The organism is Agrobacterium sp. CFBP 3001 (assembly GCF_027871605.1).
Taxonomy (GTDB): Bacteria; Pseudomonadota; Alphaproteobacteria; order Rhizobiales; family Rhizobiaceae; genus Agrobacterium; species Agrobacterium leguminum.
The window spans coordinates 1-56,837 of sequence record NZ_JAQAHD010000018.1 but is presented as its reverse complement, the minus strand read 5'-3'; the positions used below and the strand labels follow the sequence as shown (position 1 = coordinate 56,837).

Genomic DNA, 56,837 nt, shown 5'->3' with positions numbered 1-56,837 from the left:
GCTCCTCGTTGAGTTCAGGCAGCGGGATACGCAGGTTCTGGCCGTCAACGATGGGGTTGAGGCCGAGATTGGATTCGCGGATCGCACGGTCGACGGCGTTGACCATCGACTTGTCCCAGATGTTGACGCCGAGCATGCGCGGCTCCGGAACAGTGATATTCGCAACCTGGTTCAGCGGTACGCGCGAGCCATAAGCCTCGATGGTGACCGGATCGAGAATATTGGCCGAAGCGCGGCCGGTGCGAAGCGATGCGATATCGCTCTTGAATGCATTGATGGCGCCGTCCATACGGCGCTTGATATCGTTGAGGTCAACACCACTCATCTTGATACTCCATCTTGTCGGCCAAGCCGGCCGTAATCGCCCCTTGAGGCGGCATCGTTTTGATTATTTGTCGTGCACGATGGTCTTGCGGCCGCCGCCGGTCAATATCTGCGCAAAACCGCCCTTCTCGTGGATCGAGAAAACAATGATCGGAATGTGGTTTTCGCGGGCAAGCGCAACGGCGGCGATATCCATGACCGCCAGTCCCTTGCCGAGCACTTCGCTGTGGGTCAATTCGTCGAAACGGGTTGCCGTCGGGTCCTTCTTCGGGTCGGCGGAATAGATGCCGTCCACCTGTGTGCCCTTGAAGATCGCTTCGGCGCCCATTTCCGCAGCGCGCAAGGCTGCGGCAGAATCAGTGGTGAAGAAGGGGTTGCCCGTACCGCCAGCGAAGATCACCACACGCCCCTGCGCGAGATGATGGAGCGCCGCGCGCTGCGAGAAGCTCTCACAGATTTCAGGCATGGCGATTGCGGAGAGAACGACGGTGTCGATGCTGAGCTTTCGCAGCGAGGTCGCGAGCGCCAGCGCGTTGATGACGGTCGCCAGCATACCCATATGGTCGCCGGTAACGCGGTCGCCGCCCTTGGAGGCCACGGCAACGCCGCGGAAAATATTGCCGCCGCCGACGACAACGCCGACTTCGACGCCCATCGCCCTCGCCTCGGCGATATCGGAAGCGATGCGATCAGCCACCGCCACATCGATACCGAAACCCTGATCGCCCATGAGGGCTTCGCCGGAAGCCTTGAGAAGAACGCGTTTGTAGATCGGCTTGGAAGACATCATGACTCCTCGGAAATGTAACCGAAACGCGGATACACGAAGGGCACCGCGTTGTCACGCGATGCCCTCCCGTTTTCCCAAGATTGGGTAAATATAATCAGCCCTTGGCGACGGCTGCGACTTCGGCTGCGAAATCGCTTTCTTCCTTCTCGACGCCATCGCCGAGCAGGAGGCGAACCATGCCCGTTACTTCGATGGAAGCGCCGGCTTCCTTTTCGGCTTCCTTGACGGCAGCGCCGACAGTCAGGTCCGGGTTGATGACGAAAGCCTGCGACAGAAGGGCGACTTCCTCGAAGAACTTGCGCATACGGCCATCAACCATCTTTTCGATGATGGCTTCCGGCTTGCCGGATTCACGGGCCTGTTCGATGAAGACGTTGCGCTCGCGCTCGGCAACGGCGGCGTCGACTTCTTCAGCGCGGATGGCGAGCGGGTTGGTCGCAGCGATGTGCATGGCAACCTGACGGCCGATGGAGTTCAGAACGGCCTTGTCGCCTTCCGACTTCAGGGCAACGAGAACGCCGAGCTTGCCGATGCCGTCGCCGGCAGCGTTGTGGATGTAGGTCGCAACAACGCCGTGCGGAACTTCGAGCGCTGCCGAGCGGCGGAGCGTCATGTTCTCACCGATGGTGGCAATCGCGTCCTTGATGCTGTCGGCAACGGACTTGCCGGTTGCCGGATAGGTGGCAGCGGAAACAGCGTCAACGGTGCCGTTGGTGGTGAGGGCAACCTGGGCGATACCGCGGATGAGGTCCTGGAACGCATCGTTACGGGCAACGAAGTCGGTTTCGGAGTTCAGCTCAACGACGACAGCCTTGTGACCCATGGTGGCAACGCCGACCAGACCTTCGGCAGCCGTACGGCCGGACTTCTTGTCGGCCTTTGCGATGCCCTTGGCGCGCAGCCAGTCGATCGCCGCTTCCATGTCGCCATTGGTTTCAGCAAGAGCCTTCTTGCAGTCCATCATGCCTGCGCCAGACTTTTCGCGCAGTTCCTTCACCATTGCGGCTGTGATTTCGGTCATTGTTTGCCTCTTATCGGTTCGATCGGTCAGCCGGCGGAATTTGCCGTGCCGAAGTTCTGGGTGATGACTGTACCCGGCCGCACACCCTTTGAAACCGGAGAGGATTTCAGGAAAGGGGCATGCGCATTCCCAAGTGCTGCGGCATCTCCATGCATCGAGATGATGGGTGCCGCTGAAGTATGACAGCGTTATGAAGACTGCCTTCCGTTTCAACCGCATCGGACGCCAGCGATTTCATAAAAACGTGGCGGAGCGCTTGAAACGAACAAGGCCGTCAACCCATGGAAGGTCTTTGACGGCCTTGTCATATCCTGGTCGAGGAGACGGCGACCGAGATCGCCGCCAGACAGGGCCTATATCAGGCGCCAGCCTCGTCTTCGAGAGCGGGCTCGATCGGAGCTTCTTCCGAAGCGCCGATGTCGCGGCCGGAAGCGCCCTGCTGACGGGCAATACCGTCGATGGCAGCGCGGGCGATAAGGTCGCAGTAAAGCGAGATGGCGCGCGAAGCATCGTCGTTACCCGGGATCGGGTAGTCGATGTGGTCCGGATCGCAGTTGCTGTCGATGATAGCAACGACCGGAATGCCAAGACGCTTGGCTTCTTCGATCGCGATCTTTTCCTTGTTGGTGTCGATGATGAACATCAGGTCCGGAACGCCGCCCATATCGCGGATACCGCCGAGAGCCTTTTCAAGCTTTTCGCGTTCGCGCTCGAGGTTCAGGCGTTCCTTCTTGGAGTAGCCGGAAGCTTCCGAGTTGAGGATCTCGTCGACCTTGCGCAGGCGCTGGATCGAGTTGGAGATGGTCTTCCAGTTGGTCATCATGCCGCCGAGCCAGCGGGAGTTGACGTAGTACTGGGCCGAACGCTTTGCGCTGTCGGCGATGATTTCGGACGCCTGGCGCTTGGTGCCAACGAACAGAACGCGGCCGCCACGGGCAACGGTGTCGGACACGACCTGAAGGGCGCGCGACAGCATCGGAACGGTCTGAGCCAGGTCGATGATGTGGATGTTGTTACGGTCGCCGAAGATGTACGGCTTCATCTTCGGGTTCCAGCGGTGCGTCTGGTGGCCGAAGTGAACACCAGCTTCCAGAAGCTGGCGCATAGAAAAATCGGGCAATGCCATGCCTTGTTACTCCTTTTCCGGTTTAACCCCCGCGAAGCGAACAGCACCGATTTTCATCGACACCACCGGGCGGAACGGACCGGATTTCTCCCGGAACATCCCAAGCTTCGCGTGTGGAATGGTGAGCCGCATACAGTCGCCCGCATGAAAATGCAAGCATTTATGCGAAAAAACCGCAGAAACAGCCGCGTTTCAGCGGACAGGCTTGTTTTCGCAGGTTTCGGGCTTGAGAATATCGAGCTTCGCAAGCTTTCCCGTCAGAACGAAATCGCCGTAATCCATCGTCAGATCGCGGGTGATTCCGTTTTCGTAAAGCTTGAACGACATACGGTAGATCGGCAGCGCGTCGGTGCCGGTCTTGTCGTTGTAATAGGCGATCGTCACCGGCCAGAATGCCGCCTTGGCGAATTCGCCCGCCTTGCCGGCGTCGGCATCGCCATCCTTCGGCATCTGCGACTTGCCGACGAGGGTGGAGGTGATCAGGCTTTCATCGCCATCGTCCGAACCGTCGAATATCCGGGATTCGAAGATGCGCTTTCCCTGTTTCGCATGTTCGATGACCTGAAACATATGCTGCGTCGGGAATTCGCTGGCGACGAGACTGACCTGGCGGGCATCCGGGCGGGTCAGATCGACCTTCACGCCATCGGTGCCGTCGGTCGCAGCGCCCTGCACTTCCTTGTCCAGCTTGTCGTCGGTGTAGGACTTGGTCTCGAAGGTGAATTTCTTGGCCGTCAGATCCTCGAAGGTCGTGGTCTGCTGGTCGGTCATGCGCACGGCATCGCCGGTGTTGATCTGCGTCACGAAGCGGAAATCCGTCTTGTAGCCCTGACAGGCCGAGCCGGTGAATTCATAGACCATGCGGCCCGTCATGCCCTCGATGCCGGATCGATCGGACGCATCCTTGAGTTCGAGATCGTAGACGGCGCGGTGGGCGACGAGATCGGGAACCGTGACCGGCAAGGCATTGGCAGCGTTCGACAGGCCGGTCATAAGCCCTGTTGCGGCAACGAAACCAAGCGTCCTGACAAACATGCAATATCTCCTGTTGGACTCGCCGCTCATATTGTACAAGCAACCGCCCGGCTTTTGGATCAACATCTTCTGAATGCCGGATTCTTGAAGGATTTACAACAAAACCGGAGACGAAAATGTCGGACGTCATCGAAGGCCGCCTCAAGGAACTTGGCTTTACGCTCCCCGTAGCCGCAGCACCAGCCGCAAACTACGTTCCATTCACCATCAGCGGCAATCTGCTTTATGTATCGGGTCAACTGCCGATGGAATCGGGCAAGATTGCGGTGACGGGCCTCGTTGGCCGCGATGTCGACGTGCCAGGCGCCCAGCGCGCGGCCGAACTTTGCGCCGTCAACATTCTCGCACAGGTCAAGGCCGCTTTGAATGGCGATCTCTCGAAAATCCGCCGTGTCATCAAGCTGAATGGCTTTGTTGCGTCGGTTCCGGAGTTCGTGGAACAGCACCTCGTCATCAACGGTGCTTCCAACCTCATTGCCAATGTTCTCGGTGAGCCCGGCAAACACGCCCGCGCCGCCGTCGGCATGGCCTGCCTGCCCTTCAATGCCGCCGTCGAAATAGACGCCATCGTGGAAATCGACGTATGACGCTGAAACTCTCCTGGCTGACGGCTCAGCCCGTCGCCCATCGCGGTTATCACGATCTCAATAAGGCGGTCTGGGAAAACACGCTTTCCGCCTTTTCCCGCGCCATCGAGGCCGGCTTCGCCATCGAATGCGACGTGCAGCTGGCGGCCGACAGTGTGCCGGTGATTTTTCACGACGACGACATGGCCCGCCTGACCGGCATCAAGGGCGATGTGCGCGAACGCACATCCGCCGAGCTGTCGCTTCTTGCCGTTGGCCAGACCGGGGACCGGGTCCCTACCCTCAAACAGCTTCTCACGCTCTGCGCCGGCAAGGTGCCGCTGGTCATCGAGCTAAAAGGCCGCGCCGGTGAAGGCGTCGACGACGGTTTTGCCGAGGCGGTGCTGGAAGACCTTGAGGACTATAAGGGCCATGTGGCGCTGATGAGCTTCGACCACCATCTGCTGAAGGACCTGAAGGCGGCCGGCTCGCCCTGGCCGCTGGGCCTGACGGCCGAAGGCGACAAGCCGGAAGACTTCTTCAAACACGACGAAGCGATGCAGCTCGGGCTCGATTTTATCTCCTATCATTGGGGTCATCTGCCCAACAGCTTCATCGAGGCGCAAAGAAAACTTGGCCTTCCGGTGATTACCTGGACGGTCAGGGATGAAAATGCGCGCGAGACTACCTATAAATATGCGGACCAGATGACATTCGAAGGTTTCGACCCGAGAGAGAACCCGTCCGCCACGGCATGACAGAAGACTATTCCATTCGCGTTGCGCGTTCCTTCAGGGATATCGATCCGGAAAGCTGGAAGCGGCTTTCCGGAACCTCGCGCAATACATCAGGAAAAATCTACAACCCGTTTATTTCCCATGAATTTTTATCATCCATGGAAGAATCGGGATCGGCGACAGCGAAAACCGGCTGGCTGGGGCACCATCTGCTTCTCGAAAACGCCTCCGGAGCTCTGGTCGGCGCGGTGCCCGCCTATCTGAAGAACCACAGCAAGGGCGAATATGTCTTCGACCACGGCTGGGCGGATGCTTTCGAGCGGGCCGGCGGGCATTATTATCCGAAACTGCAGTGCTCGGTTCCCTTCACGCCTGCAACCGGACCACGGTTGCTCGTCTGCAAGAACGAGGACGAGACACGTTTCAAAGCGCTCCTGGCCTCCGGTCTCGCGCAGGTGACGGAAAAGATCGGCGTCTCGTCGGCACATGTCACATTTCTGGAAGAGAACGATCTCTCCGCCCTTCTGCCGCGCGATTTCCTGCACAGGACCGACCAGCAGTTCCACTTCATCAATGACGGTTATCGCGATCACGGTGATTTTCTCGACGCCCTTTCCTCGCGCAAGCGCAAGGGCCTGAAAAAGGAACGCCGCGCCGCACTCGAAAAGGGCATCGAGATCGACTGGCTGACGGGAAGCGACCTGACCGAGGATATCTGGGACCAGTTCTTCGCCTTCTATATGGATACCGGCAGCCGCAAATGGGGCCGGCCCTATCTGACGCGGGAATTTTATTCACTGATCGGCGAGCGTATGGCCGATGACGTGCTGCTGGTGATGGCGAAACGTGAGGGGCGCTATATTGCCGGCGCGATCAATTTCATCGGCTCGGATGCGCTTTATGGCCGCCACTGGGGCTGCGTCGAGGATCACCCCTTTCTGCATTTCGAGGTCTGTTATCATCAGGCGATCGATTTCGCGCTTTCCAGGGGATTGAAACGGGTGGAAGCCGGCGCTCAGGGCGAACACAAGCTGGCGCGCGGTTACATGCCCGTCACCACCCACTCGGCGCATTTCATTGTCCATCCAGGCCTGCGCCGCGCCATTGCCGATTATCTTCAGCGCGAGCGCGAGGAAGTCGAGCATATCGGCGATTATCTTGATGAACACACGCCCTTCCGCAAGGGCGAGAGACAGGAACCGGACGTATAGTCCGCCATGAGGAGAGATCACGATGACGGCCAGCGCCTATGACGACAACAATATCTTCGCAAAAATCCTGCGCGGCGAAATTCCGAGCCACAAGCTTTACGAAGACGAGCATACGCTTGCTTTCATGGATGTGATGCCGCAGGCCCCCGGCCATCTGCTCGTGGTTCCCAAGACCGGCTCCCGCAACCTGCTCGATGCCGATCCGGAAGTGCTGGCGAGGACCATTCCCGTCGTGCAGAAACTGGCCGTGGCGGCCAAGGAAGCCTTCGATGCGGATGGCGTCTTCATCGCGCAATTCAACGAGCCGGCGGCTGGCCAGACCGTTTTTCACCTGCATTTCCACGTCATTCCGCGCAAGGAAGGCGAGCCGCTGAAGCCGCATTCCGGCGTGATGGCCGATGGCGAGGTATTGAAGGCCCATGCGGAAAAGATAAAGGCCGCGCTTGCTTCGTGATGGCTGCCTAGCATGCGACGTCATCCTCGGCCTTGTGCCGAGGATCCAAACACGTATCTAAAATCAATCGGTTGCAGATGCTCGGGACAGGCCCGAGCATGACGGAGGAGAGGTTTCGGACTGATCATTCCGGAGAACGGTAAGCATTCCTCTCCGGCCATGGCCAGCCCTCAAGCACCTGCATATCGGGCCGGAATATTTCCACCTTCAGCGGATAACAGGCCGCCGTATCGCTCGAATGCGTGGCGCTGCAATCACCGCCCGGGCAGGCGGAAAGCGCGCCGATAAGATCGATCTCGGCAAAAAGCTCCAGATAATCACCCGGCCGCACCGGGCTCGCCTTCATGAAATATTGGTGTGTGTCGCGGGTGAAACCCGTGCACATGAAGACATTCAGCACGTCATGCACATGCGGCTCCGCCTGCCGGAATGACAGACCCTTGGCGGAGGCCAGCGCATTGGTCAGATTGGAATGGCAGCACTGGTGGTAGTCGCCGCCGCTCAGGAGCTTATTGGTATAGGGATCGCAGCGTGTGCCGATCACGTCATGCACACCGCCGCCGTCTTCGTCGAAGCCATACCATGACAGCGTATCATGTGTGATCGTCGCCATCGGCCGCAGGGACGGCAGGTTGCTCCACAGCCGGTTGCCGACTGAAACATGGGTGGCGTGCAGGGCACGGGTCTTGCCGCTGAAAAACCGCTCGGTCAGATCATGGGCGTTCCAGAGGTTCAGGTCTCCCACCTGCGGACCTTCAACGCTTACGATGCGAAAGAAATGCCCCTTTGGCACATGAAAGCTGCGGCCGTCACGCGGCGGCACGATGACCTCATCGATTTTTTTCATGCTTCGTTTGGCTTCTTCCAGACGCGCGAGGTCTGGCATTTCAAGCGTCCCGTTCGGATAAACGACAACAGGACGGACGGCGCGGCGTGCGGCGGCGTCGACGGGTTCGGCGGCGGGCATGGGGGTCATGAAATCCTCGGGCAATCAAAATCTCGAGGCGAAATTGCGCCATGCCTGCTCGCCTGACAAGACGGGTTTTTCTTGCGCTCAGGCCAAGTCTTACTTACCCTTGAGGCATCATGAAATTACCGCCGCTCACCACTCTCCGGGCATTCGAAGCCGCAGCCAGAAGAACAAGTTTTTCTCTGGCTGCGCAGGAACTCGGCATGACGGCAACTGCTGTCAGCCAGCACGTGCGCAATCTGGAGGCCTGGCTCGGTGAGGCGCTGTTTGAGCGGCACGCACGGGGTGTGAGGCTTACCCCGGCCGGAAAGGAATTCGGCACGACGGTTTCGACCTCCTTACGCCAGATTGCCTCTGGCGCCGCCCGGATCCGTCAGGGCCATGACCGCATGGTCGTCCGCCTTGCCAGCCTGCCCTCTGTCGTGGCGCATTTTCTGACGCCCCGCTTGCCTCGCTTTCGGGCGCTTTACCCCGATATACAGGTATCCATCAGCTATTCCGGCGCGCATCACGCGATACCAGCCGATCTCACCATAGGACATGGCATCGCATCCGAGGAAAACGCGGTCGCGCTTTTCAGCGCAGAGACACGGCCGACATGCGCGCCGGACTATGTCGCTAAATTCGGTCCTTTCGACAATGTTGACAGCCTGTTACGAGCGGAATTGCTGCACGACGACACCGAGGCGGCGTGGCAGAACTGGTTCGCAGCCGGGGGGATATCCATGCCCGATAACGCCGGTCCGGTTTTCGCGGATTTCAATCTGCTCGTGACCGCTCTCAAAGCCGGTCAAGGCATCGGCCTCTGCCCGACGGCGCTGCTTCACGACGAGATTGCCGAAGGTCAACTGACCGTGCTCTTCGACCGGGCGGCCGATACGGAGAAATATTACTGGCTGATGGAAGCCGAAGAGATGACGGCACCATCCCGCATCCTGTCGGACTGGCTTCTTGCAGAGGCCCGAGGGAGCGAAATGCGTGGCAGTTATTCCGCCGCGACGATCTGAACACGAGAGGCTGCCGCCTCTTCCATCCGTTCCCTCGCCGACAGCCAGTTGAGCAAGCGGGCGGATGCAGCACAAATGACAACAAAAGCAGCGAGACCACCGAAAACATCCGAAAGATGGTGTCCACCCTGAACAAGAACGGCCAGCGGCATCAAGAGGTTTATCGGCAAGATCACCGCCATCACCGCCCAGTGACGCGGTATGAACCAGACTGACATTGCCGCCATGAAGATGTGAAACGATGGAAAGCCGATCAACCCCAGCACATTTTTAGGCGAAAGATAGACCACTCCCTCCGTTATGAGGCGGTTCAACTCCTGACCGTAGGTATTATCGACGGCCAACGGAATGGCCTGCGATACCCATTGCGGCAATTGCACATAGGCCGAAGGTCCGAATGTCGGCAAGAATATCCAAAAGACGATGCATGCAAATGCACCCAGTACTCCGGTCACGAGGAAATGGTGCAGCATCCGCTCGTTGCCGGTAAATCCAAGCGTCAGGACGATCACCAAAAGCTGCGGCAACGATGAGGCATAGACGAAAAACAGGCCGGTTCCGATCCATGGGTGGGCTGCCGCCCACAGGACGATGCCTGTCCAGCTGTAGCCAAACGCCGCATCCATACTGAAAAGCATATGATCAATCGCCGGAAAGGCCACGGGTAGGAACATGTAGTTGAAAACCGAAGCAACAAGCGTGAACAGGATGAATAACCCGCCAGAAATCAGGGCGGCAGCAATGCGAAGATCGCGCCCGGTAGTGCGATAAACCTGGCCGAGGATAAAAACACCGACGCCTGCCAGAACGCATAGAAGATATCCTGCGTAGTCGACTTGAATGCCTTTGGCCGCAATCAATACCGCATCGACAACGAATAATATGGCGATAATGCCAAGTACAAAACGCTCTGCCGCAAAGAGTCGCATTGAATTGCTGCCCCTGTTTCAATCAGCGGCAAAGTAGGGCAACGGCCTTAATATTCGGATAAAGCGTGCACTAGAAACCGAGCGCGAACAAACCACCCGCCAGAAGCAGGATGGGCACAGCCACGCCGACGATGACCCGCTGGCCTGCCATCAGAAAAGCTATGAAACCGAGTGTGGCGGCGCCGATGCGCAGCCACAGGGGCGATGCTTCCAGCGTTCCGGTTGGAAAGACGATCAGCTTGGCGGTGACAGCCATGACGAGCGCGGTGGCGACCGCCCTTACCCAGTGCAGCGCTTCGGAATCCTCCTTCAGGCGGTTACCGGCGAGAACGCCGAGCCAACGCCAGAGATCGGTCGCCAGCCAGCCGGCAATCGCGATGAAGAGATAAGGCGCCCACCAATGTTCGGTCATCATGGTTCGCTCTCCGGTGAGACGGGTTTTATCCGGCGGCGGAACACGAGGCGGTCGATCAGATAGGCCGCCGTGCCCCCGCCTATCCCGGCATAGAGAATATCGAATTCCGGTGCGATGACCGCGAAGGCCGGTCCGGCGATAACACCGATGACGAAGGCGACCTTGACGACGGAATGACGGGCCGAAGCCCAGATCGATGCCACGAAATAGACAGGCGTGAGAAAAAACAGCACGCCGGCGACAAGCGGCGGAAAGGCGGCGACAACGCCGTAACACAGGCCGACGATGATGGCATTGACCACGGTGAGCGTCATGCCGAAACCGGCGAACCAGGCGGCGCGTGCTTCGCGCGGCACCTTGGAGAGATTTTGCGTGGCAAAAACCCAGGCCGTGATTGCGACGAAGTGGGAGAGAAACAGCAAGATCCATGTCGGCGTCTTCGCGCCGCGCATTTCTGGGACGATGGAGGCGACCATCGGCATCATCCGGACCGAGGACAGCGTCACCGCCAGAAAGCAGGCGGCAAGATTGGCGCCGCCGACCATGGAGCCGATCAGGATCATCTTGGCCGGCAGGGCCCAGATCATCAGCGTCATGAACACGGCTTCACCGCGCGCGACACCGGATTCCAGCGCGAAGGCGCTAAAACCAACGAAAGATGTCATCAGAATGAGCGAGGGCAGCGAAAATATGCCCCGCATTCCCCGGAAAAACCAGCCGCTCAGGGGGATGGTATCGCTGTCGGCAGTCTGCATTGCTGACCCACTTGTGCATGTCACCCGAAATGTGCCGCAGCTTCGGGGTAACGTCATGCATAAAACAAAAAACAAAACGCGCCGGAGGTATCAGGGAAAACGCGACACGCTTCATACATGAAAATGCCGGGCTTTCGCCCGGCATCGGTTTATCGGTCGAAGACCTTGATCATTTCTTCTTCGGCACTTTCGGCACCGCATTGGTCTTGCGCCGCGGCTTGCTGTCCTCATCCGACTTGTCGGCCTCGGCAACAAGGACATCCGCCTCTTCATTGGCCTTCGCCGCCTTGGAAGCAGGTTTCGTCTTGGCCTTTGCCTTGCCGGGCGATTTGGCCGCCTTCAGTTCGGCCTCCGGCTGCGGCTTGACGGGTGCCGTCTCCGGCAGGACCTCGAGTATGAGACCTTCGGAGCCGTCGTCCTTCTTGCCGACGGTGACGCTGACGACGCCGCCCTTCTTGAGCTTGCCAAAGAGGATTTCGTTGGCGAGCGGCTTCTTGATGTTTTCCTGGATCACGCGCGACAGCGGGCGGGCGCCCATCTTCTCGTCGTAACCCTTCTCCGCCAGCCAGGAGATCGCATCTTCATGCAGATCGAAGGTGACGTTGCGTTCGGAGAGCTGGGTTTCCAGCTGCATGACGAACTTCTGCACGACCTTGTGGATGACAGCGGTCGGCAGCGGCGAGAAAGGAATGATCGCGTCCAGACGGTTGCGGAACTCCGGCGTGAACAGGCGGTTGATTGCCTCTTCATCTTCACCCGTACGGCGCGAAGAACCGAAACCGATGGCGGATTTCGCCATTTCGGATGCACCCGCATTCGTCGTCATGATGAGGATGACGTTGCGGAAGTCGATCTTCTTGCCGTTATGGTCGGTCAGCGAGCCATGGTCCATCACCTGCAACAGGATGTTGTAGATATCCGGATGCGCCTTTTCGATTTCGTCCAGCAGCACCACGGAATGCGGGTGCTGGTCGACGCCGTCGGTCAAAAGACCGCCCTGATCGAAGCCGACATAACCGGGAGGTGCGCCGAGCAGGCGCGACACGGTATGACGCTCCATATATTCCGACATGTCGAAGCGCAGCATCTCGACGCCGAGCGAGGCGGCAAGCTGCTTGGCCACTTCCGTCTTGCCCACGCCCGTCGGGCCGGAGAAGACATAGGAGCCAATCGGCTTGTTCGGTTCGCGCAGGCCCGCACGCGCCAGCTTGATGGCCGTGGCAAGCGCCTCGATGGCGATGTCCTGACCATAAACGACCGAGCGCAGTTCCTTTTCAAGGTTGGCGAGAACCATCTCGTCATCCTTGGAGACCGTCTTCGGGGGAATGCGGGCCATCGTCGCGATGGTGGCCTCGATTTCCCGCTCGGTGATCAGCTTGCGGCGCTTGGAGGCCGGCAGCAGCATCTGCGCCGCACCGGTCTCGTCGATCACGTCGATCGCCTTGTCCGGCAGCTTGCGGTCGGAAATGTAGCGAGCCGACAGCTCGACAGCAGCCTTGATCGCCTCGTTGGAATATCTGAGGTGGTGGTAGTCCTCGAAATAGGGCTTCAGCCCCTTCATGATCGCGATGGCGTCATCGATGGACGGCTCGTTGACGTCGATCTTCTGGAAACGGCGCACAAGCGCGCGATCCTTTTCGAAGAATTGCCGATATTCCTTATAGGTGGTCGAGCCGATGCAGCGGATCGCACCCGAAGACAAGGCAGGCTTCAAGAGGTTCGATGCATCCATCGCGCCACCCGAGGTCGCGCCCGCACCGATGACGGTGTGGATTTCATCGATGAACAGAACCGCGCCCGGATATTCTTCGAGTTCCTTGACGACCTGCTTCAAACGCTCTTCAAAATCACCGCGATAGCGGGTCCCGGCGAGCAGCGTACCCATGTCGAGCGAGAAGATGGTGTCATTGGCGAGCGCCTCCGGCACCTTGCCTTCGACGATACGCTTGGCGAGACCTTCGGCAATCGCCGTCTTGCCCACGCCCGGATCGCCCACATAAAGCGGGTTGTTCTTGGAGCGGCGGCAGAGGATCTGGATGGTGCGGTTGACCTCGTCGTGGCGGCCGATCAGCGGATCGATCTTGCCGTTTTTCGCCTTTTCATTGAGGTTGATGCAGTAAGCCTTCAGCGCATCCTGCTGCTTCTTGGCGGACGATCCGTCTTCCTCGGGATTGCTGCGGCTCGCCTTGTTTTCGCTTTCCGGTTCATCGGCACCGCGCGGCGTGCGCGTCTGCGACGTGCCGGGGCGCTTACCGATGCCGTGGGAGATGTAGTTGACCGCGTCGTAACGGGTCATCTCCTGCTCCTGCAGGAAATAGGCGGCGTGGCTTTCGCGCTCGGCGAAAATGGCCACAAGCACGTTCGCGCCGGTCACTTCCTCGCGGCCGGACGATTGAACATGGATGACGGCCCGCTGGATGACTCGCTGGAAGCCGGATGTGGGTTTGGAATCTTCGTCGTAACCCGTGACGAGGTTCGTCAGTTCATTGTCGACGTAATCGCTGACAGTCTTGCGAAGCGCATCGAGATCGACATTGCAGGCGCCCATGACGGCTGCGGCATCCGCGTCGTCGATCAGCGCCAGAAGGAGATGTTCCAGCGTCGCATATTCGTGGTGACGCTCATTTGCAAAGGTCAGTGCCTGGTGCAGCGCCTTCTCGAGACTTGGGGAAAAAGTTGGCACGTTGCGATCCTCATTTCTTTTCCATGACGCATTGCAGCGGATGCTGGTGCTGTCGGGCGAAATCCATGACCTGGCTTACTTTCGTCTCTGCGACCTCATATGTAAACACCCCGCATTCGCCCACGCCGTGCTGGTGCACGTGCAGCATGATGCGGGTTGCCGCTTCGCGATCCTTCTGGAAAAAACGCTCCAGAATGTGGATGACGAATTCCATGGGAGTGTAGTCGTCATTCAGTAAAAGAACACGGTACAAATTCGGTCTTTTTGTTTTTGGCTTGACGCGGGTGATAACAGACGTTCCACGGTTGGTGCCGCCGCCGTCTTCCCCTTCGCCCTCGCCCTGCATGTAGATCGGCCTAGCGATCATCTTTCATCATTCTCCAAACCGTTCTCAAACCGACAGTTCTTTGCCAGGAGGGAGAACTTCGCCTCTTCATATCTAGGTCGTTAAGACGCGATTTTAAGCCCCTTGCGAAACGGTGCAATCACTATTGCGTTTGCGAAGAGGCAAACCTCGGGAAAAGTGCGGATATGGAGGCAACCGGGGCGCCGGAAGACACGGACCCGAAGTAGCGGCGCATTTTTCGGGCCGGATGCAATGGATGTGACAGGTCGCGGCGCAGCCGAATCCGGTTCGCCGCCGCCGGCCTTATTCCTTGTCGTCGAGCATTTCGCGAACGGCGATCGCGAGCTGCTTGAGCGAGAAGGGTTTGGGCAGGAAACCGAACTTGGCGTCCGCCGGCAGGTTCTTTGCGAAAGCATCCTCGGCATAACCCGAAACGAAGATGAATTTCAGGTCCGGATAGGACTTTCGCAGTTCCCTCAGCAGCGACGGACCGTCCATTTCCGGCATCACGACGTCGGAAACGACGATGTCGACCTTGCCTTCCAGTTCGTCCATCACCTCCAGGGCTTCGGTGCCGGAGCCGGCTTCGTGCACGGTATAGCCGCGGGTTTCCAGCATGCGCTTGCCGCCACGTCGCACCGCTTCCTCATCCTCCACCAGAAGCACGACCGCGGATTTGCCGGTGAGGTCCAACGGCTCTTCCTTCACCGGCTCGGCTGCGATGACCGGAGCAAGCGCCGCCTCGCCGGGCTGCCCGTTGCTCTGAACGGCCTCCACCACATGGCGCGGCAGGTAAATGCGGAAGGCGGTTCCCTTGCCCACTTCCGATTCGGGATAGATATAACCGCCCGACTGCTTGACGATGCCATAGACCATCGACAGGCCAAGACCGGTGCCCTTGCCGACTTCCTTGGTGGTGAAGAAGGGCTCGAAAATCTTGTCCATGATCTCGGGCGGAATACCCGTGCCATTATCGGCAACTTCCACCATCACCATGTCCTCGGCCGGGAATTCCGGACGGCCAAGCGCTGCGATTTCCTTCGCGTCGACGTTGCGCGTCCTGATGGTGATCTTGCCGCCGTCGGGCATGGCGTCGCGTGCATTGACGCAGAGATTGATGAGCACCTGCTCGAATTGCGACAGATCCGTCTTTACCGGCCACAGATCGCGGCCGTAATCGACCTCCAGCTTGACATTGGTGCCGGAAATCAGCCTGTCCACTAGCATGCGCAGATCGCCGATCACATCCGTCAGGTTGAGGATGGCCGGACGCATGGTCTGCTTGCGCGAGAACGCCAGAAGCTGGCGTACCAGCACGGCCGCGCGGTTAGCGTTGCGCTTGATCTCCATGAGATCGGCGAAGCTCGGATCGGCAGGCCGCGCCTGTAGCAGCAGATGGTCCGACGACAGCAGGATGGCGGTCAACACGTTGTTGAAATCGTGGGCGATGCCGCCTGCGAGCGTGCCAACGGCATTCATCTTCTGCGTCTGCGCCATCTGGGTCTCGAGCGCCTTCTGCTCGGTCACTTCTATGGCATAAACGATAGCCACCTCTTCCGGCGCTTCATCGTCCTGATCGATGACGGCGTTGACGTAGAAGCGGAAATGCCGGCCCTCGTCGCTCGGGTGGCGGGAATCGAAAGGCGCTATATCGCCCTGACGGTCCTTGGCTTCGGCCAGCGCCTGTTCGAGCCGCGGCTTCTCATTGTCATGGATGACCGTCTCAAGCGCCACGCCGCGATCGATATCATCGCGTCCGACAACGCCGGAGAACAATTTCAGGAAGGGCGCGTTGATGCGCAGGATGCGGCCTTCGCCGTCGAGCGAGGCAATCGCCATCGGCGTGTTGTTGAAAAAGCGGGTGAAACGCATGGCGGAGGAGGATTCCGTATCCTCCTGCCCCTTTGGGCGCATCAGGACGATGGTGCGGCTCTCGCCGGGCGCGCCATCTTTCGAGGTGACCTGATGCACGAGGCGGGCCGGCATGCTCTGGCCGTTCACCCGTCGCATGTCGAGATCGAGGATTTCAGTGCGCTTCGCCGTGCCCTGCGGATGCACCGATTCGATCAGCGCCATGCCCTCGCCGGCGACAATATCGGAAACGGTCATAGAACCGGGTGAGAACTGCGCCAGATCGATGCCGAGCCATTCCGACAGGGTGGCGTTCAGATAAACGATCTCGCCCTTGCGCCCGGCGGAAAAGAAACCGGCCGGGGCGTGATCGAGGTAATCGATGGCATTCTGCAATTCGCGGAAGAAGCGCTCCTGATCCTCGCGCTCCGGCGTGATGTCGGCGATCTGGAAGACGTGCAGCCCCTCGCCGCCCGCATCCTTCAGCACCCGGCCCTTCAGCCTGTACCAGTGCGGGCCTGCATTGGAATCCTCACCCAGCGGCTTCAGCAGCCGGAACTCTTCGTAACCGTCGCGGCCTTCGCGCAGCACGTTGATGAGCCGGTAAAGCGCTTCGGTCGATTCCCGGCTGCGCGACAGGAGCGTTTCGAGACTCTGGATATCGCTCGCCTTGGTGGTGCCGCTCATCCGGCAATAGGTGGCATTGGCATAGACCATATGCCCCTTGGCGTCGGTGATCAGCGTGCCTTCGGGGTGGGCCGAGAGAAAGCGGCGGGCAAGCCCGTCGGATTGCGACTGCGGCATGACCTCGATGAAACCGATGATCGACGAGACCAGAAAGAAGATGCCCATCATGGCCAGCACGCCGAGAATGCCGAGCACGATTTCGTTTTCGAGCGAATCCTTGAAATAGACGAAGGCGGCAGCGGCGGCGATCAGAACCAGCGCCAGAAGCAGAATGCGCAGGACCGTGCCGGAACGGGCGCGCCTGTCCACCAGCGGAAGGTCGTTGTCGCTTGTCTCGCGCACCCGTGTCATCTTGGCCTCGCAGTCGTGCAGGTCGTCATTCGGTCAGCCCTATTTCCCTGACGGAATCGGGCAGTAAAATTTCTTGTAGCAACTCGCTTGACCGGCAAAAAGCTCCGCCAGGACACAAAGGCTTAAAAACGCACAGCGAAAACGGCCTGAAAGGTGTATAAAAGCCTTAAAAGACTACGGCCTTGTACAGGTCAGCTCCTTCACCTGACATTGAATGCGCGGCGCGGAACAGACGATCTTGCCGTCAGCGATGGTGCAAACCGAGCATCCGTCCGTGAAGTCGACGCAGGAAGGATTGTCACGCACGAACTCCGCCATGGTCGCGGCGTTGTCCGGCACCTTTTCTTCGGCCCCGTCTATCGAATACGGAAACGCGAAAAACGGTGGCAACAGCAAAACGACACGCATCAAATGCCGTGCGGAGGAGCCGTTAATGCGCAATGACTGGAACATTCCGGAACGCTCCTTCGGCAAAAGAATTGCAACTTTCACTGTCTTTCAGCATTGAAGGACGAGATATGGCGCTTTGGTGGCGTCGTTACGGTTGAGGCGGCAATCCTGTGGGGCGAAATGAATAAACCTTGTATCGCGCCCAAAAAAATCGTCTTTTCCTGCTTGACGTTCACTTTATAAGAACCACGGCAATATTAATTGCCCAAGAAACGAAAAAGCCAAAAAATCTGAAGGGATGATCTCCATGATGGAAGATTTTATCGGCGCTTATGGAAACCGTCTCATCGTCGCCGTCGTCGGTGTGGGTGTGGCCCTGCTTGTTCTGGCGATTGCGCTGTGGCTTCTGCGCAGGCGCAGCGGTTCTGCCCCTTTCATCCGCGGCGGGCGCAACCGGCAGCCGCGCCTGCAGGTTCTCGATGCAACGGCCGTGGACGCACGCCGCCGTCTGGTGCTGGTGCGCCGTGACAATGTCGAGCATCTCGTCATGATCGGCGGCCCAACGGATATCGTCATCGAAAGCGGTATAGGCGCGATCCCCATTGTCAGGGACGTGCAGGAGCCGGAATTGAAGGCGCTGCCGCGCCAGGAAAGCGAGCAGAAGAGAGCCGAGCCCGCGATCCAGCAGGAGCGTCGCTCCGCCCTGCCGCAACAGCAGCCCGTTGCAGCTGCGGCTACCGTTTCTGTGCCTGAAGAACCCGTCAAGCAAGCACAGCGGTCGGAGCCGCCGGCACCTGTGGCGTCCCCGCGTCCAGCACCCGTTGCGGCGGCCGCCGCTCAGGTTCCGCCACGCCCATCGACCCCGCCGCAACCCGTACCCACGCCTTCTACGGCGCGCGAAACCGCGCCGCCGGCAAGACAGGCGGCACCCGAGCGGGAGATAGCGCGCCCCACGCCACCGCCAATACCGGTTGCAGCGGCTCCGGTCGCTGCGGTCTTGCCCCTGGCGGCGGCATCGCTCGATATGGCTGCGGCCCGAACGGAACCCAGGCGTGCCGAGCCCGTCGTGCTCGCTCCGGCTCCGGCACCGGTCGCACCGCCGATCCCTGCACAGGCGCCGTTAGAGGCAAAGGCGGAAGAACGGACTGCGGAATTCGCTCCGCCGGTCTTTGCCGCGCGCGAGCCGGTGATCGACCAATCCATCGCCGCCGATTTTCTCGACGCCGCACGGGAGCGCGTTCTTCCCGACCTGAAGCCGGGACAGACAACGCCGCCCGCACCTTTCCCGCCCAAGCCTGAAAATCCGGCTGTGGCTTCGAACGACGCTGAGCCGAAATTTTCCGACGAGCTCGCCAGTGATTTCGAAAGCTTCCTTGAGGCGGAGATCGCCAAGAGCAAGGAGGCGGATAACGAACCGTCCATCGCCCCTGTCGCGGAAAAGCAGATCAAGCCGCAGCCAGCTTCCCCGCCGGTCACCGGCGCTTCACCGGATGGAGACATGCAGAAGGAAATGGCGCGTATTTTCGGAGAGCTTTCCGTGACCCGCGACCGCTGACGCGCGCGGGTCTTCCGACCAGAAATTCGAAATAGAGAAAGGGCACGGAAGCGATTTCCGTGCCCTTATTATTTGTCATGCGATTTGCCGACCTCTCGGCCGCAACGCCTTATTCGTCGCGATAGACTTTTTCGCGACGCTCGTGGCGTTCCTGCGCCTCGATGGAGAGCGTTGCAATCGGGCGGGCGTCCAGACGCTTGAGGCCGATAGGCTCGCCCGTTTCCTCACAGTAACCGTAAGTACCGTCTTCGATCCGCTGAAGAGCCGCATCGATCTTGGAAATCAGCTTGCGCTGACGGTCGCGGGCGCGAAGTTCGATCGCCCGGTCCGTTTCGGAAGAAGCCCGATCGGCGAGATCGGGGTGGTTGGCGCTTTCTTCGGCGAGATGTCCGAGGGTCTCGCGCGCTTCTCTCAGGATGTCATTTTTCCAGGCGACCAGCTTCGCGCGGAAGTAAGCCCGCTGGCTGGCATTCATGAACTCATCGTCTTCCGAGAGCACATATTTGCTAAGATCGATCTTCTCACTCAACGCGATTCTCCTCGAAGAACATCTCAATGCGGCGGTGTATACTCCAATGATAGTGGCCGATTCAAGTCTGCAGATCAGTTTTCAGGCATTTTTAAAACTGACACAAAAATCATCTAAATGACTAATTTTTATCCTTTATTCGTATTGAAGCGAACTCTTCTTCAATCACTTCAACGCGACTTACCAACAGGAAAGAGGACTTGCGGTCCTGCAACCCTATCCTGTAGCATTCAACCCGTGCCCTGACATTCGAACGCCGGTCCCCGCCCTTGACAGCATCTTCCCCGAGCCGAGTTTATCTTCTGCGCCACGCCAAGGCCGCCTGGGCGGCGCCGGGAGAACGGGATTTCGACCGGGGATTGAACGAAGCGGGTTTTGCCGAGGCGGAGATCATCGCCGACCTTGCCGCCGACCGGCATTACCGCCCCGATCTGCTTCTGTCATCCACGGCTGCGCGTTGCCGGCAGACCACGCAGGCCTGGCAGCGGGCGTTCAACGAAGGCATAGACATCTTCTACGTCGATGAAATGTATAATGCGCGCAGCGAAACCTACCTCTCCCTCATCGCCGCGCAGGCGCAGGCGCAATCGGTGATGCTGGTGGGCCACAACCCCACCATGGAGGCGACGCTGGAAGCGATGATCGGCGAAGATTTGCTGCATGCCGCCCTGCCCTCGGGTTTTCCGACATCGGGCCTTGCGGTTCTCGACCATGATGACAGCGCCGCAAACGGTAAAAACAGCTGGCGGCTGGTCGATTTTCTCGCGCCGGGCAAATAATCGCTGCGGCCCTTCCTACGAATTTTGCAAAGCCGCTCTGCTGAAAATCCGCTGGAGCGCTTCTTTTTTGGGCAGCCATACCTTCCTATATTGCAGCCGTGACCGTTAAACAGAGCCAGGAAACTGCCATTGCCGCCTTCTCTTACGTCCCTGACAGACAGCGCGCTTATCGCATTCGATAATCTGGCCGACCGTGCGAGCAACCTCACCCACCCGACATTGCGGCTTGGCGTCACCGGCCTTTCGCGGGCGGGCAAGACGGTTTTCATCTCCTCCCTCGTCCACAATCTCCTGAATGGCGGCCGGCTGCCGTTGTTCGAGGCCATGCGCTCAGGGCGCGTCTCGAATGTGCGGCTGGAGCCGCAGCCGGATGACGCCATTCCGCGTTTTCAATATGAGGATCATATTCAGGCGCTGGTGCGCGACCGGCTGTGGCCGGATTCGACACGGGCGATCTCGGAACTCAGGATAACGCTGGATTATCAGAGCGCCAGCGGCTGGGGCCGATGGTTTTCGGCCGGTAAGCTCTCCATCGATATTGTCGATTATCCCGGCGAATGGCTGCTCGACCTGCCGCTTCTGTCGCAGGACTATAAACAGTTCAGCGACGCGACCGTCGCCCTTGCCGGAAGCGGCATCCGCGCCGAACTGGCGCAGGAATGGCTGGCGATCGCCTCTTCGCTCGATATCAACGCACCGGCCGACGAGATGACGGCCCGGCGTCTGGCCGAAAGTTTCGCAGCCTATCTGAAGGCCTGCAAATCCGATGAAAGATCGCTTTCCACCCTGCCGCCCGGCCGTTTCCTGATGCCCGGCGATCTGGAAGGATCGCCCGCGCTGACCTTCGCACCGCTTCCCGGCCTGACGGATGAGAAAGCGCCCAAGGGTTCCCTGCGCGCCATGATGGAACGGCGCTATGACGCCTATAAGTCGATTGTGGTCAAACCCTTCTTCCGCGAGCATTTCGCCCGCCTCGACCGGCAGATCGTTCTGATCGACACGCTGCAGGCGGTCAATCGCGGCCCGGAAGCCGTGCAGGATCTGGAGCGGGCGCTGGGCGATGTCCTTGCCTGTTTCCGCCCCGGCACCAACAGTCTGCTGTCGTCGCTAATCGGCAGGCGTATCGACAAGGTGCTGATTGCCGCCACCAAGGCCGATCACCTGCATCACGAAAGCCACGACCGGCTGGAGCGCCTGACCCGCCGTCTGGTGGACCGCGCCATCACCACCATCGGCATGAATGGCGCCGGCATTGAGGTCATGGCGCTCGCTTCCGTGCGCGCCACCAGAGAGGCAAGCGTGCGACAGGATGGCCACGAGCTGCCCGTTATCGTCGGCACGCCCATGGCCGGTGAAACCATCAATGGCGAGACCTTCGACGGCAATCGCAAGACGGCGATCTTTCCCGGCGATCTGCCTGAAGACCCCGAGCCGCTTTTCCGCAGCATCGACAGGGATGGTGACAAGGCGTCGCTGCCGGACGTCAATGTCGTGCGCTTCCGCCCGCCGAATATAGACGAGCCGGGCAGCGGCGGCATCCGTCTTTCCGTTCCCCATATCAGGCTCGACCGCGCCATGCAGTTCCTGTTCGGAGACAAGCTCGCATGAAGCTTCCCACACAAAACGATCCGCAGGCGCGCCGTCCGGCCGCCTTCACGCTTGAAACCGAAGAGACGGCACGACCGTCCGCCGCACAGAAACGCGCGCCGCGCAGCTTCGACGCCGAGATTTCGCTGACGCCCGACGAGGACGATCCGTTTCTGGCGCCTGAGGAGATCGATGCCGCCGCGCTGCCGGTGGCGTCTCCGAAGAAAAGCCGCTTCTCCTTCGGCAAACTTGCGCTCGGCGCGCTTGGCGTCCTGTTCTCGCTCGCCTTCGGGCTCTGGGCGGATCAGCTCATCCGCAACCTGTTTTCCCGTTCCGACTGGCTGGGTTACACGGCCACTATCGCTCTTATTGTGGCGCTTTTCGCCGTTCTCGTTCTCGTCGGCCGGGAAGTCTTCGGCATCATGCGGCTTAACGCCGTGCAATCCTTGAAGGCCGATGCCGAGACGGCGAGCCTCGACAAGAGCCCGAAACCCGCACGCGCCATCGTCACCCGCCTGAATGCCGTTCTCTCCCACAGGGCCGAAACGGCCAAGGGGCGTGCGGCGCTGAAGGAAACGGAAAACGATGTGATCGACGGCCCGCATCTGATCGAGCTTGCCGAACGTGAGTTGCTCGTTCCGCTCGACAGGCAGGCCCGCGCCCTCATTCTCAATTCGTCCAAGCGCGTCTCTGTCGTCACCGCCGTCAGCCCGCGCGCGGTGGTCGATCTCGCTTATGTGCTGTTTGAAGTGACGCGGCTGGTGCGCGCCATGGCGGAGCTTTATGGCGGCCGTCCCGGCACACTCGGCATGCTGAAGCTCCTGCGTGATGTCGTCGCCCATCTTGCCGTCACGGGCTCGATCGCCGTTGGCGACGGGCTCGCCCAGCAGGTTCTCGGCCACGGTCTTGCCTCGAAACTCTCGGCGCGACTCGGCGAAGGCGTCATCAACGGCCTGATGACGGCGCGAATCGGCATTGCCGCGATGGATCTGTGCCGTCCGCTGCCGTTCCGGGCGGTGAAGCGGCCGGGGATCGGCGATTTCATGTCCGATCTCACACCCGATTTAAGCGGTGGAAAAACCGGTGAAAAAGCCTGATTGCCCGGGCTTGGGCGGTTCAAAAGGTTACGAACGAAGCCGCAAATGAGAGCAAAATAAACCAAGCATTAACCATTCCGCCGGTAGATTGCAGCCTATCGAACAGGCATCTTCGCCGGGGAAAGTATCATGTATTCGCGCTTCTTTTCGCTTGTGGGCGGGCTTGCCGCCATATTGTCCGTCAGCGGCGGTTTCGGCATGTCTGACGTCCATGCCGCATCGCGCGATCGCGACGACGTGTTCTTCCGCTCCGTGGCCGGTGTGTGGAAAGGCCCGGGCGAAATCGTCGCTGGCAAATACAAGGGCACGAAGTTCACCTGCGATCTGACCGGCGAGCCGCTCGACGACAAGCAGACCGGCATCAAGCTCGGCGGCACCTGCCGCGTCGGCGTCTTCAGCCAGCCCATGTCGGCCGTCATCAGCCAGAAGGGCAACTCTTACGAGGGCAAATTCCTCGACGGTGCTGAAGGCAAGGGGCTGGACATCACCTCCGGACAGGTCAGCGGCGACAAGGTCGTCGTCGGCATCAACCGCGCCAAGCTCAACGGTGCAATGGTCGCCCGCGTCTCGAACGACAATTCGATGAACATTACCATTTCGGTCAAGGTCGCCGACCAGATGATCCCGGTCATCGGCGTGACGCTGGCGCGCGATATCGACCAGCTCGCCGTCGGTTCGATCAAGCCGTAAAAGCCATACTCTTCTCAGCCATCGCCAAGCGGGAGTGTCCACCACTCCCGATTTTCGTTTGCGCTGACAATGCCCGTCTTGTCCGCGTGCTGAAGCCATTCCCGCACGGGCTTGCCTTTTACCTCAAGGTCGGGCGCGATATCGGCAAGCGGCATCAACACGAAAGCGCGCTCCGTCATGCGCGGATGCGGCACTTCGATGCTTTCCGTTACGAGAGATTCATTCCCATAGGTCAGCACATCGATATCGATGGTGCGCGGCCCCCAGCGCTCCGTGCGCACCCGCTTCATACCCTTTTCAATGTCGAGGCATAATTGCAGCAGCGCAGGCGCTGAAAGCGAGGTTTCGACCAAAGCACAGCAATTGAAAAAATCCGCCTGATCCGTCTTACCCCAGGGCGGCGTGCGGTAAAGGTCGGACACGGCCAGAAGGCGGCAATCGTCACGCGCATCGAGTTCGCGGAGCGCCCTTGACATGGCGGCGGCAGGATCGCCGATATTGCCTCCGAGCCCCAAGGCGGCGACGGTCATCTTTTCAGGCACGGTGTTCAACGCTCACCTGCGCATAATCGAGAATGCCCGGAACCGGCGCCGAGGGTTTGCGTACAGTGATCCTGAGCCAGACGATCTGCGGATAACGGGCGCGAAGCGCCTTGGCGATGTCGTTCGCAAGCGCCTCAATGAGATAACGGCGCTGGCCGACGACGATTTTTTCGATGACGGCGAAAGCCACGCCATAATCGACGGTATTTTCGATATCGTCGGTTTCCAGCGCATCACCCGCCTCGACTTCCATCTCGGCATCGACGAAAAAGCGCTGGCCCAGCACCTCCTCCTGCTCAAGAAGGCCATGACGGGCGAAAAAGGAACAGTTTTTCAGGATGATGGTATAGCGGCTCATCGCATCGCCTCCATGGCAGGACTGTTTCGCCAAAAAGCCGCGCCACCTTCCGGACACGGCATTCCGGCACTCGTTGATCTACGCATCGGCCTTTGCCGACGTTTTGGCAAGAACCGCATCGGCGATTGCCAGCGCATCGCGGGTTGCGGCGACATTGTGCACGCGAAAAATCGAAGCGCCGGCAAGCCGCAGGATCGCGGTTGTCGCAGCCGTTCCGATATCGCGTTCATGGGCCGCATCCCGGCCCGTCAGCGACCCGATGAAACGCTTGCGCGACGTACCGGCCAGAACCGGCAGGCCGAAGGCGGCAAGTTCGCCGAAACGCGCCATCAGCGCGACATTTTCGCTCTCGTCCTTGGCGAAACCGAAACCGGGATCGAGCACGACGGCGTCACGGGCAATACCCGCATCCTCGGCGATCTCCAGCGAGCGATTGAGGAATACGAACTGGTCGGCGATGACATCCGCAAGCTTCTGCCGGTCGCGGCCGGTATGCATGATGCATACGCCGGCGCGGGTGGCGGCGACCACACCGGCCATCTCCGGGTCTTTCTGCAGGCCGAAGACGTCATTGACGATATGTGCGCCTGCCCCGACCGCCAGCCGCGCTGTCGAGGCGCGATAGGTATCGACGGAAATCAGCACATCCGTTTCGCGGCGCAATTTTTCGATGACGGGAAGCACCCGGTCCTGTTCTTCGGCTTCCGTTACCGCGGCCGCTCCCGGCCGGGTGGATTCGCCGCCGATATCAATGATGTCAGCGCCTTCCTCCACGCAGGTCAGCGCATGGGAAAAAGCCGCATCGACGGCGAGATAACGGCCGCCATCGGAAAAGGAATCGGGGGTTGCATTGACGATGGCCATAATACGGCCACGCCCATCAAGTTTCAGGGAGCGGCCATGAGCCGCTTGCCACGCGTTGCTGCCGGCTGTTATCACGTAACACGCGCCTTTCGGGACTAACGGAGTGTTATGCCAATTCTTATAAGTTCCGCTCCGCCTATGCAGCAAACCTTTTTCAAGTTCAACCGGAAGGCCGGGTCATGACCAAATCATCACGTGCTCTTTGCGCCGCTTTAGCGGCCGCGGTGGCACTTTCCCTACCCGGATCGGCTTTTTCCGAAACCATCGTCCGCAAGACCTATTCCTATTTTTCGATCAGCGGCAAAACCGCCGCTGACCTTGACCAGCAGCTTTCCAGGCACGGCCCGCTGACGCGCAATACCGGTGCGCGCCATCCAGGCGCCACCGAAATCAAATTCGGCGGCGAGCTCACCTATGTCGAGAAAAACGGCCTTTGCAGCGTCGGAACGGCCAAAGTGGTGCTGAATACCCGCATTCTCCTGCCGCAATGGAAAAACCGCCGCCGCACCACGGCGGAATTGGCCTTCATCTGGGATACGCTGCTTGCCGATATCAAGCGCCACGAGGAGCGCCACGCGGAAATCGCCCGCACCCACGCCCGCTCGCTTGAAAGACAGCTGACGTCGCTTCGCCCGCAGAAAAGCTGCGAGACGCTGCAGGAAATGGTCGGCAAGATCACCCAGACGGTGATGGACGAGCATGACAAGGACCAGATGCGCTTCGATGTGGTGGAATCGAAAAATTTCGATGCCCGCATGACACGGCTTTTGAAAAACCGGCTCGAGCAGGGCCAGAACCGCCGCTGAGCGGTCTTATACCCCATCTCATTCCCTTAACATCAAGCGCGGACATGACGTTACGTCATGTCCGATATCACCCGTGAATTCTCGTGATGGTGCCGTCGCCAAGACTCATTGTACGTTCTTCGTACGGTATCGGACCATTCGGCCAAGCGGCTTGAGGGCTCCAGCCGTCTCCGGTTCTCCCGGTGCGCACTTGAGGGCTCGCAGGTGTTTCCTCCCTCGCCTGCATGCTGCGTACCCGCCTCGCCCCGCTCCCCGCTACCAGGTGAGCGGGGCTTTTTCTGCGTTCAGCGATGACGAAAGATGTCAGCCCTGACGTTCGGGAACATGAACGACGAGACCATCGAGCTCGTCGTTCATCTTGATCTGACAGGAAAGGCGCGAGGTGGGGCGCACGTCAAAGGCGAAGTCCAGCATATCTTCTTCCATCGGTTCCGGGCCGCCGACGCGCTCGGCCCAGGCGTCGTCGACATAGACATGACAGGTCGCACAGGCGCAGGCGCCGCCGCATTCGGCATCGATGCCGGGAATGGAGTTGCGCACCGCATTCTCCATGACGGTGGAGCCGTTGCTCACGTCGAGTTCATGGGGCGTGCCATCAAAGGCAACGATGGTCAGTTTTGTCATGCCGGAAATCCAAAATGTGATCTAAGAACTGTTCTAAACACATAGAAAGGCCGGTCCGCCTTGGCAACCCGCTTCAAGGGCGCACAGATGCAACCGGCCTTGCAAAATGCCAAATTTGATATGTTGCGCCTCAGCGGCAGAGCTTGAGGATGAAATTTTCGGCCTCGACGATGGTCGCCGCGAGTTTTGCTATCGCCGCGCTGTCATTGCCCTTGACTTCCACCACGGCTGCGGCCGCGGAAACGGCCGAGGCGCCGACGGCCTGCGCAGACCCCTTCAAACGATGGGCCGTCGCCATGACAGCCTTGTCGTCGGCGCCTGCCATTTCATGCAGGGCGGCGCGGGCGTTGCGGCTGAAGAGTTGCAGCACTTCGATCTCCAGATCCTTGTCGCCCATCGTCTGCCGGGCGAGATGATCGAAATCGATCGGTTTTTTACCGGCGGCGGGCGCACCGCCGCAATTGTCGGGAGCTTCGAAAGCAATACTGACCGCTGCCATGGCTGAAATTCCTGTCTCGCCGTTTCCTGTTTCGTGTCACATCTGTGTCGTATTCACGCATCCGGGCCGCTGCTATCGGCTTAAATTACGGCGTGACGCAGGCGAAAATCTTCTGCTATGGTTAATTTATGTTAAACTTATGCGAAACAAGGCGTTCAGCGTGAAACTCAGGTTTAAAAACTGTTAAAAAGCCGACACTTCGCCACCGCCGCAAATCCGCATTAATTGTTTCGAACACCTAAATGTGTCACTACGGTACTGCCGTTCCCACGAGGCTTAAGCTCAAGCTTTGTTATTGCGGCACAGTGATGTAATTTCGCCCGAAAGCTGGACCACCAGCAATTCGGGATTTGGTAAATGGCGGAATTGTTCTCTCTTCAAGGGATAATGTTCCGCTGGCATGATGGCGGCAGTCCGCTTGCGGAACGCAAGTGGTCAACGGCATGAAGCCGGGCGTATGTGTAACGAGGCGTAACCGCATGGCGAATAACAAGATCAGCGACTCTGTCGACGAGACTGCATTTCAGGCGTTGGAAGACGCCCTGCAGCTTGGCGCTTTCGAAGAAAAGCCGGAGACGCGGAAAACTGCAGCGCCGAAGCAGCCGGAGGCCAGATTGAAGGAAGCAAGCAGACCGACCCCTGCTCCCGAGGCCGCCCGCGCGCCTGCCGAACAGACGCCCAGATCGCCCAATCTCGAAGCGGCCAATGACGGCTCCAAGCGCAGCCCGGCCATGATCCTGAAATCGCTGGAAGGCGGCTCCATCGGCGGCGCGCTGCGCAACGCCACGATCATGTCGGTCATCTGGGCGCTCGGCGGTCTTGGCATCGCTCATCTTCTTTATGGCAACGCGCTGTGGAACATCGCCTCGCTGGCCGATCTCACCGCGATCCCCGGCCTGATGGCTATCGTCGTCGGCATCCTCGTTCCCATCATGCTGTTCTTCGCCTTTGCGATCATGATGGCGCGCGCCCGCGATCTGCGCAACGCCGCCCGCTCCATGGCCGAAGTCGCCCTTCGCCTTGCCGAGCCGGAAACGGTCGCGTCTGACCGCATCATGTCCGTCGGCCAGGCGGTTCGCCGTGAAGTCTCGGCCATGAATGACGGTATCGAGCGCACAATCGCCCGCGCGACGGAACTCGAAACCCTCGTGCATTCCGAGGTCAACGCGCTTGAGCGCAGCTATGCCGACAACGAACTGCGCGTGCGCAGCCTCGTGCAGGAACTGACCGCCGAGCGAGACGCCATCGTCAATCACGCCGAGCGTATCCGCTCCTCCATCGTCGGCGCGCAGGAACAGATCAAGGAAGAGCTTTCCATCGTCGGTGAAGAGCTTTCGATGCGGATCGCCACGACTGGCGAGGCCTTCGCTTCGATGATCGACACCCGCTCGGCCGCGCTTTTGGAAAAATCGCGCGCCTCGACCGAAGCGATGGGCAGCCTGATCGCCGCCAAGACCGAAAATCTGCTTCAGGCGCTGAATTCCTCCGGCGCGACGCTGTCCAACGAATTCGACATGCGACTGCACAACCTCACCTCGACGCTGGATGAGCGCGGTGAAGTCCTGCTCGAGCGTTTCGCAATCCATGCATCGACGCTGGATAGCGGTGCGGAGAGCCTCAACAGCGCGCTTGAAGAGCGTACCCGCCAGCTCAACGAGACGCTGTCCACGCGCACGCTCGAACTCAACCGCAATATCGACCGCGGCCAGCAGATCATCGGCGGTTCGCTGGATACCGTTCTCGACAAGCTGTCCACGACGCTTGAAGAAAAGGGTCTCTCCTTCCGCCAGAGCCTGCAGAGCACGGCGGACGATGCGATCATGGATCTCGATCTTCGCTCCGGCCTCTACGAAGAGCGGATGCAGGCGACGGTCGGCCAGGTCAACTCTGCCTTCGACGAGCACGTCGCGCAGTTCGCCAGCGCCTTCGACCAGCGCGCCGGCAGCCTCGACAGCAAGCTGATGGAAAGCCTCGCCCGCATCAACGAGACCGTTGCCGGCGGCTCCGAAGCGCTCGACACCATGCTGAGCGCCGGTCTGGAGCGCATCGGCACCACCATGACCGATCAATCGCTGGCGCTCGCAACTGCGCTCGGCACGGGTCAGGAAATGCTGGAAAGCGCCCTTGAAAGCCGGACACAGGCCTTCAGCGACGCAATCGGCCAGCGTACCGCCGAAATCACCGATGCCTTCACCAGTTCGCACGAGAAGATCGACGCCGTGCTGGCCGAACGCAGCAATGCCCTGTTCGGCGCGCTTTCGGCCAGCCAGAACCGTTTCGACGAAGCACTCGCCAGCCGTTCGATGGCGATTACCGGCTCCGTCTCCGGCACGGCCGAACGTCTCGCCGCCATGCTCGACGAACGTGCCGCCGCAATCAACAGCGTCGTCGCCGATGTCGAGCGCCGTCTTGCCGAAACGCTCGAAACCCGGGCAGCAGCCATCACCGGCGCGGTTTCCGGCATCGAGGACCGCATTTCCGACACGCTGGAAAGCCGTACCGCTGCCCTGCATGACGTCGTCTCCGGCGCGGAGAGCCGTATCGCCGATACGCTTGATGGCCGCACGGCCGCGCTTTCCAGCGCCATTTCCGGCGTCGAGGAACGCATCGCCGACACGATGGACAGCCGCACACTGTCGCTCGACATGACCTTTGCCAATGTCGAGGAAAGACTTTCCGAGACGCTCGACAACCGCACCTCTGCCCTCACCGGCATTGTCGCAAGTGCTGAGGAAAAGATTGCCGGCGCGCTCGACAGCCGCACGGCCACCCTCGGAGACGTGGTCGCCGGTGCTGAAACCCGCATCGCGGAAACGCTGGATGGCCGCACCGCAGCCCTCAACGCCGTTGTCTCCGGTGCTGAAGAACGCATCGCCGATGCGCTCGACAGCCGTACCATGGCGCTCGACATGGCATTCTCCGGCGCGGAAGAAAAAATCGCCGAAGCGCTCGACACCCGCACCGCAGCCCTTGGCGAGCTGGTTGCCGGCGCCGAGACCCGTATTGCCGGGGCGCTCGACAGCCGAACCGAGTCGCTGAAGACCGTCGTTTCCGGCGCGGAAGAGCGGATCACCGATGTGCTCGACAGCCGCACCATGGCGCTCGATATGAGCTTCTCCGGTGTCGAGGAAAAGATCGCCGATATTCTCGACGGTCGCACCACAGCGCTGCAGAATGCCGTTTCCGGTGTCGAAGACCGCATTGCCGGCGCGCTCGACAGCCGTACTGCGGCCCTCTCGGGCATAGTCTCCGGTGCGGAGGAGCGCATCGCAGACGCGCTCGACAGCCGCACCATGGCGCTCGACATGGCGATTTCCGGCGTCGAGGACCGTATTGCCGAGGCTATGGATGCCAGAGCATCGTCGCTTTCGCTTGCGGCGGCCGGCGTCGGCCAGCGTCTCGAAGCCACCGCATTCACGCTTGAAAACGCACTTGCCAGCGGCCATGAGCGGCTCGAAACCATGCTCGGTTCGCAGGCGGAACGCATTGCCGGATCGCTGGAGCGCAATAGCGGCCTGATCGAGCAGAGCGTCTCGGGTGCGGCCAACCGCATCGAAAGCGTCGTTGAAGACGGCAGCACCCGTTTTGCCCAGACGGTGGAAGAAGGTGTTTCACGCCTCGAAAGCAATCTGTCGCAATCGCATGAGGATATTCGCACCGCGCTCGATCAGCGCCAGGCTGATCTTGCCGCGACGCTCAGCTCCGCCACGACCCAGATGGGCGACATGCTCTCCGAACAGGCGATGATGATCGGCACCACGGTCGCCTCCAGCGCCAGCATGCTCGAACTCTCTCTCGAAACCCAGCAGGAAGCGCTGCAGAAGGCGATCGACGGCAGTGCGCAGACGCTGGAAGAGCGCCTGCGCAACAGCGCCGGCGACATCGCCGTCAAGATCGGCGAAGCTGCCCGCGAAATCGGCGGTGCGACGGATGCCCTGTCCTCGAAAATCGAGACCTCCATCGGCAATGTCACCACCCGTCTCGACGAGACCGGCGCCCGTATCGAGACCTCGCTCGATACGTTGCAGGCACGCGTCGGCGGCGATCTGGCCAATGTGAACACCTCGATCGAGGACGCCGGCCGCCGCTTTGCCGAAGCGCTGGAAGACAAGACGGCCGTGTTCGCCCGCGCCAGCGACGAGGCGGCCGAGCGTATCACGGGCATTCTGGACGAACAGACCACGCGTGTCGCAGACACGTTCGAAAACCGGACCAACCGTCTGGCAGAAACCTTCGATACCGGCACGGCCCGTATCGATGAACGCCTCGGCACCATGGACCGGGCGTTGACCATCGGTCTTGAAAACGTCAACCGCACCATTGAAGGCAAGGCGAGCGATCTCGCCGTCAGCCTGCGCGGCGCGGTTACCTCCGCCACCCAGAGCATCGGCGAAGAAGCCGTGCGCTCCACCTCCCTTCTCGCCAAGTCCGGTTCGGAATTCGCCGAACAGGTGCAGGCGCAGAACGAGGCCTTCACCAAGGCCATCGAGGAACGCTCCGGCGAGATCGTCAACCGCATTTCGGATGCGCAGACCCGTCTCTCCGGTCAGGCCGCCGCCGTCGCCCAGACCTTCTCCGAGGCCGGCAACATCATCGTCAACAAGGTTGCCGAGGCTGAAGCCGTCGTTCGCTCTCAGGTCGGCGTCATTTCCGAGACACTCACCAGTGTCGAATCCGCTCTCGACGCCCGCGGTGAATCCATTCGCTCGGCGCTGGACAACCGCACCCGCGAACTCAACTCGATGCTGGCCAGCCGCTCCGCCGAGCTTTCGCGCCTGATCGAGGAGAAAGCCAAGCCTGTCGTCGACGAATACGCCACCATCGGCCGCGAAGCCGCCGAAAAGATCGTTTCCGCAGCCCAGCAGAGCGCGGACCTTCTGTCGCAGAGCAACAGCGGCATGGTCGGCATGGTGGAACAGGCGATCAGCGATTATGCCGCTGCCGGAACGGATGCGGCAAGCAAGCTCGTCGCCGCCACCCGCCAGAGCACCGACATGCTGTCCGAAACGCATACGGCCATGGCGGACGCCGTCGAACAGGGCATCGAAAAATATGCCCGCGCCGGCAGCGATGCGGCCAACAAGCTGGTGGCCGCCACCCGCCAGAGCACGGATATGCTGTCGCAGACCCATAACAGCATGGCGGAGATCGTCGAACAGTCGGCAACCAACTTCAACTCCGCTGTCGAGCGCGCCGCACAGGGCTTCGGCGCGGCAGACGAGGCATTGAACGCCTCGGCGACGCGCTTCTCCGAATCCGCCTCGCAGGCCGCCGACATGGTGTCCAGCTCCAGCCGTCTGCTCGAAGGAAAGATCGACCGCCTGTCGAATATTTCCGGCCAGACGCTGGCGCAGGTTGCCGGCATCGTCGGCCGTTTCGAGGAACATTCGAAGGTGCTGAGCCAGGCTTCCGAGCTCCTCAATGCCGCACAGTCGAGCCTCGTCGGCACGCTGGAAGAGCGCCAGGACGCGCTGCGCAGCCTGTCGGTCGGCCTCGTCAAGCGTTCCGAGGAAATCGAAAGCGCCATGCGCAACGTCATCGGCGTGGTGGAAACCACGCTCAACGAGGCCGAGGAGCGCTCGCAGAACGTCGCCGGCAATCTGCGCGACAATCTGCAGGCCTCCTTCTCCGATATCGGCCGTTCGCTTGATGAGACCGAACAGCGCGCCCGCTCTGCGGCACAGACCATGCGGGGCGCCCTGCTGTCGGCCGGTCAGGATGCCAGCCGCTCGATTGAAAGCACGCTGTCCGACGCGCAGAAATATTCCGACGAGCTGGTCAATCGCCTGCGTGGCGGTGTCGAATCCTCACTTTCGGAAGTCGACAATCTTCTCGGCAGCGCCTCGGAAAAATCGAATGCCGCCGCAGCCAGCCTCAAAGAGACGCTGCGTCAGGCCGTGGAAGAAGCCGTCAGCCGATTCGCCGGCGCGACGGACGAAATCCGCCGCTCGAGCCACGATATCCGCCGCGAACTGGATGCGACCCGTGCGGAATTGAAGCGCGGCGCGTTCGACCTGCCGGAAGAAGCCAAGGAAAGCGCTGCCGCCATGCGTCGCGCCGTTTCCGAACAGATCAAGGCCCTGCAGGATATTTCCCAGCTCGTTGGTCGTTCGACCCACCAGATGGAAGTCTCCGAACCGGTCGCCCGCGCCATCGCCGCAACCCAGCCGGCGGCCGAGCGCCGTGTCGAAACGCGTACTCAGCCGGCAGCTCCGGCTCCGGTTCAGCAGCAGCGCCCGGCTCAGCCGCAGCCTGCTCCCGCACCGGCCGCATTGCGCGGCACCCTGCCGCTTGAGAACCGTCAGGTCGAGAACCGTCAGGCGCCTGCCCCGGCTCAGCCGGGTGCTCCGGCCGGACGCCGCGAAGAAGGCGGCGGCTGGATCAGCGATTTGCTGCGCGGCGCATCGCAGGAAACGCCAGCGGCATCCGCACCACGCGCCGGCGCGGAACAGCAGCCGACCCGTGCGGCCGACACCCGCAATCCACGCCACATGGTGGAATCGCTGAACTCGCTCTCGGTCGATATCGCCCGCGCCATCGATCACGACGCCTCCGTGGAGCTGTGGCGGCGCTACCAGCGCGGCGAGCGCGACGTCTTCACCCGTCGCCTCTATACGCTGAAGGGCCAGACGACCTTCGACGAAATCAAGCGCAAATATGAGCGGGAAGCGGAATTCCGCACCGCCGTGGACCGCTACATCACCGATTTTGAGAAGCTGCTTGCCGACGTGGCCCGCACCGACCGAGACCGGACCGTGACACAGTCCTACCTCACCTCCGATACCGGCAAGGTCTATACGATGCTTGCCCATGCGGCGGGTCGGTTCAACTGAACCGATTGACGCTGAAATGACAAAACCCCGGTCAAGACCGGGGTTTTTCTTTTGACTCTGCTCGCTGTTTCATCGCTCCTCGAAGACATCGAACTGAGCGGATGACGCTGAAATCAAATCTCGAACGTGCCCGAAGCAACGCGTACCGCGTGGCCGCCGATGCGGGCGCGGACGATTTCGCCGTCCTTGACGTCCATACGCAGGTGGATATGGGATGGTCGTTCCATCTCCACGCCCTGCTCGATGAGCAGAGGATAATGGCCATCGGTCAGGCCATCGAAATGGTGGATAGCGCCGGAAAGGGCAGCGGCGGCGGAACCGGTGGCGGGGTCTTCCGAAATGCCCATATCCGGAGAGAACATGCGGGCGTGGAACTTCGCAGCGTGATTGACGCCGCCGCGACAGTAGATATAGGCCGCCGTCAGGCGTCCTTCCACCAGCGGCGCCGTGCGCAGCCAAAGATTGGCATCGAAATCCATGTCCCTGATGGCGGCGATATTGTGCAGCGGTACGATGAGGAACGGCACCCCGGCCGTCCAGATCGACGGCACATGGTTTTCAAAGCCGAGATGCGCCTCGCTGACGCCCAACGCATCGGCAAGCGCGGTATGATCGAGCGGTAGTTCCACGCGGGACGATTTGCGCGGCAGGTCGAATTCCGCGAAGCTGACCGCGCCGGCACGCATCTTCACCGCGCAACGCACCGGACCCACCTGCTCTTCCAGCACGCAGACCATATCGATATCGTCATCGCCCTCGCCGCGATTTCGCTCGGCGATGGCCACCGCCGCACCGACTGTCGGATGGCCGGCGAAGGGCAATTCACCCGATGGCGTGAAGATGCGCAGCGAAGCCGCATGGGCCGGATTGCTGGACCGGTTGACGAAAACCGTCTCGGAGAGATTCATCTCCCGCGCGATCGCCTGCATCGTGGCCTGGGGAAGATCATCGGCGTCATACATGACCGCCAGCGGGTTTCCCGCCATTTTCGTCTCGGTAAAGACATCGTAGATATCGTAGTTCAGCGCCACATCCGTCTCCTGCCACTCGTCATTCCGACTGCTTTGGCAAACTGCATCAGGCCGTTCCGCATCGCAACCCTTGTCGGCGGGTGCAAATCAAGAAGCTGTGGACCGGAGCGTTGCGGTCCGCCATCAGGGAACGCCTGCGTCTTCGAAAGGCCTTGTCGCCAGCGGCCGTCTTCATGTACCAAGGGTGCGTCTGGCGGCTTGTTATCAACCTCCCTGTCGAGGTTTAAAGATTTCGAGCCGCTTCAACGGGTTACAGCGCCTTGCGTGGACGGGTTCCGGTCTGCGCGTTGTCGAGGGAAGCGGATGTCGCATTCTACCTATTCACTGTCCTTCGTCGCCTCGGCAACCGAGGAGGCCCAGACGGCGCTGAAAGAGCTGAAAGGCATGTACGGCGATACGCCGTTCGAAGAGGCGGAAGTGATCGTCGCGCTCGGCGGCGACGGCTTCATGCTGCAGATTCTCAACGAGACGATGAATTCCGGCAAGCGGGTCTATGGCATGAACCGGGGGTCCGTCGGCTTCCTGATGAATGACTACCGGGTGGACGGCCTGCTGGAGCGCATCGCGGTGGCGAGCGGCAACGATTTCCATCCCCTGCGCATGACGACGACGGATTCCGACGGCGACGAATTCACGGCACTTGCGATGAACGAGGTCAGCCTGTTTCGCCAGTCGCATCAGGCCGCCAAGCTTCGTGTGGAGGTGGACGGCAAGGTGCGGCTGGAAGAATTGATCTGCGACGGCATGATGGTGGCGACGCCGGCAGGGTCGACAGCCTACAATTTCTCCGCCCATGGCCCCATCCTGCCACTGGAATCGCCGCTGCTTGCGCTCACCCCGGTCAGTGCTTTCCGGCCGCGGCGCTGGCGCGGCGCGCTTTTGCCGAATAAGGTAACGGTCGATATTCATGTTCTCGAACGGGACAAGCGCCCTGTGAATGCGGTGGCCGACCACACCGAGGTGAAATCCGTTCGTCACGTTCGGATCGCACAATCGCAGGACAGGACGGCCAGAATTCTGTCGGATCCGGATCGTTCATGGTCGGACCGGGTTCTCGCCGAACAGTTCAACAATTGACGCCCACAATCGACAATGGCCATGCAACTGACAAGACCTATCCTAGCTGCCTTTCTTTTCGCCGCCGTCGTGCTTCCCGCGCGGGCGCAGACGGAAGCGATTGACGCGCTGCCGGTTTCGGCGATCTTCGTCGTCAGCAGCGGCATGTGGGAAGATCGCAATCTTGAACCGGTGAAAGGCCCAGACGGACAGCTGCGGCCGCCGCCTGCCTCGCCCACGCGCGGCTATTACAAGGTCATCGCCATCCGCCAGGGCGACGGCACGGCGAAAATCTACCTGCAGCGAATCGTCTTTACCGCCGATGGGCCGAATCTCCAGGAAAATATCGAGCTGGAAGAATTCAGCCAGATGAAGTCCTATGTCACGGATATTCGTCCCGAAAGCTCGAATGGCGCACCCGCCTCGCCCGGCCTGTTCGTGACCGTCTACCTGAAGACGGACCCGATAGCCAAGGAAGCGGAAAGCTGGACGATCTTGATCGACGAGCTGGGCGAGATGAAGATCGAGAAAGCGTCCAACTGATCGGCCAGATGCGCGGCTCGGGCAAGGTTACGCTTGCAGCGCCTCCGGCCCGACAAGAACCGCACCGAAATGATGTTTCCACAATCTCGCACCGAGTTCACCGCTGCGGTCGAGACTGGAGCCCACCGTAAGCCACGGCAACAGCGTGGGATGCAGCCCCGCATCGAAGAGCGCAAAACCGGCGGCCAGCACGCAGGTATCGGCCTGAATGCCGCAGACCAGCACCCTGTCGAGTTTCAGCGACAGAAGGTGGTCGATGACCTCCCGGGGTGGCGCATAACCGTGTTTGACGAATATGCGATCTGCCGCAACAAGCGACTCGTCATCCCTGCCCGGTTTCCAGCCGAGTTGCCGCTCAAAGGGTGTTACGCTTTCATCATGGCGCTCGACAGTGGCGATGCTGGGCATTGTCAGGGCGAGAGCGGATATTTCCGCCACCAGCGCAGCCGGCGGATTGAAGCTTGGCTGGACGTCAACGATATAGAGCGCCTGTTTCATGCTTGTCCTCCAACGAAAAACCCCTCGCAATGGGTTTGCGAGGGGTAATCTTTTTCAATCGACGCACTTGGCGCGTCAGTCGATATCCGCGACTTCCACATCCGCGCCGCCGCTGATGCGATGCGCGAGGGCCGCTTCCATGAACTCGTTCAGATCGCCGTCCAGCACATTGCCGGGTGCAGTGCTTTCCACGCCGGTGCGCAGGTCCTTGACCAGCTGATAGGGCTGCAGAACGTAGGAACGGATCTGGTGGCCCCAGCCGATATCGGTCTTGGATGCAGCCTGCGCATTGGCCGCCTCTTCCCGCTTCTGCAGCTCCACCTCGTAGAGGCGGGCGCGCAGCATGTCCCACGCCTTGGCGCGGTTCTTGTGCTGGGAACGCTCCTGCTGGCAGGCAACGGCAATACCGGTCGGAATATGCGTGATACGCACGGCCGAGTCGGTGGTGTTGACGTGCTGGCCGCCTGCGCCGGACGAACGATAGGTATCGATGCGGCAATCACTCTCGTTGATGTCGATCTGGATCGAATCGTCGACGACGGGGTAAACCCAGACGGAAGAGAACGATGTGTGGCGACGCGCATTGCTGTCATAGGGCGAAATACGAACGAGGCGATGCACGCCCGATTCCGTCTTCAGCCAGCCGAAAGCATTGTGGCCCTTGACGAGGATCGTCGCGGACTTGATGCCGGCTTCTTCGCCGTCGTGAACTTCGAGCACCTCGACCTTGAAACCTTCGCGGTCGGCCCAGCGGGTATACATGCGCAGAAGCATGTTCGCCCAGTCCTGACTTTCGGTGCCGCCGGCGCCGGAATGCACTTCGAGATAGGTATCGTTGGTATCGGCTTCGCCTGACAGCATGGCTTCCACCTGACGGCGGTTCGCCTCGCTCTTCAACGCCTTCAATGCGTCTTCGGCGTCCTTGACGATCTCGTCATCGCCTTCCATCTCGCCGAGTTCGATCAGCTCGATATTGTCCTTGAGCTGCTGCTCGAGCGCCTTGACGCCATTGATGCTGTCATCCAGCTGCTGGCGTTCACGCATCAGCTTCTGGGCTTCGGTGGCATCGTTCCAGAGGGTCGGGTCCTCTGCCTTGTTATTCAACCAGTCCAGTCGTCTTATCGCCTGGTCCCAGTCAAAGATGCCTCCTCAGCAGGCTTATGGCCTGCTTGATTTCGTCGACTACGTTCACGATTTCATTGCGCATTTCGCTGGTTCTTCACCTTCATTGAAACTCGTTGCTCAAATAAATGCGGGGGGCGCGGATGTAAAGACCCGCGCCCCCGCCAAACGTCAGGAGTGATATCAATAAAGACCGCCGCCACCGCCGGTGATGGCCTGCTGCGCCTGCGGCGAGGTCTTCAGAATGTCTTCCTGCGACATGTATCCGTCATCGCCGATGACAGAGAAGGTGGAAGCAGGACCCGTGCCGGGCTTGAAGGCTTCCATGATGGTATCGGGCTCGCCCTCGACCGCCGCCATGCCAGTCTTGCGGTTGACGGCGACGAAATTCATGCCGGCAGGTACGATGAACTTGCTTGGCTCCATGTGCTTGGCCGCATCGGAGATGAACTCACCGAATATCGGCGCGGACAGCGAGCCACCCGTGCCGCCACGGCCGAGAGGCGCCGGCGAATCGAAACCGATATAGAGGCCGGCGACCATGTCCGGCGTGTAACCGACGAACCAGGCGTCCTTTTCATCGTTGGTCGTGCCCGTCTTGCCGGCAACCGGCAGATCGACCTTGATCTTGCCCGCCGCCGTGCCGCGCTGCACGACGCCTTCCAGCATCGAGGTCGTCTGGTAGGCAGTCATCGGGTCGAGAACCTGTTCGCGATTGTCGACGATGACGGGCTCATCCTGGTTCTGCCAGCTTGTCGCGTTGCAGCCTTCGCAGGCGCGCTCCTCATGCCGGAAGATCGTCTTGCCGTAACGGTCCTGAATGCGGTCGATCAGTGTCGGCTTGATCTGCTTGCCGCCATTGGCGATGACCGAATAGGCCGAGACCATACGCATCACGGTCGTTTCACCGGAACCCAGCGACATGGACAGAAGCGGCGGCATCTTGTCGTAAATACCGAAGCGTTCGGCATATTCCGCGACCAGATTCATGCCCATATCCTGCGCCAGACGCACCGTCATGAGGTTACGGGATTTCTCGATACCGAGACGCAGGGTCGACGGGCCGGCGGAACCGCCGCCGTAATTCTGCGGCTTCCAAACCTGATTGCCGGAAACGACCTCGATCGGCGCATCGAGAATGACCGACGCTGGCGTATAGCCGTTATCGAGTGCCGCCGCGTAGATGAACGGCTTGAAGGAAGAGCCCGGCTGGCGCATCGCCTGTGTCGAGCGGTTGAATTCCGACTGCGCATAGGAGAAACCGCCGACCATGGCCAGAACACGGCCGGTATGCGGGTCCATCACCACCATGCCGCCCTGCACTTTCGGCGGCTGGCGCAGGCGATATTCGTTACCAGAGTTGGAAAGCGGCTGCGCATACACCACGTCACCGGCCGAGAGGACGCCAACCGGCGACTTGGCGGTGGCCTTCTTGCCGGTCGCATCGCGGAAAGCCCAGCGCATGTTTTCAGCGGAGATATGGCCGCGGGTGCGCTTGTCGCCATCTTCCGTTTCCGTATCCGGCTGCACGCCGATGTCGACGCCATCGGCAGCGACAGCGAGGACCACAGCGACTTTCCATTCCGGAACGTCGCGCAGGCCCTTGACCTTGGCAAGCGCCGCCGTCCAGTCCCCCGCAGTCTCGATCTTTTCGACGGGTCCTCGGAAACCGCGACGCTCGTCATATTGCACCAGACCGTCCTGAAGCGCCTTGCGGGCTTCCATCTGGATCTGTGGATCGAAAGAGGTGCGGACCGAGAGCCCGCCTTCGAGAAGCGCTTCCTCGCCGTATTTCTCGACGATCTGGCGGCGGACTTCCTCCGCGAAGTAGTCAGACGCGAAGATATGCGCGCCACCGCGACGCAGATTGACGCCAAGCGGCTGCTTTTTGGCGTCCGTGGCGTCGGCGACCGTGATGTAGCCGTTTTCGGCCATGCGGTCGATCACCCAGTCGCGACGCTCAAGAGCCGCTTTTTCGCGGCGGATCGGATGGTAATTGGCCGGACCCTTCGGCAGCGATGCGAGATAGGCGGTTTCCGCAATCGTTAGTTCCGTCACCGATTTGTTGAAATAGGTGAGCGCCGCGCCGGCAATGCCGTAGGAATTCAGGCCGAAGAAAATCTCGTTGAGATAAAGCTCGAGAATCTTGTCCTTGGAATAGGTCTGCTCGATGCGGAAGGACAGAATGGCTTCCTTGAGCTTGCGGTCGATGGTCTGGTCGTTGGTTAGAAGGAAGTTCTTCGCCACCTGCTGGGTGATGGTGGAAGCGCCGACCGGACGGCGGCCGGAGCCGAAATTCTGGATATTGACGAGAATGGCGCGGCCGAGGCCGAAAACATCCACACCCGGATGGTTGTAGAAATTCTTGTCTTCCGCCGAAAGGAAAGCAGCCTTCACCCGGTCGGGAATGGCCTGGATCGGCAGGAACAGGCGTTTTTCATGCGCATATTCCGCCATCAGCGCGCCGTTGCCGGCATGCACGCGGGTCGTCACCGGCGGCTCATAGGTGCTCAAAACTGCGTAATCCGGCAGGTCCTTCGTCACGCCGTGCAAATAAATCGCACCGGCGGCGGCGGCGCACAGGAAGAGCACGCTGGCCAAGCCGAAAAAATATCCAATCAGTCTGATCATACCAAGCTACCGATAATTCGAATCGTAACCATCAACGCCCGACGATTTACGGGCGCATCCTTGCATATCGCGTGCCGTTTTGCACACCATACCTTCGATGACAAGCCGGATACGGCAGCATTCGCTGATATGTTACCGGGCGGTAGGCCCGCAATCGCGCTGCGGACGCTTTGCGGATCGCCACCGAATCCGCTTTCCGAGTAACGCGGCGAATGTGAGTAAAATAGGGCTTCGCCTTCGTAATCGTCCGCAAGACCCAAGAATTGAACAGCTTTTCGGCGGTCAATTGCAGGGCGGCAACAGCATTGCCGCTCCGCCGGCTGCCCTCTCAGCCGCCATTTGCCATGGCCTTGGCGCGGTATCGCCCAACGGCGGTTGCCAGCGTATCGGCCACCTTCTTGCGCCATTCCCCATCGAGAAGCAGCTTTTCGTCTTCCGGATTGGAGAGGAAACCGAGTTCCAGCAGCACCGACGGCACATCGTGGGCGCGCAGCACCATGAAACCGGCGTAACGGTGCGGATTGTTGATGAGCCCCACCTGCCCCTCAAAGGAGGAGACGATGTTTTCAGCCAGCGTCACCGAAAAGGCCTGCGTTTCACGGCGGGTGAAATCAAGAAGAATATCGGCCACTTCCGGCGGCTCGCTGGAAGCAGCGACGCCCGCGATCTGGTCAGACTTGTTTTCGCGCTCCGCCAGTTCCTGCGCCTGCCGGTCCGATGCCCGGTCCGACAATGTATAGACGGTCGCTCCCCGAATGCCCTTTTGCTTCAACGTATCCGCATGAAGGGAAATAAAGAGGTTGGCATTGTTCTGGCGGGCGATGGTCACCCGTTCCGACAAGGCGAGAAACGTATCGGAATCACGCGTCAGGAAAGCCTTGATGCCTGGTTCGCGGTTCAGCCGCTCGGCAAGCTCCTTGGCGAAAGTCAGCGTGATAACCTTTTCCTCGGTGCCGGTGGTGCCGCCGGTGGCGCCCGCATCGATGCCGCCATGGCCGGCATCGACAGCGATGACGAATTCCGCTGGCCGCGACGTCTTGTCATCCGGCGTGATCGCGGCAGTCGTCACCGGGGCCGGCGCCTGCCACTGCTGATCCTTCACCAGTTCCGCGAACTTGCCCTTGGTGGTGATTTCCGTATCGAGCACGAAATGGAAAGATTGGCCGTTATCGGTCTTTTTGGTTTCGGCGACCGCCACCTGAACCGGCTTTTTCGCCGTCAGCACGATGCGGGCGCTGTTCTGCCCCATGCTGCCGAAACGGATATCCGAAAAAAGACCGGTCGGCTTCAGGTCGGATGCGGGAAAGCTGAAATTCACCGCCGGAAAGTCCACAACGATGCGGGCGGGCGAATCGAGATAGTGAACGTCGAATTCCGGCTCTTCGGCGAAGTCGAGAACGATGCGCGTGCGCGCCTCATCGCCGATGATCCGCGCCTGATGAACGACGAGCGGCTCCACGGCATGGGCTGCAGGCGCGGCGGAAACAGAGGCGACGACGGAAAATGCCAGAGCCGCCGCAAGCCGCGCGATTCGCGCGCCAAGCCGCCCTCTCCCACCGAATATCGCTGCGTTGCGCGTGAAATTCATGGTCTTCAAGAAATTCCGTATTTCAGTCATTTTCGATAAAGGGCGAGGAAAAACGCCGGCAACAGTGCCGTTTCGACCACGCCGTACGATAGTTTGCGCGTTTGCGCCCCACAATCGCAGGCCTTGGTGAACCAATTGTTAACCCGGAAATTCCACCAATAATATGGCATATTTAGCCAGCCTATTGCTATTATGACAGAGAAAACATACAACACGGATGAGGGTTAAAAGTGTTGACGGGATAGATGCCCGCCGGCTGCCAATCGAAAAAGACGCTGGCGCTGCAAATCGGGCAATCATCTGCCGTCGTTACATTTATCCTGAAACTCGATCAATTCCGGCCGTGGCCGGAGACCTACCCGGTGGCGCTGCCACCGCCGCTCTGAGGAGAGCAAATTCATCGGATCCCAAGGGGTCTATATATTATTGTCGTTCCGCCTGGCCAATGATGTCGCAGCAGTTTTCACATGAACCGGATACCAGGAGCAGGCCAAGCGCCTCGCCGTCGGTCCGGATGCTGCCAGTTTACAGACGCCCGGCAGGAGACTTCATTTCCGGCACATCCTTGCACTCATATGAAAGGCTCGTCCGTGTGGCGGGCCTGTTCTCGTATAAAACAAGGCTGCGCCGAGGAGCACAGCTTACATGGCAGACAAAATGCTTATCGACGCCTCCCACGAAGAGGAGACACGCGTAGTCGTTGTCCGTGGGAACCGGATCGAAGAATTCGATTTTGAATCGGAGCACAAGAAACAGATCCGCGGCAATATCTACCTTGCCAAGGTCACGCGGGTTGAACCCTCGCTTCAGGCGGCCTTCGTCGATTACGGTGGAAACCGCCACGGCTTTCTCGCTTTTGCGGAAATCCATCCGGACTATTACCAGATTCCGCTCGCCGACCGTCAGGCCCTCCTGAAAGCGGAAGCCGAGGATCATCGCCGCAGCGACGATTTCGAATCCGCTGACGCACCGGAGCCCGGCGCCCCCATGATCGACCTTTCGCAGGTGGATCAGCCGGATGTCGGCATTGTTTCCGCCAGCGAAACCACTGAAACGGTCGTCGTGGAAGAGACTGCGCCTGCCGCGGAAGAGGTTTCCGGAGAAGCGGCCGTCGAGGCCGTAGCCGAAGAAGCGCCCGCCGAGGAAGAAATGCCGAAAAAGCGCACCCGTCGCCCCCGCGCCAAGAAGAAGACGGCGGAAGAAGAAGCCGCAGCGGCCGAGGCCGCCGAAGCGTCTTCTGAAGACGATGGCAGCGCCGGCGGTGAAATGGCCGCCATGGTCGATACCGACACGATTTCCGAGGAAGTCGAGGGTCTTCGCCGCGGCAATGACGATGATGACGACGACGATGACGATCACCACGAAAAGGAAGTGATCGAATCCGTCGGCGCCGAAGACGCCATGGAAGAGGTTCCGGACCGCGTCGCCCGCAAGCCGCGCAAGCAGTATCGCATTCAGGAAGTCATCAAGCGCCGCCAGATTCTTCTGGTGCAGGTGGCCAAGGAAGAGCGCGGCAACAAGGGCGCGGCGCTGACCACTTACCTGTCGCTCGCCGGCCGTTATTCCGTTCTGATGCCGAATACGGCGCGTGGCGGCGGTATTTCCCGCAAGATCACACAGCCGGCCGACCGCAAGCGCCTGAAGGAAATCGCGCGCGATCTGGAAGTGCCGCAGGGCATGGGCGTTATTCTGCGCACCGCCGGCGCAAACCGCACCCGCGTCGAAATCAAGCGCGACTTCGAATATCTGATGCGCCTGTGGGAAAATGTCCGCACGCTGACGCTGAATTCCACCGCCCCCTGCCTCGTTTACGAGGAAGGCTCGCTCATCAAGCGTTCGATCCGCGATCTCTACAACAAGGATATCGGCGAGATCATCGTTTCGGGCGAAGACGGCTATCGTGAAGCCAAAGACTTCATGAAGATGCTGATGCCGAGCCACGCGAAGGTGGTTCAGCCTTACCGCGACATTCACCCGATCTTCTCGCGCTCCGGTATCGAAGCCCAGCTCGACCGGATGCTGCAGCCGCAGGTCACGCTGAAGTCGGGCGGTTACCTCATCATCAATCAGACGGAAGCGCTGGTTTCCATCGACGTCAACTCGGGCCGTTCGACCCGCGAGCACTCCATTGAGGAAACCGCGCTGACAACGAACCTCGAGGCGGCGGAAGAAGTGGCGCGCCAGCTGCGCCTGCGCGACCTTGCCGGTCTTGTCGTCATCGACTTCATCGACATGGAAGAAAAGCGCAACAACCGCGCTGTCGAGAAGAAGCTCAAGGATTGCCTGAAGAACGACCGCGCCCGCATCCAGGTCGGCCGCATCTCGCATTTCGGCCTGCTGGAAATGTCGCGCCAGCGCATCCGCGCTTCGGTGCTGGAATCGACCACGCAGGTCTGCCAGCATTGCGGCGGCACGGGCCATGTTCGCTCGGAATCCTCCATCGCGCTGCATGTGCTGCGCGGCGTCGAGGAATATCTGCTGCGCAACACCACCCACAACATCACGGTGCGCTGCACGCCGGAAACGGCGCTCTACCTGCTCAACCACAAGCGCGGCACGATCGTCGATTATGAAGGCCGCTTCGGCGTGTCGATCATCATCGCTGCTGACGCCGGCGTCGGTGCGCAGCATTTCGCCATCGATCGCGGTGAAGCCGTCGAAAATCCGGTGAAGATCGAAAGCCTCATCCAGATGCTGCCGAACTTCGTGGAAGAGGAAGACGATTTCGTCGCCGAGGTGGAAGAGGACGAAGACGAGGAAGAAATCGTCAAGGCGCAGACCGCCGAGCCACGCCAGCAGCAGCAGGGCGACAATGGCGAGGAAGGCAAGCGCAAGCGCAAGCGTCGCCGCCGCCGTCGCGGCAAGGGCGGTCAGGGCGAGCAGAACGGCGCGATTGACGCCCAGTCCGGCGATGCGGAAGGCGATGATGCCGAAGGTGACGACGATGGCGTCGAAACCGATGAAGCCGATACTGAAACCGAAAACGGTGCAGCGGAAGCGGTAACCTCCGAAGAGGACGGCAAGCGCAAGCGCCGCCGTCGCGGCAAGCGCGGCGGACGTCGCAACCGTGCGGAAGACGAGGCTCTCGATGCCGCCGGCTCGGAAGCCGAAGGTGAAAGCGAAGAGGCTTCCGCCGAAGCATCCGTAACCGAAGAGCCGACCGCCGCCGAGGTGGTGGAAGGTGCGGTTGCCGAGGTCGCGGAAGAGGACGTGCCGAAAAAGCCGCGCCGCACCCGCAAGGCGAAAGCCAAGACTGAAACCGAGGAAGCGCCGAAGACCGAAGCCGTTGAAACGGTGGAGCCGGTGATCGTTGAGGAAACCGTGGTGGACGTCGCCATTGAAGAAGCGGGTGAGGCTTCGGCCGATCTGGCTTCGGAAGCGGAAGCACCGGCCACGGAAGAAAAGGTCCGCGCGAACCGGGGCAGCAATGTCTCGAGCTCGGAGCCGGTAGTCACCTCTTCCGGTTCCTCCACCCCCGCTGATGGCGACGAGCCGAAGCCCCGCAAGGGCGGCTGGTGGCAGCGCAAGGGCTTCTTCTGAGAGAAGCCACATCCTGAATAAAAGACGCCCGCAACGATGTTGCGGGCGTTTTCTTTTGTCGGCGCAAAGAGCGGTTTTTTTGAGCCGCTGACATTTCCTCATTCCTGCGCTTGTCACGGGAATGAGGAGTGGGAAAGGCCAACCCGTCAAACAGACCGCGTCAGCCCGCCATCAACGCGGATATTCTGACCGGTAATATAACCGGCCCCATCAGAGGCAAGGAATGCCACGGTGGCGGCGATTTCCTCGCTCTTGCCGTAACGCTGCATCGGCACGCTCTCGCGGCGCTCCTCCGTCGCCGGCAGGCTGTCGATCCAGCCGGGCAGAACATTGTTCATGCGCACATTGTCGGCCGCATAGGTATCGGCGAAAATCTTGGTGTAGGAGGCAAGGCCGGCGCGGAACACGGCGGATGTCGGGAACATGCTGCTCGGTTCGAAAGCCCAGGCGGTCGAGATATTGACGATGGCGCCCGCCTTCTGTTTCACCATAACGGGGGCGACGATCCGCGTCGGGCGGATGACGTTCATGAGGTAGACATCGAGGCCGGTGTGCCATTGCTCATCGGTAATATCGAGAATGGAGGCGCGCGGGCCATGGCCGGCGCTGTTGACCAGCACATCGATGCGGCCGAATTTTTCGAGTGTCAGATCCGTGAGCCGCTGGAGATCGTCATTGGACTGGTTGGAGCCGGTAACGCCGATACCGCCCAGCTCCTGCGCCAGCGCCTCCCCCTTGCCGGACGAAGACAGGATCGCGAGTTTGTAGCCATCCGCGGCCAGACGTTTCGCCACGGCGGCCCCCATGCCGCTGCCGCCTGCCGTTACAATCGCTACTTTTTCTGCCGACATCGCTTTTCTCCTTGTCCTAACCTTAAGGGTGTCCCGCACCACATTGGCCTATCTATAACGGGTTTCAAAGGCGAGTTCGAACCAGAAAGCCTTGCAACGGCATGCAGAAAAACTGATGCTGGAAACATCAGCCTAAGCTGTTCCATCTGCCGGGTGGACTTTCCGGCTGTCGGCTGGCGCTTCCTCCCTCTCCTCCAGGCCATAGTTGCGGATCACCTGCGCGATACGCAGCCGATAATCGGAAAAAACACCGGAGCGGCCCAGCGACTGCGCGGCGCGATGCGGCATGGTGTTGCGCCACGCCCTCACCGCCTCCTCATCCCGGAAGAAGGACAGAGAGAGCATCTTGTCCGGATTGCCGATGCTTTGAAACCGCTCGACGGACAGGAAGCCGTCGATGGTTTCCAGCTCAGCCCGCAGGCCTGCCGCTATGTCGAGATAATGCTGCTTCTCGCCTTCAGCCGGCCGGACCTCGAAGATGACGGCAATCATTGTCCGCCTCCGGCGTGCGGAGCGGAGGCGAGACGCAGGAAAAGCCGGTCCTCGCGACGGATGAACTGTTCGCGGCGGGCGAATTCGTAATTTTCCCGCCCCGCAGGATCGGCGGCGAGCCGCGCCCTGTAGGCTTCGTAAGCGGAGAGATTTTCGATGTTGTAGACACCGTAAGCAATGGTGCTAGATCCCTCCTTCGGCGCGTAATAACCGATCAGATCGGCCCCGCAGCGCGGTATCGCCTCACCCAATGCGCGGGCATATCGTTCAAAGGCGTCGACCTTGAAAGGATCGATCTCGTAGCGGATGAAACAGGTCAGCATCGTTTGTCTCCTCGTGGTTTGCCTCTCCTTTCTACGCCATTGCCTTGCATCAATGCTTCGGCTACCATCGAAGCATGAAAGACGGACCCCTGATCGCCAATGTCGCCGCGCTGATCGGCGACCCCGCCCGCGCCAACATCCTGACGGCGCTGATGGACGGACGCGCGCTGACCGCAAGCGAGCTTGCCGAAGCCGCTGGCGTGACCCTGCAGACCGCCAGCGGGCATCTGTCGAAGCTCTCCGAGGCGCAACTCCTGAAAGCGGAAAAACAGGGACGTCACCGCTATTTCCGTCTTTCCGACGAGGATGTGGCGCATGTTCTGGAAGCGTTGATGGGTCTTGCCCAGCGCACGGGCGCAGTCCGCGTTCGCACGGGACCGAAGGACAAGGCGCTGCGGGAAGCGCGCATCTGCTACGATCATCTGGCCGGGGAAAGCGGCGTGGCGCTGCTTGCCGCCATCACCGCAAAAGGGCTCGTGACGTTAGGTGACGATCCTGCCCTAACCGAGAACGGACGCGACTTCTTCTCAAGCTTCGGCATCGACCTTTCGTCACTCGAAAAGGCCCGTCGCCCGGTCTGCCTGCATTGCCTGGACTGGAGCGAACGTCGCCATCACCTCGGCGGCGGGCTTGGCGCGTCGCTTCTCGAAGCCATGCAGCAGCGCGACTGGCTGCGGCGCGGAAACGGCCGTGTGCTGACCTTCACTGCGAAGGGCGAGAAGGCGTTCAACAGCACCTTCGGCTGCACGCCCGCCTGATCTCCCTTACCTGATTTCCCCGAACGGATGATCCCGGCTATTTCAGCCAGCCGGCAATACGTCCAACGGCCTCGGCGATATCCGACACGGAACCCGCATAGGAAATGCGCAGCGCCCTGTGGCCTTCCTCGGGATCGAAATCCATGCCGGGCGTCGCCGCCACATCGATTTCCGCCAGCATGCGCTTGGCAAAATCCATGCTGTCATTGGAAAAACGGCTGGTATCGACATAGGCGTAAAAAGCGCCATCCATAGGGGATGCCAGCGGCAGGCCGATCTCCGGCAGGCGCGCCATCAGGAAATCGCGGTTGGTGCGATAGCTTTCCCGGTAGACATCCAACTCCTCCGCCGCCGAAAAGGCTGCGGTCGCCGCAAGCTGCGACAGTTCGGGCGCGGAAATATAAAGGCTCTGGGCCAGACACTCGACTGGGCGGACCAGATTTTCGGGCAGCACCATCCAGCCGATGCGCCAGCCGGTCATGCAATAATATTTGGAGAAGGAGTTGATGATCACGGCATTGTCGGTGATTTCAAGCGCACTCGTCTCTTCGCCGACAAAGGTAAGGCCGTGATAAATCTCGTCGGAAATGAAAGCCATGTCGCGGCTTTCGCAGTAGCTCGCAAGCCGCTTCAGCGCCTCACGGCCGGTAACGGTGCCGGTCGGATTGGCCGGGCTTGCCAGAAGCACGCCCTTCAGCTTGCAGCCGGCCTTTGTCTCCGCCCGCTCCAGACTTGCCGGCGTCAGCGTATAGCCGGTTTCGGCGGTGACCGGCACTTCCACGACATTGAGTCCGAGAGCCTTCAGAATATTGCGATAGGCCGGATAGCCGGGCCTTGCGATGGCGACATAATCGCCCGCATCGAAAAGGCTGAGGAAAGCGAGATTGAAGGCTGCGGATGAACCCGTGGTCACGGCGATGCGGGCCGGATCGATGGCGACCTGGTGGCGCAGCCGGTAATGGCCGGCAATCGCCTCCCGCAGCTCGCGCAGACCCAGCGCATCCGTGTAACCGATCCGCCCATGCTTCAGCGCCGCCTCAGCCGCCGCAAGGGAGGCTTTCGGCGCAGGATGCGAGGGCTGGCCGACCGCCATGGAAATGACGGGGCGGCCCGCCTGCCTGCGCCGATTCGCTTCCGCCAGAATATCCATGGCGTGAAAGGGTTCGACTGCGCTCCGCTTCGACATCGTAATCAAGGGCATGCTCTTTCCTGAACCGTATTTCAGAGACTTGCCGCAGAATCACAATCTTCACAATCATGCGATCATAATGCGGACAAGTATTTTTGCCGTATGGCATTTGGCTTAAAGTAAGGTAATTGCCTTCATAAGATTTCAAGAGGCTTCGGCCGCACAGAATGAGGACCGATATGGCGCATTTTCTCCGTTCCACCCTTCTCGCCAGCGTGACGGCCCTTTCGACGGTATTCGCCTCCCTGCCCGCCCATGCGCTCGACGAGCAGCAGAAGAAGGAAATGGGCGAGTTCATCAAGCAATATCTGATCGAGAACCCGGAAATCATGCTTGAGGTTCAGGATGCGCTTGAGCGCAAGCAATATGCGGCGCGCAACGCCAAGGCGGCGGAAGCCGTCGCCGACAACAAAAAGGTGATCTTCGAATCGAAATTCGATCTGGCGCTCGGCAACCCGGATGGCGACGTCACGCTGGTCGAGTTCTTCGACTACAATTGCGGTTATTGCAAACGCGCCATGGGCGACATGGACAACATTCTGAAGAGCGACAAGAAGGTGCGCGTCGTCCTCAAGGAATTCCCGATCCTCGGACCGGAATCGGTTGCGGCCCACCGTGTCTCCAATGCCGTGAAGCTGCTGGCGCCGGCCAAGTACCCCGAATTCCAGCGCACGCTGCTCGGCGGTCGCGGACGGGCGAATGAGGACAGCGCCATGGAAGTCGCGACCTCGCTCGGCCTCAAGGAAGCCGACATCCGCAAATCGATGGCGGAAAACCCCAATGACGAGCAGGTGCAGGAGACTTACAAGCTGGCAACCAGCCTCGGCATCACCGGAACGCCGTCCTATATCGTCGGCGACGAGGCGGTTTTCGGTGCGGTCGGCGCTGACCCGCTGAAGGAAAAAATCGCCAATATGCGCAGCTGTGGAAAAGCCACCTGCTCCTGATTGCCAAAAAAGCCACTGCATTCCCTGTGAGATGCCTGCCAAGCGGCCGGTTTAGGGCTTGCGGGGGCTTTTCCTTGACGGCTGCGCAGTCTATAGGTGTCGCTGATTTTCTTATGGAAACGTGAATGAGCAACATCATCATCGTCATCAACGGCCCCAATCTCAATATGCTGGGAAAAAGGGAACCGGGTATCTATGGTGGCAAGACGCTGAAGGACATCGAGAATGATTGCCTTCAAGCCGGTGCCGATCTCGGTTTCGCAGTGGAATTCCGCCAGTCCAACCACGAAGGCGTGCTGGTGGACTGGTTGCAGGAGGCGGGCGAGCGGGCGGCGGGCGTCGTCATCAATCCCGGCGCCTACAGCCACACATCCATCGCGTTGCATGACGCCATTCGCGCGATTTCCACGCCCGTCGTGGAAGTGCACATTTCCAACATCCACGCCCGCGAAGAGTTCCGTCACAAATCGATGGTATCACCCGCGGCAAAGGGCATGGTCTGCGGTTTCGGACCATATGGATACATCATGGCGCTTCACGCGCTGAAAAACATCACGGCATAAAAAGAAACAAAGAATAGGGTTTGTCATGTCTGAAAAGAAACAGGGTATCGACAAGGAACTGATCCGCGAACTCGCGAATATCCTCAACGATACCGACCTTTCGGAAATCGAAGTGGAGCAGGACGACCTGCGCATCCGCGTTTCCCGCGCCGCTCCCGCCGCCACGGTCTATGCCGCAGCGCCTGCTGCTTATGCGCCCGCACCGGCAGCAGCCCCCGTTGCTGCACCGGCCGCAGCCGCGCCGGCCGCCCCTGCGGCCTCCGCAGCGCCTGCCCGTAACCCGGCCAACACGGTGTCCTCGCCCATGGTCGGCACGGTCTATCTTTCGCCTGCCCCGGGCGCACGTCCCTTCATCGAAGTGGGTGCAACCGTCAAGGAAGGCCAGACCATCCTCATCGTCGAAGCCATGAAGACCATGAACCAGATCCCGGCTCCCAAGTCCGGCAAGGTCGTGGAAATCGTCGTCAACGACGCTCAGCCCGTGGAGTATGGCGAAGCCCTCGTGGTCATCGAATAAAGGCGGTTCAGCATGGTTTCGAAGATCCTCATAGCCAATCGCGGCGAGATTGCGCTGCGCGTCCTGCGCGCCGCCAAGGAACTTGGCATTCCGACGGTGGCCGTGCATTCAACGGCCGACGCGGATGCCATGCATGTGCGCCTTGCCGACGAAAGCGTGTGCATCGGCCCGCCGCCCTCGCGTGACAGCTACCTCAACATCCACCAGATCGTTGCGGCCTGCGAAATCACCGGTGCGGACGCCGTTCACCCCGGCTACGGCTTCCTGTCGGAAAATGCCAAGTTCGCAGACATTCTCGACGCGCACGGCATCACCTTCATCGGGCCGACCGCCGAACATATCCGCATCATGGGCGACAAGATCACCGCCAAGCAGACGGCGCAGGAACTCGGCATTCCCGTGGTTCCCGGTTCCGATGGCGAAGTGAAGCCTGAAAACGCGCTCGAAATCGCCCGGACGATTGGCTTCCCGGTCCTCATCAAGGCGACGGCGGGCGGCGGTGGTCGCGGTATGAAGGTGGCGAAGACCGAAGCCGATCTGGAAGAGGCCGTTGCGACGGCCCGCTCCGAAGCGGCAGCAGCCTTCGGCAACGACGCCGTGTACATGGAAAAGTACCTCGGCAAACCGCGCCATATCGAAGTGCAGGTTTTCGGCGATGGCGAAGGCAATGCCGTTCACCTCGGCGAACGCGATTGCTCGTTGCAGCGCCGTCACCAGAAGGTTCTGGAAGAAGCCAATTCGCCGGCTCTGACCGTCGAACAGCGCATGAAGATCGGCGAGATTTGCGCGAGCGCCATGCGCAAACTGAAATATCGCGGCGCCGGCACCATCGAGTTCCTTTATGAAAACGGCGAGTTCTATTTCATCGAAATGAACACCCGTCTGCAGGTGGAGCATCCGGTGACGGAAGCCATCACCGGCATGGATCTCGTGCAGGAACAGATCCGGGTCGCTTCCGGTCAGGGCCTGTCGGTCACGCAGGACGATATCGAATTCCATGGCCATGCCATCGAATGCCGTATCAATGCCGAGGACCCGCGCACCTTCGTTCCCTCACCGGGCACGCTGACCTATTTCCATACGCCGGGCGGTCTTGGCGTGCGCGTCGATTCGGGCGCCTATCAGGGCTACAAAATCCCGCCCTATTACGACAGCATGATCGGCAAACTGATCGTTCACGGCCGCGACCGTGACGAATGCATTCGCCGTCTGCGTCGGGCGCTCGACGAATTCGTCGTTGATGGCATCAAGACCACGCTGCCGCTTTTCCAGGATCTCCTTCAGAACGAGGATATCCTGAAGGGCGATTACGACATTCACTGGCTGGAGAAATATCTGGCCGGTGACGCGTCTCACTAAGACGATATGGTTGGGCGGCGCAGTAGAAATAATGGCATAACGGTCGATATCCTGCTGCGCGCCTATTCCGCCGGCCTGTTCCCAATGGCCGATTCGGCTGACGATCCCGAGCTTTTCTGGGTCGAGCCGGAAATTCGGGGAATCATCCCGCTCAATGGTTTTCACGTTTCCAAAAGCCTCGCCAAGGCGATGCGCAGGAAGCCGTTCGAGATTCGCTTCAACACCGCCTTCGAAGCGGTGATGGCCGGATGTGCGGCGGAAGCGCCGGACAGGCCAAGCACCTGGATCAATGCCACCATCCGCAGGCTCTATACCGAATTGCACCAGATCGGCCACGCCCATAGCGTCGAGGCGTGGGAGGGCGAGGAGCTCGTCGGCGGGCTCTACGGCGTCTCGCTGGGCGCCGCCTTCTTCGGCGAGAGCATGTTTTCCCGCCGCACCAATGCATCGAAGATTTGCCTCGTGCATCTGGTCGAGCGTTTGCGGCAGCAGGGGTTTACGCTGCTCGACACGCAATTTACGACCGAACATCTGAAGACATTTGGGGCAATCGATATCCCAAAGTCGGGATATGCCACGATACTTGAAGCGGCTGTCGACAGGCCGGACGTACCCTTCGAAAAATTGTCTGCGCAAGAAAATCTACGCTGAAAACAACCTGAAATTTTGCTTGCAACCCTCGAAAACATGACCTATCCGATCATGATATATGGTTTGCCGGGGGATGGCCATGCGCTGGATTGCGGCCTTGTTATTGATGTGGACGCCGGCGGCGAATGTCACCGCTGCCGAACAGCGCCCGAACCCGCAGGCCGCCTGGCGAAGCGAAATTTCCCGAGCCTTGACGGGCGTAACCGGCCGCCCGGAATTCAAGGTCGTGCGGACGAACAAGAAGCAGGTACTCCTTGTTACTTTCCGCGTTGACCCGGCGGGAAAGATGCAGGCTATTCAGGTCAAAAACATAAGGGATAGTACCTATCAGACAAGAACGGCCGTGAAGAGGGCATTTTCCGAAATCAGGTTCCCCTCACCGCCCGCCGGCGATCAGCCCAACAAGTTCACCGTTCCGATTGTGATCGAGCCTGAACTGACACGGGAGGAAATGATCGAACAACTGGAAAGCAAAAGCAAAGCCCTGGCCGATTTGGCCGAGAAGCTCAGACGCCAGAAATAGGCGCGGTCGTGGGTTAATTACTTGCTTGCCGTTGAAGGAGCGGGAACTTCCGAGTCCTGCTTGCAGCCCGTCAGCCACACGTCGTAGATGGGGTGTTCCACGGCGTTGAGGCCGGGGCTGTCGGCGAACATCCAGCCCGTGAAAATCCGCTTGATCTTGCGGTCGAGGGTGATTTCATCCACCTCGATGAAGGCATCGATCTTCTGCGCTTCCGTCTGGTCGCGGGAATAGCAGACTTTCGGCGTCACCTGAAGCGCGCCGAACTGCACGGTCTCATCGATATAGACATCGAAGGAAGTGATGCGGCCGGTGATCTTGTCGATGCCGGAAAACACCGCCACACGGTTTTCAAGACGAGCAGCATAAACGGGCGAAATGAGGATGACAGCAGAGACCGCTGCAAACAGCGAGACTGTCAGCGCACGCAAAGAACGATCCCGCGTGAATTTCCTCATACGATATGTCTCCAAATATTTGCCTGTGTCGAACCGCCGACCGGATCAACGCCTAAGGGCGGAATGTGGCAAAAACCGGTGAGGCCGGATGCAAGCGCGGCGTTTTGCACAACACCGCGCATCGCAAGATGCTTAGTTGCCGGGGGTCCAGGCGTCGTAGTCGCCGGTCACGCGCGGGCGCTCGCCAGCCACGGCCAACGACCCCTGCGGGCGATAGGCCTTGGAGGAACCGGTGAGGTTCGGCTGATGCGGCTTCTGCCAGTCGCGGGCAACGTAGCTTTCCTGGCTCGGCGGCACGTCGGTGCGGTAATGCATCCAGCCATGCCAGCCGGGCGGAATGGCCGACGCTTCGGCATAACCATTGTAGATGACCCAGCGGCGCGGCATGCCCCAGGAAGTGGTGCCGCCTTCGTAATAGGTGTTGCCCAACTCGTCCTGTCCTACCTTCTTGCCGAAACGCCAGGTATGAAACCGCGTTCCGATCGTCTGGCCGTTCCACCAGGTGAAGATTTGCGTCAGGAGAGTCTTCATTCTACGTTCCTCGGGCTTGAATGCGCCGCAGCGATTTTCCGTGCACGGCACAAGACATGCTTATGCCGCCCCTCACGGCAATTGTCCAGCATTTCGAGATATATCCGCGCTATTTCAGCTTCATCCTGAAGCCTAAATGCCGCTTCTCGAAACCCAGCCGCTCATAGAAGCGGTGAGCGTCCAGCCGGGCCATGTTGGACGTCAGCTGCGCGGCGTTCAGGCCCTGCCGGCGGGCTTCTTCCAGGCAATGATTGATCATCACCGCACCGATGCCGCGGCCGCGCATGTCGGCACGCGTCTGCACCGCCTCGATCACCATGGACTTTGCCCCTCGCCCGACGAGCTTGGTCAGGATCGCCGTCTGGAAGGTGCCGACCACCTCGCCATCCAGTTCCGCCACATAGAGCGTTTCGCTCGGCGACGCTTCGATGGCGCGGAAAGCGGCGAGATAATCCGGCTGTGCCGATTCTTCCGCCGTATCCCCGTGGCCGCCGATCTCGTCGGCGGCAAAAATGGCGGCGAGTGCCGGAAGATCGTCTTCGCGCGCCGTGCGGATGATCAGTTGTTGAAGTGTCTCATTCATCGGGTCAGGCTCTTTTCCATAACGACGCCGGGCAGACCCTCGATGCCCGCCATGCGCTCGATTCGGTCGACCTCGACAAATCCGACGCCTTCATAAAAGGCGATTGCGACAGTATTTTTAGGCTCGACTTCCAGCCGCATGATTTCGGCATCCGGAAAACAGGTTTCCAGTTCGGCGAAGAGATCGCGGCCGACGCCCTGCCGCTGAAGGTCAGGCGCGACATAGAGCTGGTGCAGCAGGGCCGTCTTCGCCATCTTGGTGGACATGGAGCCATAGGCCATGCCGCCAATCCGCTTGCCGTCGTCAGCCACCAGAAACTCGCCGCCCTTTTTCTCGATGCGGTCCTTCATGGCCTGCGGCGAATGCCATGCGAGGATCAACTGGTTGACCTTGTCCACGCCATAGATCGCATCATAGGTCGCGTGCCACGTCGTGGCGAGCAGGGTGCGCACCGGCTCGATGTCACGCAGGCTTGCCGTGCGGATGAAGAACATGATTTGGCTCCGTCTTGAAACAGAAATGCCGGGCGTTGATCCCGGCAGAAGTGATGTCAGTCCCTCGTGACGTCATCCTCGGGCCTGTCCCACTGCTGTCCGGTTTAAATTTGGTGGACATGGCGCACGGTGTTGATTCTACTCGTATTCGAGCGTTTGGCGACGATCTCGGACACGAAAG

General features: G+C 60.3%; 54 protein-coding genes (1 of these 54 running past the window's edge). 23 read left to right on the top strand and 31 right to left on the bottom strand.

The genetic code is table 11. The features are described 5' to 3' along the window. The 5 genes from frr to PH605_RS19740 all read right to left on the bottom strand — a co-directional run. A protein-coding gene (gene frr, locus PH605_RS19760; protein ID WP_003521407.1) for a ribosome recycling factor crosses the window boundary here: on the bottom strand, positions 1-325 show its 5' portion. 233 nt of this gene lie to the left of the window's left edge; only the first 325 of its 558 coding nucleotides appear in the window; the start codon lies at positions 323-325; the stop codon falls past the left edge of the window. 63 nt (positions 326-388) lie between these two features. Next, positions 389-1,111: a UMP kinase gene (gene pyrH / locus PH605_RS19755; RefSeq protein ID WP_003502561.1), complete on the bottom strand. Its 723-nt coding sequence runs from the start codon at positions 1,109-1,111 to the stop codon at positions 389-391. A gap of 97 nt (positions 1,112-1,208) precedes the next feature. Continuing rightward, positions 1,209-2,135 (bottom strand): translation elongation factor Ts, encoded by a 927-nt coding sequence (gene tsf / locus PH605_RS19750; protein WP_003521408.1) that lies wholly within the window; start codon positions 2,133-2,135, stop codon positions 1,209-1,211. A 358-nt stretch (positions 2,136-2,493) separates the two neighbouring features. Next, positions 2,494-3,261: a 30S ribosomal protein S2 gene (gene rpsB / locus PH605_RS19745; RefSeq protein ID WP_003496241.1), complete on the bottom strand. Its 768-nt coding sequence runs from the start codon at positions 3,259-3,261 to the stop codon at positions 2,494-2,496. 192 nt (positions 3,262-3,453) lie between these two features. Further along, complete coding sequence (locus PH605_RS19740) at positions 3,454-4,296, bottom strand: cell envelope integrity EipB family protein (RefSeq protein WP_003521409.1); 843 nt, start codon at positions 4,294-4,296, stop codon at positions 3,454-3,456. A 116-nt stretch (positions 4,297-4,412) separates the two neighbouring features. On the opposite strand from PH605_RS19740, the gene PH605_RS19735 reads away from it, so the two are divergent. Genes PH605_RS19735 through PH605_RS19720 form a run of 4 tightly spaced genes read left to right on the top strand, consistent with a single transcriptional unit; the run spans position 4,413 to position 7,264 of the window. Next, positions 4,413-4,883 (top strand): RidA family protein, encoded by a 471-nt coding sequence (locus tag PH605_RS19735; protein ID WP_003521410.1) that lies wholly within the window; start codon positions 4,413-4,415, stop codon positions 4,881-4,883. Next, positions 4,880-5,620, top strand: coding sequence for a glycerophosphodiester phosphodiesterase (locus tag PH605_RS19730; RefSeq protein WP_161987962.1), 741 nt, complete (start codon positions 4,880-4,882; stop codon positions 5,618-5,620). The genes PH605_RS19735 and PH605_RS19730 overlap by 4 nt, the downstream gene beginning before the upstream one ends. Further along, the gene (locus PH605_RS19725; protein ID WP_142845809.1) at positions 5,617-6,810 is read left to right on the top strand and encodes a GNAT family N-acetyltransferase; all 1,194 of its coding nucleotides are present in this window, start codon (positions 5,617-5,619) and stop codon (positions 6,808-6,810) included. Before PH605_RS19730 ends, PH605_RS19725 begins: the two co-directional genes overlap by 4 nt. Positions 6,811-6,832: 22 nt before the next feature. Further along, complete coding sequence (locus PH605_RS19720) at positions 6,833-7,264, top strand: HIT family protein (protein ID WP_003496252.1); 432 nt, start codon at positions 6,833-6,835, stop codon at positions 7,262-7,264. Positions 7,265-7,388: 124 nt separating this feature from the next. On the opposite strand, the gene PH605_RS19715 is transcribed toward PH605_RS19720, so the two are convergent. Further along, complete coding sequence (locus PH605_RS19715; RefSeq protein ID WP_142845808.1) at positions 7,389-8,240, bottom strand: urea carboxylase-associated family protein; 852 nt, start codon at positions 8,238-8,240, stop codon at positions 7,389-7,391. 110 nt (positions 8,241-8,350) lie between these two features. Here PH605_RS19715 and PH605_RS19710 point away from each other — a divergent pair, with 110 nt between their 5' ends. Further along, entirely contained in the window at positions 8,351-9,241 is an 891-nt protein-coding gene (locus PH605_RS19710) for a LysR family transcriptional regulator (protein WP_142845807.1), read from the top strand. Here the strand turns inward: PH605_RS19710 and PH605_RS19705 are convergent. From PH605_RS19705 to cckA, 6 genes are all read right to left on the bottom strand, one after another. Beyond that, positions 9,220-10,170: a phosphatase PAP2 family protein gene (locus PH605_RS19705; RefSeq protein ID WP_142845806.1), complete on the bottom strand. Its 951-nt coding sequence runs from the start codon at positions 10,168-10,170 to the stop codon at positions 9,220-9,222. The two genes, PH605_RS19710 and PH605_RS19705, sit on opposite strands and share 22 nt — an antisense overlap. 70 nt (positions 10,171-10,240) lie before the next feature. Further along, the gene (locus PH605_RS19700; RefSeq protein ID WP_161987961.1) at positions 10,241-10,585 is read right to left on the bottom strand and encodes an AzlD domain-containing protein; all 345 of its coding nucleotides are present in this window, start codon (positions 10,583-10,585) and stop codon (positions 10,241-10,243) included. Further along, positions 10,582-11,340, bottom strand: a complete 759-nt coding sequence (locus tag PH605_RS19695; protein WP_065653935.1) for an AzlC family ABC transporter permease — start codon at positions 11,338-11,340, stop codon at positions 10,582-10,584. Before PH605_RS19695 ends, PH605_RS19700 begins: the two co-directional genes overlap by 4 nt. Positions 11,341-11,509: 169 nt before the next feature. Next, positions 11,510-14,023 (bottom strand): ATP-dependent Clp protease ATP-binding subunit ClpA, encoded by a 2,514-nt coding sequence (gene clpA, locus PH605_RS19690; RefSeq protein WP_003521419.1) that lies wholly within the window; start codon positions 14,021-14,023, stop codon positions 11,510-11,512. A gap of 10 nt (positions 14,024-14,033) precedes the next feature. Beyond that, the gene (gene clpS, locus PH605_RS19685; protein WP_003521420.1) at positions 14,034-14,390 is read right to left on the bottom strand and encodes an ATP-dependent Clp protease adapter ClpS; all 357 of its coding nucleotides are present in this window, start codon (positions 14,388-14,390) and stop codon (positions 14,034-14,036) included. 282 nt (positions 14,391-14,672) lie between these two features. Continuing rightward, the gene (gene cckA / locus PH605_RS19680; RefSeq protein WP_125145936.1) at positions 14,673-17,258 is read right to left on the bottom strand and encodes a cell cycle histidine kinase CckA; all 2,586 of its coding nucleotides are present in this window, start codon (positions 17,256-17,258) and stop codon (positions 14,673-14,675) included. Between the two features lie 214 nt (positions 17,259-17,472). Between cckA and PH605_RS19675 the strand changes: the two genes are divergently transcribed. Then, positions 17,473-17,766, top strand: coding sequence for a hypothetical protein (locus PH605_RS19675; protein ID WP_161987960.1), 294 nt, complete (start codon positions 17,473-17,475; stop codon positions 17,764-17,766). Positions 17,767-17,946: 180 nt separating this feature from the next. Continuing rightward, entirely contained in the window at positions 17,947-19,203 is a 1,257-nt protein-coding gene (locus PH605_RS19670; RefSeq protein WP_161987959.1) for a flagellar biosynthetic protein FliO, read from the top strand. Between the two features lie 109 nt (positions 19,204-19,312). Here the strand turns inward: PH605_RS19670 and dksA are convergent, their stop codons facing one another. Continuing rightward, the gene (gene dksA, locus PH605_RS19665; protein WP_003496274.1) at positions 19,313-19,732 is read right to left on the bottom strand and encodes an RNA polymerase-binding protein DksA; all 420 of its coding nucleotides are present in this window, start codon (positions 19,730-19,732) and stop codon (positions 19,313-19,315) included. A gap of 302 nt (positions 19,733-20,034) precedes the next feature. On the opposite strand from dksA, the gene PH605_RS19660 reads away from it, so the two are divergent. From PH605_RS19660 to PH605_RS19645, 4 genes are all read left to right on the top strand, one after another. Next, positions 20,035-20,511 (top strand): SixA phosphatase family protein, encoded by a 477-nt coding sequence (locus tag PH605_RS19660; RefSeq protein ID WP_237680943.1) that lies wholly within the window; start codon positions 20,035-20,037, stop codon positions 20,509-20,511. 129 nt (positions 20,512-20,640) lie between these two features. Beyond that, positions 20,641-22,119 carry a YcjX family protein gene (locus PH605_RS19655; RefSeq protein WP_059752773.1) on the top strand — a complete coding sequence of 493 codons (1,479 nt, stop codon included), beginning with the start codon at positions 20,641-20,643 and terminating at the stop codon, positions 22,117-22,119. Then, the gene (locus tag PH605_RS19650; RefSeq protein ID WP_078053984.1) at positions 22,116-23,195 is read left to right on the top strand and encodes a YcjF family protein; all 1,080 of its coding nucleotides are present in this window, start codon (positions 22,116-22,118) and stop codon (positions 23,193-23,195) included. The genes PH605_RS19655 and PH605_RS19650 overlap by 4 nt, the downstream gene beginning before the upstream one ends. Before the next feature lie 129 nt (positions 23,196-23,324). Further along, the gene (locus tag PH605_RS19645) at positions 23,325-23,885 is read left to right on the top strand and encodes a hypothetical protein (protein ID WP_003521427.1); all 561 of its coding nucleotides are present in this window, start codon (positions 23,325-23,327) and stop codon (positions 23,883-23,885) included. Between the two features lie 14 nt (positions 23,886-23,899). Here PH605_RS19645 and folK read toward each other — a convergent pair whose 3' ends face one another. The 3 genes from folK to folP form a co-directional block, all read right to left on the bottom strand. Further along, positions 23,900-24,415, bottom strand: a complete 516-nt coding sequence (gene folK / locus PH605_RS19640) for a 2-amino-4-hydroxy-6-hydroxymethyldihydropteridine diphosphokinase (protein ID WP_193559582.1) — start codon at positions 24,413-24,415, stop codon at positions 23,900-23,902. 4 nt (positions 24,416-24,419) lie between these two features. After that, positions 24,420-24,785, bottom strand: coding sequence for a dihydroneopterin aldolase (gene folB, locus PH605_RS19635; protein ID WP_003502532.1), 366 nt, complete (start codon positions 24,783-24,785; stop codon positions 24,420-24,422). 78 nt (positions 24,786-24,863) lie between these two features. Further along, entirely contained in the window at positions 24,864-25,649 is a 786-nt protein-coding gene (gene folP, locus PH605_RS19630; RefSeq protein WP_142845802.1) for a dihydropteroate synthase, read from the bottom strand. Positions 25,650-25,828: 179 nt separating this feature from the next. On the opposite strand from folP, the gene PH605_RS19625 reads away from it, so the two are divergent. Then, a complete protein-coding gene (locus PH605_RS19625) occupies positions 25,829-26,455 on the top strand; it encodes a DUF922 domain-containing Zn-dependent protease (protein ID WP_003521431.1) in 627 nt (208 codons plus the stop codon). A 303-nt stretch (positions 26,456-26,758) separates the two neighbouring features. Here PH605_RS19625 and PH605_RS19620 read toward each other — a convergent pair whose 3' ends face one another. After that, entirely contained in the window at positions 26,759-27,079 is a 321-nt protein-coding gene (locus PH605_RS19620) for a 2Fe-2S iron-sulfur cluster-binding protein (protein WP_003502527.1), read from the bottom strand. 130 nt (positions 27,080-27,209) lie between these two features. Further along, positions 27,210-27,578 carry an Hpt domain-containing protein gene (locus tag PH605_RS19615; RefSeq protein ID WP_142845801.1) on the bottom strand — a complete coding sequence of 123 codons (369 nt, stop codon included), beginning with the start codon at positions 27,576-27,578 and terminating at the stop codon, positions 27,210-27,212. A 479-nt stretch (positions 27,579-28,057) separates the two neighbouring features. Between PH605_RS19615 and PH605_RS19610 the strand changes: the two genes are divergently transcribed. Next, on the top strand, positions 28,058-34,411 hold the full coding sequence (locus tag PH605_RS19610) for a hypothetical protein (protein ID WP_142845800.1): 6,354 nt from the start codon (positions 28,058-28,060) through the stop codon (positions 34,409-34,411). A 113-nt stretch (positions 34,412-34,524) separates the two neighbouring features. Here the strand turns inward: PH605_RS19610 and PH605_RS19605 are convergent, their stop codons facing one another. Further along, complete coding sequence (locus tag PH605_RS19605) at positions 34,525-35,442, bottom strand: PhzF family phenazine biosynthesis protein (RefSeq protein ID WP_142845799.1); 918 nt, start codon at positions 35,440-35,442, stop codon at positions 34,525-34,527. 303 nt (positions 35,443-35,745) lie between these two features. Between PH605_RS19605 and PH605_RS19600 the strand changes: the two genes are divergently transcribed. Together PH605_RS19600 and PH605_RS19595 are read left to right on the top strand one after the other, a co-directional pair. Continuing rightward, a complete protein-coding gene (locus PH605_RS19600; RefSeq protein WP_003521437.1) occupies positions 35,746-36,519 on the top strand; it encodes an NAD kinase in 774 nt (257 codons plus the stop codon). Positions 36,520-36,540: 21 nt separating this feature from the next. Further along, complete coding sequence (locus PH605_RS19595) at positions 36,541-37,041, top strand: hypothetical protein (protein WP_142845798.1); 501 nt, start codon at positions 36,541-36,543, stop codon at positions 37,039-37,041. A gap of 27 nt (positions 37,042-37,068) precedes the next feature. On the opposite strand, the gene PH605_RS19590 is transcribed toward PH605_RS19595, so the two are convergent. From PH605_RS19590 to PH605_RS19575, 4 genes are all read right to left on the bottom strand, one after another. Further along, the gene (locus tag PH605_RS19590) at positions 37,069-37,539 is read right to left on the bottom strand and encodes a cysteine hydrolase family protein (RefSeq protein ID WP_125145941.1); all 471 of its coding nucleotides are present in this window, start codon (positions 37,537-37,539) and stop codon (positions 37,069-37,071) included. Positions 37,540-37,614: 75 nt separating this feature from the next. Next, a protein-coding gene (prfB, locus tag PH605_RS19585; RefSeq protein ID WP_161987956.1) for a peptide chain release factor 2 occupies positions 37,615-38,746 on the bottom strand; the annotation gives its coding sequence in 2 pieces (ribosomal slippage) (positions 37,615-38,676 and positions 38,678-38,746; 1,131 coding nt in all). A 98-nt stretch (positions 38,747-38,844) separates the two neighbouring features. Beyond that, positions 38,845-41,292 carry a penicillin-binding protein 1A gene (locus PH605_RS19580; RefSeq protein ID WP_065653947.1) on the bottom strand — a complete coding sequence of 816 codons (2,448 nt, stop codon included), beginning with the start codon at positions 41,290-41,292 and terminating at the stop codon, positions 38,845-38,847. A gap of 328 nt (positions 41,293-41,620) precedes the next feature. Further along, on the bottom strand, positions 41,621-42,880 hold the full coding sequence (locus PH605_RS19575) for an N-acetylmuramoyl-L-alanine amidase (protein WP_003521444.1): 1,260 nt from the start codon (positions 42,878-42,880) through the stop codon (positions 41,621-41,623). Positions 42,881-43,525: 645 nt separating this feature from the next. On the opposite strand from PH605_RS19575, the gene PH605_RS19570 reads away from it, so the two are divergent. Further along, a complete protein-coding gene (locus PH605_RS19570; RefSeq protein WP_142845797.1) occupies positions 43,526-46,420 on the top strand; it encodes an Rne/Rng family ribonuclease in 2,895 nt (964 codons plus the stop codon). A gap of 146 nt (positions 46,421-46,566) precedes the next feature. Here the strand turns inward: PH605_RS19570 and PH605_RS19565 are convergent, their stop codons facing one another. From PH605_RS19565 to PH605_RS19555, 3 genes are all read right to left on the bottom strand, one after another. Then, on the bottom strand, positions 46,567-47,271 hold the full coding sequence (locus PH605_RS19565; RefSeq protein WP_078053990.1) for an SDR family oxidoreductase: 705 nt from the start codon (positions 47,269-47,271) through the stop codon (positions 46,567-46,569). 132 nt (positions 47,272-47,403) lie between these two features. Then, the gene (locus PH605_RS19560; RefSeq protein WP_142845796.1) at positions 47,404-47,763 is read right to left on the bottom strand and encodes an antibiotic biosynthesis monooxygenase family protein; all 360 of its coding nucleotides are present in this window, start codon (positions 47,761-47,763) and stop codon (positions 47,404-47,406) included. Continuing rightward, a complete protein-coding gene (locus PH605_RS19555; RefSeq protein WP_142845795.1) occupies positions 47,760-48,086 on the bottom strand; it encodes an NIPSNAP family protein in 327 nt (108 codons plus the stop codon). The genes PH605_RS19560 and PH605_RS19555 overlap by 4 nt, the downstream gene beginning before the upstream one ends. Before the next feature lie 74 nt (positions 48,087-48,160). On the opposite strand from PH605_RS19555, the gene PH605_RS19550 reads away from it, so the two are divergent. Beyond that, positions 48,161-48,844, top strand: coding sequence for an ArsR/SmtB family transcription factor (locus PH605_RS19550; protein WP_078053993.1), 684 nt, complete (start codon positions 48,161-48,163; stop codon positions 48,842-48,844). A 37-nt stretch (positions 48,845-48,881) separates the two neighbouring features. Here the strand turns inward: PH605_RS19550 and PH605_RS19545 are convergent, their stop codons facing one another. Beyond that, complete coding sequence (locus tag PH605_RS19545) at positions 48,882-50,039, bottom strand: pyridoxal phosphate-dependent aminotransferase (RefSeq protein WP_003521454.1); 1,158 nt, start codon at positions 50,037-50,039, stop codon at positions 48,882-48,884. A 173-nt stretch (positions 50,040-50,212) separates the two neighbouring features. On the opposite strand from PH605_RS19545, the gene PH605_RS19540 reads away from it, so the two are divergent. From PH605_RS19540 to PH605_RS19515, 6 genes are all read left to right on the top strand, one after another. Further along, entirely contained in the window at positions 50,213-50,980 is a 768-nt protein-coding gene (locus tag PH605_RS19540; RefSeq protein ID WP_142845794.1) for a DsbA family protein, read from the top strand. Positions 50,981-51,105: 125 nt separating this feature from the next. Continuing rightward, entirely contained in the window at positions 51,106-51,543 is a 438-nt protein-coding gene (gene aroQ / locus PH605_RS19535; protein WP_077982408.1) for a type II 3-dehydroquinate dehydratase, read from the top strand. Positions 51,544-51,568: 25 nt separating this feature from the next. Further along, positions 51,569-52,060, top strand: coding sequence for an acetyl-CoA carboxylase biotin carboxyl carrier protein (accB, locus tag PH605_RS19530; protein WP_059752742.1), 492 nt, complete (start codon positions 51,569-51,571; stop codon positions 52,058-52,060). Between the two features lie 12 nt (positions 52,061-52,072). Next, positions 52,073-53,419 carry an acetyl-CoA carboxylase biotin carboxylase subunit gene (accC, locus tag PH605_RS19525; protein ID WP_065653954.1) on the top strand — a complete coding sequence of 449 codons (1,347 nt, stop codon included), beginning with the start codon at positions 52,073-52,075 and terminating at the stop codon, positions 53,417-53,419. 6 nt (positions 53,420-53,425) lie between these two features. Next, positions 53,426-54,070: a leucyl/phenylalanyl-tRNA--protein transferase gene (aat, locus tag PH605_RS19520; protein WP_142845793.1), complete on the top strand. Its 645-nt coding sequence runs from the start codon at positions 53,426-53,428 to the stop codon at positions 54,068-54,070. 79 nt (positions 54,071-54,149) lie between these two features. Further along, positions 54,150-54,593, top strand: a complete 444-nt coding sequence (locus PH605_RS19515) for a hypothetical protein (protein WP_237680942.1) — start codon at positions 54,150-54,152, stop codon at positions 54,591-54,593. A 17-nt stretch (positions 54,594-54,610) separates the two neighbouring features. On the opposite strand, the gene PH605_RS19510 is transcribed toward PH605_RS19515, so the two are convergent. The 4 genes from PH605_RS19510 to PH605_RS19495 form a co-directional block, all read right to left on the bottom strand. Next, entirely contained in the window at positions 54,611-55,048 is a 438-nt protein-coding gene (locus tag PH605_RS19510; protein WP_080856277.1) for a DUF2155 domain-containing protein, read from the bottom strand. A gap of 132 nt (positions 55,049-55,180) precedes the next feature. Then, a complete protein-coding gene (locus tag PH605_RS19505; RefSeq protein ID WP_003521463.1) occupies positions 55,181-55,579 on the bottom strand; it encodes an NADH:ubiquinone oxidoreductase subunit NDUFA12 in 399 nt (132 codons plus the stop codon). A 109-nt stretch (positions 55,580-55,688) separates the two neighbouring features. After that, the gene (locus PH605_RS19500) at positions 55,689-56,162 is read right to left on the bottom strand and encodes a GNAT family N-acetyltransferase (RefSeq protein WP_065653958.1); all 474 of its coding nucleotides are present in this window, start codon (positions 56,160-56,162) and stop codon (positions 55,689-55,691) included. Next, complete coding sequence (locus tag PH605_RS19495; RefSeq protein WP_065653959.1) at positions 56,159-56,656, bottom strand: GNAT family N-acetyltransferase; 498 nt, start codon at positions 56,654-56,656, stop codon at positions 56,159-56,161. Before PH605_RS19495 ends, PH605_RS19500 begins: the two co-directional genes overlap by 4 nt. Positions 56,657-56,837: the final 181 nt, after the last annotated feature.

What these genes read in the sequence shown, in the direction of transcription:
- PH605_RS19720 (WP_003496252.1), top strand. Translation starts at nt 6,833, where the DNA reads ATGACGGCCAGCGCCTATGACGACAACAATATCTTCGCAAAAATCCTG.
- PH605_RS19540 (WP_142845794.1), top strand. Translation starts at nt 50,213, where the DNA reads ATGGCGCATTTTCTCCGTTCCACCCTTCTCGCCAGCGTGACGGCCCTT.
- PH605_RS19505 (WP_003521463.1), bottom strand. Translation starts at nt 55,579, where the DNA reads ATGAAGACTCTCCTGACGCAAATCTTCACCTGGTGGAACGGCCAGACG.
- aat (WP_142845793.1), top strand. Translation starts at nt 53,426, where the DNA reads ATGGTTGGGCGGCGCAGTAGAAATAATGGCATAACGGTCGATATCCTG.
- PH605_RS19730 (WP_161987962.1), top strand. Translation starts at nt 4,880, where the DNA reads ATGACGCTGAAACTCTCCTGGCTGACGGCTCAGCCCGTCGCCCATCGC.
- PH605_RS19550 (WP_078053993.1), top strand. Translation starts at nt 48,161, where the DNA reads ATGAAAGACGGACCCCTGATCGCCAATGTCGCCGCGCTGATCGGCGAC.
- PH605_RS19615 (WP_142845801.1), bottom strand. Translation starts at nt 27,578, where the DNA reads ATGGCAGCGGTCAGTATTGCTTTCGAAGCTCCCGACAATTGCGGCGGT.
- pyrH (WP_003502561.1), bottom strand. Translation starts at nt 1,111, where the DNA reads ATGTCTTCCAAGCCGATCTACAAACGCGTTCTTCTCAAGGCTTCCGGC.
- PH605_RS19570 (WP_142845797.1), top strand. Translation starts at nt 43,526, where the DNA reads ATGGCAGACAAAATGCTTATCGACGCCTCCCACGAAGAGGAGACACGC.
- PH605_RS19575 (WP_003521444.1), bottom strand. Translation starts at nt 42,880, where the DNA reads ATGAATTTCACGCGCAACGCAGCGATATTCGGTGGGAGAGGGCGGCTT.
- PH605_RS19580 (WP_065653947.1), bottom strand. Translation starts at nt 41,292, where the DNA reads ATGATCAGACTGATTGGATATTTTTTCGGCTTGGCCAGCGTGCTCTTC.
- PH605_RS19595 (WP_142845798.1), top strand. Translation starts at nt 36,541, where the DNA reads ATGCAACTGACAAGACCTATCCTAGCTGCCTTTCTTTTCGCCGCCGTC.
- PH605_RS19695 (WP_065653935.1), bottom strand. Translation starts at nt 11,340, where the DNA reads ATGCAGACTGCCGACAGCGATACCATCCCCCTGAGCGGCTGGTTTTTC.
- aroQ (WP_077982408.1), top strand. Translation starts at nt 51,106, where the DNA reads ATGAGCAACATCATCATCGTCATCAACGGCCCCAATCTCAATATGCTG.
- PH605_RS19495 (WP_065653959.1), bottom strand. Translation starts at nt 56,656, where the DNA reads ATGTTCTTCATCCGCACGGCAAGCCTGCGTGACATCGAGCCGGTGCGC.
- tsf (WP_003521408.1), bottom strand. Translation starts at nt 2,135, where the DNA reads ATGACCGAAATCACAGCCGCAATGGTGAAGGAACTGCGCGAAAAGTCT.
- PH605_RS19515 (WP_237680942.1), top strand. Translation starts at nt 54,150, where the DNA reads ATGCGCTGGATTGCGGCCTTGTTATTGATGTGGACGCCGGCGGCGAAT.
- PH605_RS19740 (WP_003521409.1), bottom strand. Translation starts at nt 4,296, where the DNA reads ATGTTTGTCAGGACGCTTGGTTTCGTTGCCGCAACAGGGCTTATGACC.
- PH605_RS19710 (WP_142845807.1), top strand. Translation starts at nt 8,351, where the DNA reads ATGAAATTACCGCCGCTCACCACTCTCCGGGCATTCGAAGCCGCAGCC.
- PH605_RS19670 (WP_161987959.1), top strand. Translation starts at nt 17,947, where the DNA reads ATGATCTCCATGATGGAAGATTTTATCGGCGCTTATGGAAACCGTCTC.
- PH605_RS19700 (WP_161987961.1), bottom strand. Translation starts at nt 10,585, where the DNA reads ATGATGACCGAACATTGGTGGGCGCCTTATCTCTTCATCGCGATTGCC.
- folB (WP_003502532.1), bottom strand. Translation starts at nt 24,785, where the DNA reads ATGAGCCGCTATACCATCATCCTGAAAAACTGTTCCTTTTTCGCCCGT.
- PH605_RS19620 (WP_003502527.1), bottom strand. Translation starts at nt 27,079, where the DNA reads ATGACAAAACTGACCATCGTTGCCTTTGATGGCACGCCCCATGAACTC.
- folP (WP_142845802.1), bottom strand. Translation starts at nt 25,649, where the DNA reads ATGGCCATCGTCAATGCAACCCCCGATTCCTTTTCCGATGGCGGCCGT.
- rpsB (WP_003496241.1), bottom strand. Translation starts at nt 3,261, where the DNA reads ATGGCATTGCCCGATTTTTCTATGCGCCAGCTTCTGGAAGCTGGTGTT.
- PH605_RS19645 (WP_003521427.1), top strand. Translation starts at nt 23,325, where the DNA reads ATGTATTCGCGCTTCTTTTCGCTTGTGGGCGGGCTTGCCGCCATATTG.
- PH605_RS19715 (WP_142845808.1), bottom strand. Translation starts at nt 8,240, where the DNA reads ATGACCCCCATGCCCGCCGCCGAACCCGTCGACGCCGCCGCACGCCGC.
- PH605_RS19735 (WP_003521410.1), top strand. Translation starts at nt 4,413, where the DNA reads ATGTCGGACGTCATCGAAGGCCGCCTCAAGGAACTTGGCTTTACGCTC.
- accB (WP_059752742.1), top strand. Translation starts at nt 51,569, where the DNA reads ATGTCTGAAAAGAAACAGGGTATCGACAAGGAACTGATCCGCGAACTC.
- PH605_RS19600 (WP_003521437.1), top strand. Translation starts at nt 35,746, where the DNA reads ATGTCGCATTCTACCTATTCACTGTCCTTCGTCGCCTCGGCAACCGAG.
- PH605_RS19725 (WP_142845809.1), top strand. Translation starts at nt 5,617, where the DNA reads ATGACAGAAGACTATTCCATTCGCGTTGCGCGTTCCTTCAGGGATATC.
- clpS (WP_003521420.1), bottom strand. Translation starts at nt 14,390, where the DNA reads ATGATCGCTAGGCCGATCTACATGCAGGGCGAGGGCGAAGGGGAAGAC.
- PH605_RS19500 (WP_065653958.1), bottom strand. Translation starts at nt 56,162, where the DNA reads ATGAATGAGACACTTCAACAACTGATCATCCGCACGGCGCGCGAAGAC.
- PH605_RS19675 (WP_161987960.1), top strand. Translation starts at nt 17,473, where the DNA reads ATGCGCGGCGCGGAACAGACGATCTTGCCGTCAGCGATGGTGCAAACC.
- PH605_RS19625 (WP_003521431.1), top strand. Translation starts at nt 25,829, where the DNA reads ATGACCAAATCATCACGTGCTCTTTGCGCCGCTTTAGCGGCCGCGGTG.
- PH605_RS19565 (WP_078053990.1), bottom strand. Translation starts at nt 47,271, where the DNA reads ATGTCGGCAGAAAAAGTAGCGATTGTAACGGCAGGCGGCAGCGGCATG.
- PH605_RS19650 (WP_078053984.1), top strand. Translation starts at nt 22,116, where the DNA reads ATGAAGCTTCCCACACAAAACGATCCGCAGGCGCGCCGTCCGGCCGCC.
- cckA (WP_125145936.1), bottom strand. Translation starts at nt 17,258, where the DNA reads ATGACACGGGTGCGCGAGACAAGCGACAACGACCTTCCGCTGGTGGAC.
- PH605_RS19705 (WP_142845806.1), bottom strand. Translation starts at nt 10,170, where the DNA reads ATGCGACTCTTTGCGGCAGAGCGTTTTGTACTTGGCATTATCGCCATA.
- accC (WP_065653954.1), top strand. Translation starts at nt 52,073, where the DNA reads ATGGTTTCGAAGATCCTCATAGCCAATCGCGGCGAGATTGCGCTGCGC.
- PH605_RS19555 (WP_142845795.1), bottom strand. Translation starts at nt 48,086, where the DNA reads ATGCTGACCTGTTTCATCCGCTACGAGATCGATCCTTTCAAGGTCGAC.
- folK (WP_193559582.1), bottom strand. Translation starts at nt 24,415, where the DNA reads ATGACCGTCGCCGCCTTGGGGCTCGGAGGCAATATCGGCGATCCTGCC.
- PH605_RS19590 (WP_125145941.1), bottom strand. Translation starts at nt 37,539, where the DNA reads ATGAAACAGGCGCTCTATATCGTTGACGTCCAGCCAAGCTTCAATCCG.
- PH605_RS19610 (WP_142845800.1), top strand. Translation starts at nt 28,058, where the DNA reads ATGGCGAATAACAAGATCAGCGACTCTGTCGACGAGACTGCATTTCAG.
- PH605_RS19510 (WP_080856277.1), bottom strand. Translation starts at nt 55,048, where the DNA reads ATGAGGAAATTCACGCGGGATCGTTCTTTGCGTGCGCTGACAGTCTCG.
- PH605_RS19560 (WP_142845796.1), bottom strand. Translation starts at nt 47,763, where the DNA reads ATGATTGCCGTCATCTTCGAGGTCCGGCCGGCTGAAGGCGAGAAGCAG.